Source organism: Natronomonas gomsonensis (assembly GCF_013391635.1).
GTDB classification, from domain to species: Archaea; Halobacteriota; Halobacteria; order Halobacteriales; family Haloarculaceae; genus Natronomonas; species Natronomonas gomsonensis_A.
Window position 1 is genome coordinate 110625 of record NZ_JACAWU010000002.1, and the last position, 54288, is coordinate 164912.

Here is a 54288-nt window from a genome sequence, read left to right on the forward strand (position 1 = left end):
GCCGACGAAAACGGCGAGGGCCACCAGCGCGTCCTCTGGCCCGACGACCTGCAGGAAGTCGACTACCAAGCGCCACCGTGGGCCTAATCTACGATGGTAGACGTTCTCAGTGTTGCGACGAACGTCCTCATGTTGGGGGCGTTGTACTCGCTGATAGCCATCGGCTTCACGCTCATCTTCGGAGTCGGGGGCGTATTGAACCTCTCACACGGGGCCACCATCACTGTTGGTGCGTACAGCGCCTACGCCGTCGAGGCAGCATCCGGAAGCATCCTCCTCGGTGCTCTGGCTGCTGCAGTCGTCGGAGGCGCCTTCTCGCTGGGCCTGTACAAGGGGCTCATCAGTAAGGTTCGGCACAATCCAGTCACCGTGCTCATCTTGACGCTCGTCGTCGCCATCATCGTCGAGCAGTTGGCATTGGTGGTCTTCGGGGGACAGGACCTATCTGTCCGGTCGATTATCGACGGTTCGGTGGTCATCCTCGGCGACAGCATCCAGATTAACCGTATCCTCGTATTCGTGCTGTCGTGGGTGCTCATCGGTGGCTTGTTCTACTTCGTCAACCGGACGCGAACCGGCAAGGCCATCCTCGCGACCTCGATGTCCGATAAGGGGGCCGCTCTCGCCGGCATCGACTCCGAGCAGGTGTACACCTACACGTGGGTACTCGCCGGCGCACTCGCTGGTCTCGCGGGGCTGTTCCTCGCGTCGTTCCAGACGGCGAACCCGCTAATGGGCCGCAACCCGCTTCTGCTGTCGTTCGCCATCGTCGTGTTGGGCGGGCTCGGCAGCATCCGCGGGAGCGTCATCGGCGCCTACCTCATCAGTTTCCTCGACCAGATGACGATTCAGTTCCTCAGCGAACGGCTCGCTGGGGTTTCGGCGCTGGTCGTGTTGGTGCTCGTATTGCTCATCAGACCGAAGGGCCTCTTCGGCCGCGAACTGGTGGAGGAGTGAATGTCGGGGCAGACTCAATCCGATTTGAAATCGTGGGGTGACATCCTCAACCCGATGAAGATGCAGCGCCACCAGCAACTCGGCCTGCTCGGCATCGGGGCACTGTTCGTTCTGCCACTCGTCATCCCGGCGATTTACGCGATTTACCTCGCAGCGGCGCTGTTCTTCGCGACGTTCGTGATGAGCTGGGACTTCGTCTCCGGCTACACCGGCGAGATATCCTTCGGTCACGGGCTGTTCTTCGGGGTCGGCGGCTACACCTCGGGGATGTTGAACCTGCATATGGGTATCGACCCGTGGATTGCGGCGCCACTCGGTGCGGTCGCTGCGGGTCTCGCGGGGTTGCTCATCGGCTTCCCGTCGCTACGCGTCAAGGGGCCGTACTTCTCGCTCATCACGCTCGTGACGCCGATTATCCTCATCTCCGTGTTCCGGTTCTTCCCGGACCTGACCGGTGGGGAACTCGGTCTCGTGAGCGTCGGCACCGTCGAGAAGTTCGGCGCCATCGGGCCGATACCGTCGCCCGGATTCGACCCGTACTCGGGGTACTACCTCGCGCTGTTCGTGTTCCTGTTCGCACTGGTCGTCTTCGTCGCCATCACCCGCTCGGATGCGGGGATGGTGTTCACGGCCATCCGTGCCGACGAGATATCCGTCGCGGCGACCGGCAAGAACCCCGCGAAGTTCAAACTGTTCGCCTTCGTCCTCTCGGGGCTAATCGGCGGCCTCGCGGGCGCGATGTACGGCCACAGCGTCGGCGGTTTCAACGTCTCGGAACTGTTGGCGCTCATCATCAGCATCGAGGTCATCGTCGCCGCCATCCTCGGCGGCATCGGCACCATCACTGGTGCCGCAATCGGTGGCCTGTTCTTCTACCTGCTTCGGGTGTTCATCCGGAACATCGAGTTCACGATTCCCATCGTCGACGTCCCGGTTGGCGAGATCTACTTCCTACTGTTCGGCATCGTGACACTCGGCTTCCTGTTTTACCTGCCGGAGGGAATCGTCCCCCGGCTGGTCGGCGAGTGGCGCGCTCGCACGGAACCACAGACGGGTGAAGCGGTCGCCGACGGCGGCAAGAGCCGCGGCGAACGCATCGTCGAGGAGTGGACCGACGACCTCCGCGAGATCTTCGGAGGTGAGCGTCGATGAGCAGCGACGCCCAATCCGGCGACGCCGAGCCACCGGCGGAGTCGGTCGACGATTCCCGTAATTTCGACCCCGACGACGGCGTGTTGGTCGCGGACGGTCTCACCAAACGCTTCGGTGGGCTGACCGCCGTCGACGACCTCTCGTTTGCGGTCGAAGAACAGGAGATACTCGGCTTTATCGGCCCGAACGGCGCCGGGAAGTCGACGACGTTCAACTGTATCACCGGCCGCTACCCACCGACGGAGGGGACAGTGTACTACCGCGGCGAGGACGTCACCGGCCTTCCCGCCTACGAGATGGTTGGGAAGGGCTTGGCGCGAACGTTCCAGGAGTTCCGGCCCTTCGAGGACCGGACCATCCTCGCCAACGTCCAGACGGCGCTGGTTCCCGACCGACTGTTCTCGACGAGCGGCCTGCGCGGAGAGACGCGAGCACAGGCTATCGACCTGTGTCAACGCGTCGGGCTGAGCGAGGAGATGCACCGGATGCCCGACGAACTCCCCCACGCGGGGATGCTCCGGTTGGAACTCGCCCGTGCGATGGCGACCGACCCCGACATGATGCTCATCGACGAACCCTTCGCGGGGCTGGCAGAGGGCGAAATCGGCCAGATTTCGAGTCTGCTGACCGAACTCCGCGAGGAGGGAACGACGCTCGTCGTCGTCGACCACAACATGCGCGGATTGCTGAACCTCATCGACAGAGCCATCGTCATCAACTTCGGCGAACTGCTCGCGGAGGGGACGCCCGAGGAAATCCGGGAAAACCCGGACGTCCAGGAGGCGTACCTCGGCAGCGAGTAGGGAATCGCCCTTTCGATGAGCAATCGTAACTGAACGGCGACATTATATTTTCGGCGTTAACTCCAAAACGGAGGTTGGCAAACGCTGGTCAACCCTGTGGCAACACTTTAGCCGGTGGCCTCGCATGTCGAGACGTATCATGAGTGACCCAGTACTCCTCGACATCGAGGAGGGTGTCGCGACGATAACGCTGAACCGACCCGACAACCGCAACGCGCTCTCCGAGGAGATGTCCGGAGCCATCGTCGACGCCGTCGACGAGGTCGAGGACTCCGACGAGGCCCGCTGTCTCGTCGTCACCGGCAAGGAGGGGACGTTCTGTGCCGGCGGCGACGTGAACTCCATGGTCGAGTTGATGAGTGGGACGGCCGAACTCCACGAGGCCGTCGAGGGCATCCAACACGACACGAGTCGAGCCATCCAGCGCGTCGCGGAGTTCCACCTTCCGACCATCGCTAAGGTCGACGGGACGGCCTACGGGGCCGGTGCGAACCTCGCTATCGCCGCCGACGTGACACTCGCCTCAGCCGACGCGAAGATTTCTTTCGGCTTCCGACAGGTCGGTCTCGCAATCGACACCGGCACGTCGTATCTCCTGCCGCGACAGGTCGGCGCCAGCAAGGCGAAAGAACTCGTCTTCACCGGCGAACTACTCGACGCCGAGGAGGCCGGCGACCTCGGACTGTTCAACCACGTCTACGAGGAGGACTTCGAACAGCAGGTCGAGGAGTTCATCGAACCCATCGCCACCGGGCCGACCGTTGCGCTTCGCACCTCGAAGAAGCTCATCGAACAGGGGTTCAACGCCAGTCTGAAGGACGCCCTCGACAACGAGGCAGCCGCCCAAGCCGCGGTCTTCGCGACCGACGACCACGTCGAGGGGGCCAACGCGTTCATGGAGGGGCGACAGCCCGAGTTCGAAGGCAAGTAACGGCTCGACAGAGAGTGTCTATCACTCGGTAAAGAACTTAACACTGTTGTACCGTTTGGCAAATCTATTTTGCAACGGGAAACTAGCGTCGGGATATGGCGTTCCAAGTTTCGGCCGAGCACGAAGCGATTCGCGAGGCCGTCCGCAAGTTCGGACAGGAAGAAATCAAGCCCGTCGCCCGCGAGCACGACGAAAACGGGGAGTACCCCGAGGAACTCCGCGAGAAGGCGGCGGAGTTGGACTTCGTCGCGCCGCACATCCCGATGGAGTACGACGGCGCGGGGATGGACATGCTGTCCCGATGTATCGTCACCGAGGAACTGTGGCGAGCGGACCCCGGCATCGGGTCTGCGGTCGGGTCGGCCGGCTTCGGCTCCTCGATGATTCTGGAGTACGGCGACGAGTGGATGAAAGAGGAGTGGCTGCCGAAAATCGCCAACGGCGACTCGGCGTCGTGTTCCTGTATCTCCGAACCGGCCCACGGTTCGAACGTGGCGGGCATCGAGACGGTCGCCGAAGAGGACGGCGACGGCTACGTCCTCAACGGCAACAAGATGTGGATTACCAACGGCACCGTTGCCGACGTGGCGGTCGTGATGACGAAAACCGACCCCGACGCCGACCCTGCCCACCGCGGCATCACCGCCTTCCTCGTCCCCACCGACGACCCCGGGTTCAAGCCATCGAAAATCGACAACAAACTCGGCATCCGCGCCTCCGACCTCGCTGAGGTCGTCATCGACGACGTCCGCGTCCCCGAGGAGAACATCATCGGCACGAAAAACGAGGGGTTCTACCAGTTGATGGACTTCTTCGCCTCCGGTCGGACGAGCGTCGCCTCTCAGGCGGTCGGCGCGGCACAGGGCGCACTCGACGCCGCCGTCGACTACGCCAACGACCGCGAACAGTTCGGCCAGAAAATCAAGGAGTTCCAGGCCATCGAACACAAGGTCGCCGAGATGGCGACCGACGTGGAGGCCGCCCGCTCGCTGACCTACCGTGCGGCCAGCCACGTCGAGGGCGACAAGGACGACACCGCCGTCCGACTGGCGTCGATGGCGAAACTGTTCGCCTCCGAACACGCCGTCGACGTCGCCGACGAGGCGATTCAGGTACACGGCGGCGCGGGCTACGTCTCCGACCACCCCGTCGAGCGCATCTACCGCGACGCTCGCATCACGAAAATCTACGAGGGCACCTCGGAAATCCAGAAGAACATCATCTCCGACCGCGTTCTATGACGGGGCCGACACACGAGGAGTGGTCCGAGGCTCAGGAGTCGACGACGGTCACCGTCGACGGCCACGACCTCGAAGTCGCCTACCGTGACGAAGGCCCCGAGGACGGGGACCCGCTCGTCTTCCTCCACGGCATCCCGACGTGGTCGTTCCTGTGGCGGCACGTCACCCCCGCTTTCGAGGACGACTACCGCGTCGTCGTTCCCGACATGCTGGGGTACGGCAACTCCGACGCCCACGACGGCTTCGACCGCTCGATTCGTGCCCAAGAGGCGATGATCGGCGAACTGCTCGAGGACCTCGGCCTCGGCGACGTGACGCTCGTCGCCCACGACATCGGCGGCGGCGTGGCGCTTCGCTTCGCCGCCCACACCGACCGCGTGGAGCGCCTCGTCGCCTCGAACATCGTCTGCTACGATTCCTGGCCCGTCGAGTTCATCAGTAATCTCGGCCTGCCGGCGACGACCGACCTCGACGACGAGGAGTTCGAGGCGAAACTGGATTTCGCCTTCGCGGAGGGTGCCTACGGCGACGCCGACCCCGCCTTCGTCGAGGGGATGAAAGAACCGTGGCTTCGTGAGGGTGGCAAACGCGCCATCTCGCGGGCGGCGGTGGCGACGAACACCAACCACACGACCGAAATCCCCTACGAGGACATCGACACCGAACTGCTGTGTCTGTGGGCCGAAGACGACGTGATGCAGCCCATCGAGTACGGCGAACGGCTCGCCGACGAACTCGGTGGCGAGGTGTCGCGACTCCCGGAGGCGTTCCACTGGGTCGTCGAGGACGTTCCGGAGGCCTACCGGGCGGAACTCCGGTCGTTCCTGACCGAAAACACCAGTAGCCCGGGCGGTGGGGCGTGAGTATGGAGCGCACATCACCCGATTGGGAGTTCAAGGAACGCGACGTGTTGGTGCTTCGGGAGCTCTCGCGGGACCCTCAACTGTCCTCGCGGGATCTTGCGCGCATCCTCGACGAGAAGTACGGCATCGACGTCTCACACGTCACCGTCTCGGAGTCGATTCGGGGGATGCGCGAGGAGGGCGTCTTCCGTGAGGCCATCATCCCCAACGAGGAGTACTTCCACTTCGCGCTGTTCGAGTTCAAGTTCAATCCCGAGAACTTCGCCAAGGAGTGGCGGTCGGCCATGGAGTTCATCCGCGATTCGCCGAACACGCTGTTTTATTTCCTCTCGGATGGGGAGTACCAGTGGAAGTCGGTGATGATGTTTCCGACGAGAGATGCCCAATCGCAGTGGATTCACGAGTTCTACAAGCGACACGGCGAGGCCGTCCACAACCTCCGCAACTCCGTCGTGACGAACGTGTTGAAGTTCCGCACCGACCCCGAGATACTCGAGAGCCTCCACGACGCCGACCGGTAGTCCGATGGACGACGACGACCCGTTCCGAATCGTCGGCCTCGTCGTCGCGGCGTTCGCCGCCGTCTTCGTCGCTATCCTACTGTTGGTGCAGTTCGGTGGCAATGCCGGCGGCGTCGTGACGCTCCCGGCGTTTCTCGCGGTGCCGGTCGTCGCCGTCGGTATCTACCTGCTGGTCAAAAATCGATAGTCCCTAGCCGAGGATGTACGCCGTCCACGGGTAGCGCTCGATGAGCGGTTGGCCGTCGATTTCGTACTGCTCGATGTAGGCGTCGAGGCCGAGAATTCGGCCGGCGCCGAAGGCAGCCACCGACAGGAAGACGAGCATGTACGCGAAGTCGCCGTTGATGTAGCCGTGACTGATGTCCCAGTTGCCGAGATAGAACATCAGCATCAACACCGCGCCCCAGAACGCCGCCAGCCGCGTCAGGCCGCCGACGATGAGTCCCAGCCCGATGAGTACCTCGCCCCACGGGACGGCGATGTTCGCGAACTCGACGAGCGCCGGCGTGTTGCCCATGGCGACGAACAGGTCCGCGACGGGGCTGCCGTTCGCCGGCGGCGCGTTCTGGAGATAGCCTGCGGCGCTGAAATCCCCTGCGAGAACCTTACTGGCGCCGCTCTGGAGGAACGCCACTCCCATCATCAATCGGAGTGCGAGAATGAACCAGACGCTGAGTGTGTGGAGCCGTCCCTCCGCGGTGAAGCCGGCGAGCGTACTTCGGAGTTGTACTTCTTGTGATACCATACTAATCAGGTTTCAGACGCATTTGACTTAAATATTGGTGCGATTGTTGCCTCTTTTTGCTCCGGTACCGATGTAAATGGCAGCTAAATTGTACTTTTTGACGGTGGCTGGTCGGGACTGTACGCGTTCGATTGAGGAACTCGAAGTTCCCACTAGAGAGCGTTGGGGCTTTTGACCCCACCGACCCTACGGTCGGCAATGGCTCCACTCGATAGTTCGTCGGGTCCAATCGATGCGGTCGCCGGTCGTATTCCGTCGCCCGTGCTTGCCGTCCTCACCGCCCTCCTCCTTGCTGTTGTGGGCCTCGGTGGTGGAAGTCTCATCGGGCTCGCCGTCGCGCAGGCGCTCGGCTCCGCCGGCATCGACCTCCCGCTGCTCGCGTCGACGGTCCTCTCGACGGTGTTGTTGCAAGGTATCACGTTCTTCGGCCTCTCGGCGCTGTATCTCCGGTATCGCGGTTTCGACCTCGAATACGTCGGGGTCCGGACCCCGGACCTCGAAGGGTGGATTTACGTCGGGGCGGGGTACGTCCTCGCGTTCGTGACGGCCATCACGATGATTTTCGTCGTCGTGTTCCTGCTCGGGTTGACGCCCGCACAGAATCGGGCGGGTGAACTCGGCCAGCAGGACCCTCGCATCTTCCTCGTCCTCATCGTCCTCGCGTTCGTCCTCATCGGTCCCGGCGAGGAGCTGCTGTTCCGTGGCATCATCCAGAGCCGCCTTCGAGAGACGTTCTCTGCGCCCGTCGGTATCGCCGTGGCGACGGCTATCTTCGCCGCCGCCCACGCGGGGTCGCTCAGCGGGCCCACCTCGGGCGTCGCGCTCACGATTACGCTGCTGTTCTTCCCCGGCCTCGTCTTCGCGATTACCTACGAGATGACCGACAACGTCGTCGTTCCGGCGATTATCCACGGATTGTACAACGCGACGCTGTTCGCGTTGGCGTACGTCTCGACTGTCGCGGGGTGAGGATTACGTCGAATTCTCCAGCAGTTCGTCGGCGGCCGCTCGGTCCCGAACGAGTCGCCTGTCGCGTTCCTCACAGGCCTCCAACAGCCTCACGAGCGAAGGCAGCGCCACCGGCCGGTAGTCGAGTAATTCCACGCCGACGTTGACGCGCTTCTCGTCGGTTCGAACGAAGGGGTACTCCTTCGGGTGATTGTTGTGGTGGTGGCCGTGGAGTACCCACCCGTTCCACCACTCTGGAGTATCCTCGGGACGATGGGTACAGTAGAAGCGGTAGTCGCCGGCTTCCAGCACGCAGGCCGAGACGACCGGGGAGCCGACGTCCTCGGGGTCGAGTGCGGCGTCGTGGTTCCCCCGAACGAGGACCGCGGAGTCGGACAGTCGACCCAGCCACTCGCCGGTCTTCTCGGCGTCCCGCATCGCCATCGCCACGTCGCCGAGGTGATACAGCGTGTCGTCGGGGTCGACGGTTTCGTGAAACCGCGAGAGCAGCACGTCGTGCATCTCGCCGACCGACGTGAACGGGCGGTCGCAGTAGCCGATGATGTTGTCGTGGTCGAAGTGGTGGTCGGAAATCAGATAGCGCGTCATCGAATCCCCCGCCGAGGGGTTCGACGCGGGGAAAATAAGCCTTCTTCGGGCGTGTGAGTCGATGCCGTGGTCAGGCCAACGCCGACCCGGCGCGGATGAGCGTCTCCTCCTCGAAGGCCGGACCGACGAGCTGGAGGCCGACCGGCCCCTCGTCAGTTTCGCCCGCCGGCACCGAAATAGCCGGGAGGTTCGCGAGGTTGACCGGGACGGTGTTGGCGTCGGCGAGGTACATCTGGAGTGGGTCGTCGAGGCTCTCGCCCATCTCGAACGGCGGGACGGGCATTGTCGGGGAGGCTAACACGTCGACAGTCTCGAAGGCTTCGTCGAAGTCCTGTTTCACCCACGCTCGGGCGTCTTGGGCCTGCTTGTAGTACTTGTCGTGATACCCCGCCGAGAGGGCGTAGGTCCCAAGCAGGATGCGGCGCTTGACCTCCTCGCCGAATCCCTCCTCGCGGGCGTTGGCGAAGGACTCGTTCCAGTTGCCCTCGTAGCCACCCGATTTCCCGTAGCGAACGCCGTCGAAGCGCGCGAGATTCGACGATGCTTCAGACATGGCGATGACGTAGTACGCCTGGACGGCGGTTTCGACGGACGGAAGCGACACCTCCTCGGTCGTCGCGCCCTGCTCGCGGAGGTCATCGAGCGCTGCCTCGAAGGTCTCTCGAACGCCCTCGTCGGCACCCTCCAGCAGTTCGGTGGGAACGCCGACGGTGAGGCCGTCGACGTCGCCGTCGGCGGCGTCGGCGTAGTTCGAGTTCGCACCTTCCTCGCGGGTGGTTCCGTCGTTGGGGTCGGGGCCGGCGATGGCGTCGAGCACTGCGGCGGCGCCCTCGACGGTCGGCGCCAGCGGGCCGATTTGTTCCAGCGAGTTGGCGTAGGCGACGAGTCCGTAGCGGGAGACGAGGCCGTAGGTCGGCTTGATGCCGACGACGCCACAGAAGGCGGCGGGACAGCGGACCGATCCACCGGTGTCAGAGCCGAGTGCAGCGTCGGCCTCGCCCGAAGCGACGGCCGCGGCAGAGCCACCCGAGGACCCACCCGGGACACGGCCCTCGGCGGCGGGGTTTTCCGTCGCCCCGAACGCGGAGGTTTCGGTGGTCGTCCCCATCCCGAACTCGTCCATGTTGGTCTTGCCGACGATGGTCGCGCCGGCGGCCTTCAGTCGCTCGACGACGGTGGCGTCGTACGGCGGCACGTAGTCGTCGAGCATCGCCGAGCCACAGGTGGTGCGGACGCCCTCGGTGGAGATGTTGTCCTTGACGGCGACGGTGACGCCGTCGAGGGGGCCGTCGTCGGTCGGTTCGATGGTCGCTTCGGTGATGAACGCGTTGTAGCTCATGAAACCTTCGGCCCCTTGAAGTAGCCGTCCTCGGTTTCGGGAGCGTTCTCCAGCGCCTCCTCCTGAGAGAGGCTCTCTCGGACCTCGTCGGGTCGCATCACGTTCGCCAACTCGGCCTCGCGTTCGACTTCGGGCACGTCGTCGAGCGCCTCGAAGTACTCGAGGATGTCGCCGAACTGCTCGGTGAACAGTTCGACTTCCTCGTCGTCGAGGTCGACCCGGGCCAGCGAAGCGACGTGGCGGACCTCCTCGTCGTCGACAGTCATGTTCCCGAGTGGGCGTGGGATGTCACTAAGGGTTTCGAATGGTTCGCTCGACGCACTCGCCGCGGTGACCGTCGGTGCCGAACGGAGTGAGAACCGCAAACCATCCGGAGAGACCGTCCGAGGCCCAAATGTTTAAGTTGTAGCCGCGGCAACAAAAAACACGGCCGGTTCTTTCAGCAACTGCTGACTTCACACCCAAAATGACCGATTCCACCGTCAGACGCTTCCAGGAGGAGAACGCCCGCGACGAGAACGAACGGGAGGACGAGGAGGAAGACGAACTCGTCTGTCCGGAGTGTGGGGGGCGACTCGAATCCGACACCGAACGCGGCGAGACCGTCTGCAGCGAGTGCGGACTGGTCGTCGAGGAGGACGAAATCGACCGCGGGCCGGAGTGGCGCGCCTTCGACTCCGCCGAGAAAGACGAGAAATCCCGGGTCGGCGCGCCGACGACGAAGATGATGCACGACGAGGGGCTGTCGACGAACATCGGCTGGCAGGACAAAGACGCCTACGGCAACTCCCTGTCGAGTCGCCAGCGCCAGAAGATGCAACGCCTGCGGACGTGGAACGAGCGGTTCCGCACCCGTGACTCCAAGGAGCGCAACCTCAAGCAGGCACTCGGCGAAATCGACCGCATGGCGAGCGCGCTCGGCCTCCCCGAGAACGTCCGGGAAACCGCCTCGGTCATCTACCGCCGAGCGCTCGACGACGACCTTCTGCCCGGCCGCTCCATCGAGGGCGTGGCCACGGCATCGCTGTACGCCGCCGCCCGACAGGCCGGGACGCCCCGTAGCCTCGACGAGGTGGCGAACGTCTCCCGCGTCGGGAAGGACGAAATCGCCCGCACCTACCGCTACGTCGCCCGCGAGTTGGGTCTCGAAATCGAACCCGCCGACCCGAAGAGCTACGTCCCACGGTTCGCAAGCGACCTCGAACTCTCCGACGAGGCCGAACGACGCGCACGCCAACTGCTCGATAGCGCTCAAAAGGCGGGCATCCACTCCGGGAAATCGCCAGTCGGGCTCGCCGCCGCCGCGGTGTACGCCGCCTCGCTTCTGACCAACGAGAAGGTCACCCAAAACGAGGTCAGCGAAGTGGCCGACATCTCTGAGGTCACCATCCGCAACCGGTATCACGAACTGCTCGAAGCCGAAGAGGGACTCCAATCCTGAGTTACTATTGACAGTTTCGGGCAGGTATAATGATGGGGGCCTTCGTAGGGCGAATGTATGACGGATATCCTACTCGCCGTCGACGACGACGAAGGCCGCGCACAGCTACAAGCCGAAGCGGTTGCGGACCTCGATTGGGCCGACGGCAGCACGACCGTGACCGTCGCTCACGTCTTCACCGACAACGTCGAGGGCGCCTCGATTAGCCAGTTCGCGCCGGCACGCGTCGCCCGCGACATCCTCGAGGAGAACGGTATCGAGGTGGCGCTCGAAGAGAGCAGCGGCGACCCCGCCGACCAAATCGTCGGTCTCGCGAAGCGACGTGACGCCGACCTCGTCTGTGTCGCCGGTCGCAAGCGTTCGCCCGCCGGGAAAGCCGTCTTCGGTAGCGTCTCACAGACGGTGATGCTCGACAGCGAGATTCCGGTCTTGTTCTGTCCGTTCGAGGTGTAAGTAGTCCCTCTACGTCGGATACCGACGCTTGCCTTACTCCACGAGCGAGTCGATGTACTGTCCGACGTGGTCGTCCATCCGGCGTTTGAAGCCGGCCTGCCGAGCGAGGCGGTCCAACTCCCGGGAGACCAGGCTCCCGTACTGGACGGCCTTTTTTTCCCGCGTCCGGACCGACTCCGGCAGGAAGTCCGCTGCCCGCCTGAGCGCGACTTTCCGTTCCTCGCCGTCGACCAGGAGGTGGCCCGGAAGCCGAAGCGCCGCGGCCACGACGCGGTCGTCCAACAGCGGCGCGATGGGTTCGACGCCGGCCGCACGGAGTGTCAACACGTCTCGCTCCAACTGCGCCGGTAGCGAGGCGATGACCTCCCGCGTCGCCCCGCGGACGGTCTCGGCATCGACGCGGGGGTCCTCGGGCGCTTTCGCCACCTTCGCGTAGCCGCCGAACAGTTCGTCGGCACCCTGCCCGACCGCGAGGCGGTCGTGGCCGTCGGCGGCGACGCGTTCGGCGACGAGATACAGCGGCAGTGCGATGGCGATGTCCATCGGGTTGGACCGACCGGTCGCGGCGACGAGTTCGGGGACCGCCCGTTCGAGGCCCGCGTGGCTGAACTCGACGACGGTGAGTTCGCGGCCGAGCGTCTCTGCGGCCGACCGCGCTGCCTCGACGTCGTGGCTCCCCTCGAAGCCGCCGACGTACAGCGGGCCGTCGAGTCGGTCGGCGAGTATCGCGGAGTCGAGGCCGCCCGAGAAGGCGATGGCCGGCGTCGACTCGACGGAATCGACCGACCCCATCACCGCGGTTCGGACCTCGCTCACCGCCCGCTCGTCGTCGGCGTAGGGGTCGGGATTGGGTAGCGTCCACACCTGTGTGTCGCCGTCGTCGTCCCGCAGGTGGCCCGCTGGGATGGGGTCGGGGTCGTCGAGGTCGGTCGGGTCGAACGACCACGCCGTGTGGTCGTCGGCTTCCGAAAAGAGTGGATATCGCCCGAGCACGTCGCGGACGAGCGACCCCTCGAGTTCGCCGGCGAATCCTTGCGTTCCCGGCAGGGGGTCACGAGCGTCGAGTGCGCGCTGGACGACGGCGGCGTCCGCGCCGTCCATCACCATGGCAGCATCGAGGCGACGCGTCGTTTCACGCCGCCGCTGAACTGCTGGATGCTGATGAACCACGGCGTCCGTTTACCGACGACGCTCGTCCGCCCCTCGACGATGGCGTCGAGGATGCTGTCGACGCTCTGGTGGTAGGCGTCGACCTCCGTGACGGCTTGTCCGACCATCTCGGCGATGTGGGCGTCGCTGCCGGCAGTCATCGGCAGGCCGTACTCGCGAGCGAACTGTTCGGCCTGGCGGTTCGAGCGCCCCGTAAACAGCCGCGAGTTGTACACCTCGATGGCGTCTGCCTCGGCGAGCTGTTCGCGGGTGATGTGTGGTGCGACGCCGTGTCTGGATTTCTGGAACGGATGGGGGACGACGGCGATACCCTCGGCATCGTGAATGCGGTCGAGTGTCTCGTCGAAGCTCTTGCCGGCGGGTATCAACTCCTCGACACCCAACGCGAGGATGTGTCCGGCAGCGCTGGAGACCTCCATCCCCGGAATGCCGACGAGGCCGTACTCCTGGGCCTTGGCCGCGGCTTCGAGGGAGGCGTCGATTTCGTCGTGGTCGGTGATCGCGAGCGCGTCGAGTCCCACGGCTTCGGCCTGCTCTAACAGTAACTCGATGGGGTCCCGCCCATCGTACGACAACTCGGAATGTGAGTGGAGCTCGACCGACAGCACGGACGGGGGTTGACGGGCGGGTGAGAAAAGCGCCTCGGTTACTGGTCTGTGAACCGGCCCCCGACGAGCGCATCGCTCGCGACCACTGAACGGTCCCGAAACGGTGGACCCCGGCCGGCACTACACCGCAGAGCGAGGGACAGCAACAGCGCCTACAGCAGTGGAACACTTCGGCTCGGCCTCAACGACGGTGTCATCTACGCCTTCGGCATCACAATCGAACACGACTGGGTCGAGCAGTTGAAAATACGGACGGGGAATCGGTGAGCTACGGAACGGTGAAAGTCAGCAGCCACCCGATTCACAAGACACTGATACGTAGCGGTTGAGACGCAATTTCCTGCGAGAGTGCCTTGGAATACTTTCAAATCTGGGCGTTTTCGTTTGCAAATCCGTAGTGGAGATGCTCTCTGAAGCGTGGTATTCTAGGGGCAACTGCATTAGATGACCCCTCCGATGATACATCTATGCAGGCGACGGTACTCGATGGAGTCCTCGAAGCCCTCCGCATCGGGGTCGGATTTCTCTGGACGGCGGCGTGGGCAATCATCATGGGCCTCACGGTTACGAGTCTCGTTCAGGTCTACGTCTCCAAGGAGCGAATGGCGCAGGTCCTCGGTGATGGCGACTTGGGCGGTCTCACCAAAGCGACCGTGTTCGGGGCGGCAAGCAGTGGGTGTAGTTTCGGTGCCGTCGCTATCGGGAAGGGGCTGTTCAAGAAGGGTGCTCACGCGGTGAACTTTCTGGCGTTCATGTTCGCGTCGACGAATCTCATCGTCGAACTCGGGTTGATGATCCTGATTCTGCTGGGCTGGGAGTTCCTACTCGCCGAACTGCTCGGCGGCCTCATCCTCATCGCCGTCATGGCCGTCATCGTCCACCTTACGCTTCCCGAGAACCTCTTCGGTGAGGTCAGACAGACACTCAACGAACGCGACCGCGAGTCAGGCGTCACCGAGGACCCCACCTGCGGGATGGAAGGGAAAAAGGAGTACACGCTCACGACTGACGGGGGTGAAACGCTGCAGTTCTGCTCGGAAGGCTGTATGGAGACCTATCTCCAGGAGACATCGAGCAGCGGCGGGTGGCGCGACGAACTGCTGTCGTGGGGTGGCTGGTACAAGGTCGCAAACCAGTATCGCAAGGAGTGGTCGATGATTTGGAAGGACGTCATCGCGGGCTTTCTCATCTCCGGGTTCGTCATCGTCTTCGTCCCACAGTGGGTCTGGAACACCCTGTTCATCCAGGGCGACGGCCTGCTCGTGACCGCCGAGAACGCGATTATGGGTGTCGCCATCGCCGTCATCAGCTTCGTCGGCAGTATGGGCAACGTCCCCTTCGCCGTTGCGCTGTGGGGTGGCGGAATCAGCTTCGCCGGCGTCATCGCGTTCGTCTACGCCGACCTCATCACGATTCCCGTGTTGAACGTCTACCGCAAGTACTACGGCTGGAAAATCATGCTGTACATCCTCGGCGTCTTCTTCGTGACGATGGCATTTACCGGCTTTCTCATGGAGTTGCTGTTCGACGCGCTTGGTATCATCCCCGATTTGGCCGGTGGGGAGACGGCGACCGAGCAGACGTACTTCGAACTCAACTACACGTTCTACCTCAACCTAATCGCCTTCGCACTCTCCGGGTTTCTCCTGTACGTGTACCGACGTGGCCTCGGTGCGCCCGGGCAGTACCGCGACCCCGTCTGTGGAATGCGGACCGACGACGATGGCCCGAGCGCGTCTCACGAGGGAACGACGTACTACTTCTGTTCTAGTGCCTGCAAGCGACGGTTCGAAGACAATCCGACGGCGTTTGCCGGTCAAAGTCCACAGGTGACAAGCCACGACCATGGCCACTGAATGCGCATCGTGACCTGCTCTGGGGATACGTGATTTCAGATGCTGTGCCAGCCGATGCACTACCTCAACGCCAGCCGTTTCGGCACCCAACCGTTAACCCCGTGGGCGAGGTATGGTATCTCATGGACTACACAATACAGACGTCAGTGACTGGTGAATTCGACGATGTCGTCGACGCAACGAACGCTGCACTCAAAGACGAGGGATTCGGTGTCCTCTGTGACATCGACATCCAAGCGACACTCAAAGAGAAACTCGACGAAGAATTCCGCCAGTACCGGATTCTCGGGGCGTGTAATCCTCCGCTGGCATTCGAGGGATTGACCGAGGAAATCGAACTTGGTGCGCTCTTACCCTGTAACGTCATCGTCTACGAACGTGGTGGCGACATCGTGGTGAGTGCGGTGGACCCGGGGCAGTTGGTCGGTATCGCGGACAACGACGGGCTTGATTCTATGGCGGCCGAGGTCACCGAACGATTCGACCGTGTACTGGCAGCCGTTACAGACGAGTTTGAATCCACATCGGAGGCCTGAGTTGCGATGTCTTCATCGGAGCAACTGGATACTACGACGATACTCCTCCTGCTTCTCGGAGCGTTAATCCTCTTCCCCTTGCTGCTGATGGGGATGGGATTCGGCGGGATGATGGGATACGGAGGGATGATGGGCCAGTACGGCGGTACTGGTGGCTGGTGGCCGTTCGTCGGGATGCTCGTCCCGCTCGTCTTCCTTCTCGTCCTTATCGTCGGTGGCTACCTCGTCTTCCGACGCATGAGCGAAACGCAGACGTCTCACAATCCCGCGATGGAAGAACTCCGTCTAGCGTACGCCCGTGGCGACCTCACCGACGAAGAATTCGAGGCCCGACGCGAGAAGCTCCAGCGTCCGGAGTGAGCACTGCTTGGCCCACGGAGGTCCTTCCCGGATAGCTTATCAGCAAACGAGGGGTGTCAAATCGAGACACCTGGTCGGAGGCGGCCTTGGAATCAAAGAAACAACCCCCTCTTCGCCTCTGATTGTGAGTAGTAATGGGAATAAAAAGCAAGCACGTAGTGTGTACTACGTTGGGAATTACCCTTTCGCGCCGATACGACGTGTCGCTACTCACTGCTAAAACGACTCACCCACCATGACACACCACAGTCGACGACAGTTCCTGGGCCTCGTCGGTGCCGGCGCCGTCGCCAGCACGGGCTTTGCTCAACCAGCGGACGCACAGGAGACACCCGTCGTGGAGATGGGTAACAACTACTTCGACCCAATCGGTCTGCGAGTCGACCCCGGAACGACCGTTCGTTTCGAACTCGCGGCCGGGGCACATTCCGCTACGGCGTACCCGAATCGCATTCCGGACGGCGCATCCGCCTTCGATAGCGAGACGATTTCGCAGGGAAGCTTCGAACACACGTTCGAAACGCCGGGGACGTACGATTACTACTGCATCCCCCACAAGTCGATTGGCATGGTCGGACGAATCGTCGTTGGGACGCCTGGCGGGCCGGCGGAGGAGAGTCCGATTCCGGATGGGGAGGTCCCCGCAAGTGAGACGATCGTCGAGCAGGGAGCAGTGGCCTACGATTCGAGCAGTGACGGGAGCGGAACGACTGGCGGTGGCATGATGCGACAGGGCGACCACGGGATGATGAACGGCCGCAGTGGAGGCGGAATCTGGAGCATTCCCTTCGTCGGCGGGGCGCTCGGTCTGCTGGGTGTTCTCGGCGGCGCACTCTACTGGCTTGGAAACCGAAGCAGCACTCGCTCGAACACCCACGATTCGGCGAGAGAAATCCTCCAGAACCGCTATGAGCGAGGCGAAATCAGTGAAGAGGAGTATAGACGTCGCCGCAAGCGGCTAGATGATGAGGTGGAATGACTGGAATCACTCCTCGCGTTTGCCGTACGTTTCCTCACCCCACCCGTAGTCGGACGCTTCGTCGTTCCGTTCGAGATAGTCCTCCAGTATCTCCTGTACCGCTCGGCAGAGGTCCGTTAACTCACCGTTAATCATTGAAACCGTGCTCGAATCGAGCGACTCGGTCGCGTCTTGCTCCCGCCAGTCGTCCGAAATCGTTGGGGCGCCGAACCGAAGGCTGTCTTCGGTCGGGTCCCAGTAAAAGTCGAACGCTTGGAACAGGCCGAGATCGCTGATAATGTTGAAATCCCAATATTAGAGGGTAGTTTGAACACGGTTGTCTCAACGGTGGCTCGGATTCCGGGTCGGTCGCACTACAGTCCCCAGAAGAACACGATGCCGGCCGTCGTGACGACAGTCAGGATGAGCTGGAGTGGGGCGCCGACGCGTGCGAAGTCGGTGAACTTGTAGCCGCCGGGACCGTACACCATCAGGTTCGTCTGATAGCCGACCGGGCTCAGGAGCGGCGTGCTGGCGGCGAACGTCACTGCGAGAGCGAACGCGAAGGCATTGACATCGAGTTGGCCCGCGACTTCGACGGCGATTGGAAGCATCAACACGATGCTCGCATTGTTGCTCACCATCTCAGTAATAATCGCGGTGCCGAGATAGAACGCCGCCAGCATCGCAATCGGTGGCAGGACGGTACTACCGACGACGATGCCCGTCGCGATTAAATCCGCCGTTCCGGACGCCTCGAATGCGATGCCTAGGGGGATGACCCCCGCGAGCAGGAAGATGACGCTCCAGTCGACGGCCTCGTAGGCGTCCGCGGGGCGGAGAATACCCGAGAACAGCATCGCGACCACGCCGGCGAGGGCGCTGACCATAATCGGGAGGTAGTCGAGTGCGGCCAGCCCGACGACGCCGGCGACGATCCCCAGCGCGATGGGAATCTGTCTCCGGTCGAACTCCTCCCAGCGGTCGTCGCTCGAGACGACGACGTTGGTGTCGGCCCGAAGCCGGTCGAGGACGTCCGCGCTCGTCTGTACGAGTAACACGTCCCCGGCTCGCAGGTTGACATCGCGGAGACGCTGGCGAATCACCTCGTTGCCTCGACGGATTGCGAGGACCGTCACGCCGAACTCACGCTCGAAGCCGACGACGCCGTCCCGTCTGTTCGACCACGGCCCGGAGAGCAACACGATCTCCGTGAGCGAGGTTGCCGCCTCGGTATCATCCGCTTCTTCCTCTCCGTCCGCTCCGTCTTCTTCAGCGGTATCAGCAGCTGCCCCGGTGTCGTCGGCTGCTGCCGACGGCTGGTTCCACGCGTGGTGTGTCGGGACGAATCCCTCGGGGAGCGATTCGTCCTCGTCGGCCGCGGCATCGCGGAGTTCCGGCAGGAGGACGAGGTGTTCGTCCTCGATGACCTGTTCGAGCGTTTCCTGGCTCGCTCTCACCGAGAGGACGTCGCCGGCGCGGATTCGCTCGCTCGGGAGGCCGCTGACGATGCTGCGGCCGTTGCGGACGATTTGGAACACGTCCAGGTCGAGGTCCCCGCGCCGCAGCTCCCGCACCTGCGAGCCGACGAACTCGGAGTCCTCGTGGACGACGACGTCGGTCAGGTAGTCCGCCATACCGAACTGGTCCGTGGGGGACTCCTCGGCGGTAATCCGTGCGGGCGTGAGGTATCGCCCGACGGTCAGCAGATAGACGATACCGACCGCCAAGACGACGACTCCCAGTTGGGTGAACTCGAACAGCGAGAACGGCTCGCCAGTCGGCCCAATCTGCGCCCAGATATCGCTCGCGAGCAGGTTCGTCGATGTTCCGATGACGGTGAGTGTCCCGCCCATCATCGACGCGAACGACAGCGGAATCAGCAACTTGGACGGTGAAGTCCCGGTCTTCCTGGCGAGGTTCGTGACGGCCGGGATGAGTACTGCGACGATGGGCGTGTTGTTGACAAAGCCCGCCGACGGACCGGAAAGTCCGACCGTCGCGAGGAGCTGTCGGAACTCGCTGTCGCCCGCGAACGACTCCATCTTCTGCGTGAGAATCTGGATAACGCCGGTCTGTCGAACCCCCTCACTGAGAACGAACATCGCCAGCACAGTGAGCGTCGCGGGGTTCGAAAACCCCGACACGCCCTCTTCGGGGGAAACACCCGTCCACGGACCGAGGAGGATGAGCGTGACCATCAGCGCGATGGCAGTCGTGTCAATCGAGACGGGCTGGAGGACGAACAGGACGAGCGCGACGGCGACGATGGCGAGTACGACGAACACGTCGAGCGAGACTGGCAGCGCTACCGGGAACTGCTGGAGGGGTGCCGGCGCCGCCAGTGCGAGGGTGTGCAGTCCGTTCGTCACCGAATCAACTGTGTGTAGTTCCCAGTGGGGCCCACATAGTAGTACGGCTCTCACCACTATGTCGTCGGACTCACCGCACTCAACCGGCTGACAGTCGTCTCTAAATGTGGACTCCATCCGTCGATTTCGTAGGTGCCTGATACACCGGAAATCTTCGCCCGCGCTGACTGTCGGGAAAATCGTGACGCAACGTCGCGTCGACGTGGAGATTACAGGTCGTGTCGGTGTCGACGCAGGCCAGGACAGCCTTCCGTTAGTCGTCCGCGACGGCGGGAGCGTTCGGCATCTCCGGGTGGGCTTCGGGCTGTTCGGACACCGGTGTCCACTCCAAATCCTCCTCGTAGTGGAAGGCGCGGTGATTCTGCGTCGGGTCGACGACCGTCAGCGAGAGCCAGTCGTTGTCCAGCAGTCCGGTCAACTCCTCGTGGGCGGCCAAGACGCCGGTGACGCGTTCGACCGGTGCGTGGACGACCGTCGAGAGTCGAAGCGGCTGGTGGTACGGTTCGTCGTCGTCGGCCATCACCGATTGGAGCGGAAGCCCGGTCATCAAATCGCCGCCGTTGCCCTGGTAGACGCCGACGTTTCCGACTGGGTTGTGAGTCACCTTCGACCCACCGCCGTACACCGAATTGTCGACCGTCGAGAAGTAGTACTGGGTGTTGATCCACTGGGTGACGACCATCGGGCCGGTGAGAATCGCTTCGAGCGCGTCACCGTCGGGGTCGGTCGACCAATCGTAGGAGTGGAGGAAGGCGCGGCCGTCGAGGTCGAGGTCGCTCGTCAGTTCGCGGGGACCGATGACGAAGCCGGCGTTGCCGGCCAGTCCCCACTCGGGACGCGTTTCGGCCCAGTCGGCGGCACGACGCTCCACCTCACTGACCGACATCGAGCTGTCGGCGCCCATCGATTCGGCGCGCTCGGCGGCCGCGTTCTCGCGGGCGGTGGCGAGGTCCGCACGCAACTGCTCAAGGTCGTCCGCGTGGCTCTCGGGTACGCCGTCGGCGAACAGTTCCACCTCGTCGGTCGTCGTGTTGTGTTCGCCGGCGAGGAAGACGGTGTCGTCAGGAATGTCGAAGCCGCGTTCGCGCAGCGCCGTCTTGACTTCAGCGTCGTTACAAATCGTCGCGAGGACACGGGCGTTCGGACCCCCGGGGTTGCCGGCGCAGGCCCCACAGTCCAGACTCGAGTCGTAGGGGTTGTTGGTCGTCTCGCTGGCGTGGCCGGTGAAGACGACGAGTCGGCTGAACTCCTCCCAACCCATCAACTCGAAGGCTGTTTCGGCGTATTCGACTTTCTCCTCGTGGGTCAGTCCGACCGGGAGGTCACCGGCGTAGGTGTGCTGGTGGTGGACGATTTGGTCACAGAACTCGTGGTTGTCGGGTGCAGCGTCGTCGGCGGTTTCGAGCAGGTCGTAAACACGGCCGGGGACGAGCGTGCGGGCCGCAAGCGCCAGTCCGTATCCACTCCCGGCGCTCTCGACGAAGCCGAATGCGGTGGCTGGGTTCGTCTTCAACGTCTCGATGACCTCGCTGGTGGCCTCGCGGAGACGCGACCAGCGGTCGTGAGTCGCTTGGGTGTCCCCATCGGCCGGAATCTCGGTGATGTGGTGCTGGGAATCGAGAATGGGGGGACAGGCATCGACCGACACTTCGGAATCGTATCCCTGGTACTCCATCGGGATACCGAAGAAGCCAGCGTAGCCGTGGGTCTCGTAATCGCCGGTTTCCTCGATGTGACGGCGGATAATCTCGGAACGCGTATCGATACAGAACACCAGTTGTGCGTCCGGGCGACCGGAGGGGTCGCTGTCGGCGAGGGCCTCGCTCTCGGCGGCGACGCTGTCGACGACCTCGGTGCGGTAACTCGCCTCCCACGCACTCAGGAAGGCTTCGGCGAGTTCGTCGGCTGGCTCGACCTCGGCGCTGTCGGGGCCGGTCGAGGGCGCGACACCGACATCGAATGCTTCCAGCAGCGCGAGACGAACCGCGAGATACCCTTCGAGCGTGATTGGGTGTGTGGACTGCCACGCGCCGTCGTCGGCAACGCGTTGTTTGAGAAAGCCACTCCACCCGGGGAGTGCGGCGAACTGCTCCTCGAAGATGGGCACCCACTGACTCTCGGGGTATGGCTCTAAGAGGGTCTCGATGGCTTCGAGCGGTGATTCCGGGAGGTCGCCGACGACACCGTCGTCGGGTATCTGGCCGTCGTATGCGGCCACCGAACGGAAGGCGCTGTAGAACCCGTCCTCGCGGTTCGGCATCGGCCACTGCGCCTGCCCTTCGTCGAGGAACGCCGACAGCCACTTCGTCAGCACGTGGTCGACCTGCTCGGTGTCGGTGTTCGGTGGCTCCGTCTCGACGCTGGTGTCCATCCGCTCCAGCAGGGTTTCGGGGTCTCCCTCGTAGCCGCGCTCGGCCAGTTCCGACGCGAGTATCTCGCGGTCGATTTGGCCGTCGTCGAGGGCCGCCTGGAACGTCTCTGGGCTTGGATACCCGCGGCCGCCCAGCAGGTCTGCAGCCTGGGTGACGGCCTCGCTAAACGGGATGTCCTCGAACCCCGAGAGTGGGTTGGCCGTCACGAAGGAGTGAATCGGCCAGACCGACCCGACGGTGGTCGCTGCTTTGTCGATGCTGTCCTCGATAGTGTGTTCAGTATTCATTGTAGTCCTCCGTGGCGGTCAGCACGGTACTGGAAGCAGGTTGACTCATGTTCAACAACGTGACGTAGAGGCGCTGGCTACGCTCGTGGATACCGGTCTCAATCGCGACGTAGACGGCGAGGAAGACGACGGCGACGAGCGCGTGGAGCACACTCAGTTCGGTCGGAGCCGAGACGAGCGGAAGTCCGGAGAGGACACTCGAAACGGCCACGTAGACGAGGGCGTAGACGGTGATGGCCGGGATGAAGACCAGCGGGACCGCACCGTAGCGAGCCGTCGCCGATAGGCTGGTGTGCTGGACGGCGCTGCGGGCCGCGTGCAGCGTCGTGAGCACGACGAACAACACGAGCAGCAGTCCGCTGTCGACGCTCGTGCCCTTTCCCGTGAGGAGGGCGAACAATCCACCACTTACGAGTCCGGTCACCAGGACGACGGCTGTGCCTGCGACGTTCATCCCCGAGGGTTCGCTCCCGGTCGGGCTGGTGTGTTCGACCTGTCCGCCCGAACTGAGGAAGTGATACGCCTTGTAGAAGCCGTGCAGGATGAGGTGGGTGATGGCGGCGCCGAAGAAGCCGAGACCGGCCTGCATAATCATAAAGCCCATCTGTCCGACCGTCGAGCAGCCCAGTTCGCTCTTGACGTCCGATTGGACGGCCTTGAGCAACTTTCCGAGCAGGGCACTCGCCGCGCCGACGGCCACGATACCGAGCATGAGGGTAGCGTCGACGGTGACGACCGGTGCGAAACGGGTCAACAGGATGCCGCCCGCGTTGACGAACCCGGCGTGCATCAGTGCCGAGGCTGGCGTCGGAGCGGTCATCGAGGAGAGCAGCCAGCCGTGAAACGGGACGAGCGCGGACTGAATCATCGCCGCGAACACGAGTGCGGCCGCGGCGACGAGCCACACCGGCCCACCGAGGCTGTCGGCGGCCGTGGCGATACCCGTGACCGTCGTCGCATCGGTTGTCCACCACAGCGCAGACAGTGCGACGCCGAGGAGCGCGCTGCTGGCGAGGAAGTACTTGCGGGCGAGGCTCGCGGCGGCCTGGGCCTGTGTCCAGCCGTCGACGGTGCCGACGAGCCTCGCCATCAGCAGGCCCATCGCCAGCCAGAGCAGCCAGAACAGCCCGACGTGGTCGGCCGCGACGAGACCCCCCACGGCAACCGTGAAACCGAACATGGTGAGGAAGAAGTCGGTCTCGTGGGCGCTACCAGCCATGTAGCGGCGGGAGTAACTGTGAACGATACCGCTGAAGAACGTGACTACCACCCACATGAGAACGGTCAAGCCGTCGATGGCGACCACGCCGGGAATTTCCCAGGCGCCGCTGAATCGGATTCGGGCGATGGGGACCGCGACACTCGTGGCGAACAGCGACCACACGAGCCACGTTAGTACAGCGGGCACGGACGGCGATTCAACCGTCGTGTCCGGGAGCGCTCCGACCGTCGATTTTGAGGTGCGTCCTGACATCGTTCAGCTCGTCGTGCGACCCATTCCGGCACTCGTGGAGTGCTAGAGTCCGATATTGGTCGTCTCTGACCGAAAGGAGAACAGTTTAACTATTAAATCTATCTATATTCACGAACTGTTCGTAAATCAGTAATTAAAGAACATTATGGTTTGCAGAATTTGCGGCAACATTGCCCTAGTGGAGAGTCCCCTCGTTCGTACACATAGCCGCCCACGAGACCATCGAGGCGGTGTCCGAGCACCGCCGGACAGCTGCTCCATCGGCGCACTTTCCTCAAACGCCGGGCCAGCCCGGAGTTGCTCCCATAACAGATTCGAACTCAAGGCGAGAAATATTACTGTGGCGTTCGATATACCGGTTTGGAAAACCATATCGGTATCTGATTCGGAGGGCCGGCATGGAAGAACTCACAGGGACCGTCCTCGTCGGGGAGTCGTTCGAGCCGATTCGGGGACGTGTCGTCGTCGATGACGGTCGGATAGCGACTATCGAGGAGACAGAAACGGCATCGACCGACATCATCTGTCCGGCGTTCGTCAACGCGCACACGCATCTGGGTGATTCCGTCGCGAAAGAGGCGGCAGTCGGGCTCTCCCTCGAGGAGGCCGTGGTACCACCCAACAGCCTGAAACACCGACGGCTGAAGGCGGCCGACCGCTCCGAACTCGTGTCGGCGATGCGGCGCACGCTCCGATTCATGCAGCGAACTGGCACCGTCTCCTGTCTCGATTTCCGGGAGTTCGGGACTGCCGGGACACGCGCACTTCGTGAGGCAGCAGCGCCCCTCGACATCGACCCGTTCATCTTCGGGAGTGACGACCAATCCGTCCTCGACGTTGCCGATGGCTACGGCGCCTCCGGTGCGAACGACAACGATTTCACCGAACAGCGTGCCGCCTGCGAGCGACGCGACCGCCCCTTCGCAATCCACGCCGGCGAACCGGACGCGACCGACATTCACCCGGCGCTCGATTTGGAGCCGAACTTGCTCGTCCATATGGTACACGCCGAAGGCGAACATCTGGAACGAGTCGCAGACCAGTCGGTTCCGATAGCAGTGTGTCCGCGCGCGAACACTGTGCTCGACGTTGGAACGCCGCCAATACGGGAGTTACTCGACCACACGACAGTCGCCCTCGGGACTGACAACGTGATGTTGAATCCCCCGTCGATGCTCCGAGAGATGGCATACACGGCGAAACGATTCGACGTGACTGCCCGAGAGGCGTTACGGATGGCCACCACGGCCGGTGCCGAGATTGCCGGTCTCGACTGCGGCGTCATCGCCCCCGGACGGCCGGGGGCGCTCGTCGTCTTCGATGGCGACTCGGACAATCTAGCCGGTTCGGTCGACCCGGTATCTGCCATCGTCCGGCGGGCGACCGAACTGGACATCAAACACGCCCTGATTTAAGCGTCGTTCTTGGAATCGAACTTGCCGAACGGCGTCGTTTCGTGGGTACGCACGAGTACCTCGTCGGCGACGGTGAGGCCCATGTCGAGGAGTTCCTGTGCCACGGGCGTGATGTCGCTGTCCGACTCGCCGACGGCAGTTACGAGGAGGTTCTGTTCACCGGTGACCAACTCCTGAACCGATATGACGCCGTCGATGTCCAGGATGTCGGGGACGATTTCACCACGCTCGGGTATCGAAGCGGTGCAGTAGAGCAACATCCGGAGCGGATAGCCGGATTTCTGATAATCGACGCTGGCGCTGTAGCCCTTGATTATCCCGTCGGATTCCAGACGCTGGATGCGCTTTCGGACCGTGCTGTCCGAGGTACCGGTCCGCTCTGCGATGTCTCCGGACGACATGTTTCGTGCGTCTTCCTGCAATGCATACAGAATCGCTCTGTCGACGTCGTCGATGTCCTCCTCGGCCATACTCCCTATCCACGACAAAGACACTTACCTTTGTACCTTGCTCGGGGGTTTTACCCCCCGACGACACTCAGTAGTCCCCGAGGACGCCAAGCCGTCGTGCACGCCGCGTCGACACTTGAAAAACTGCGTAGCCGAGGCCGAGATACCCAACAGCGACCACCACCAGCAGCGCCACGTCGGCTGGTGGGAACTCCCAGAGCCGGACGCCGCCGACCATCGTCCGCTGGAGGAGGTCGCTTCCGTGTGCCAGTGGCAAGACCTTCAGCCACGGTACCTCCAGGGCAGGTGCCGAAATCAGCACGACGAAGCCGAACTGCAGCAAATTCAGCCAGTTGCCGATTCGCTTGTACAGGACGGTGATGCCACCGGCCGCAAACCCCAACCCCAGCACCGAGAGGATGCTGAGCGACGCGACGACGACGATGGTACCGACGTGTAACTCCAGTCTGGTACCGGTAATCAGCAACATCGCCCCGAGGATGATCGACGAGATGAGGAACGTCCGAACCACCTTTGCGGCGCCCTTCAGCAACGCGACGGGTGCGAACCCGAACGGGGTCATGACATGCCGTTCGAGCGTTCCCCACTGGACCTCGCTGCCGATGTCGTTCGATATGGACGAGTAGGCACCGACCGACAGCGTCCACAGGAAGTAGCCGACGATGATACCTTCGATGGAGTCGGTGAGCGCCTGTCCTGCGAGCATCCGCCCGCCGTAGAACAGCACCCCGAAGAAGAACAGCGAGATGACGATACCCCCGATGGCGTTGGCCGGATACCGGACGAACAGCAGGAACTCCCGGTAGAGGACGGCGCGCGCGAGGTGGTAATAGCCCGCTTTTTGCGGCCCGGAGGCTTCGTCTGCGGTCATCGGTTCTCCTCACGGGTCAGGCCGACGAAGATGTCTTCGAGGTCGGGTTCGACCGTCCGGACTCGCTCCGGTGTCACGCCGGCCCCCGATAACACATCCATTAGCGCATAGAGGTTGTCCCCGGCCGCTACGACCTCGATTCGCACTCCCCGCTCTAACTCCTCGATGTCGGTGATGTCGAACCGCTCTCGGATGGCCGCTATCGCGTCACCATCGAGGTCCAAACTCTCGATGATGACTGTCCCGCTGGCGGCATCGCGGAGCAGCGAGTCGACGCTGTCGTCTGCGACGATACGACCCTCGGACATGACGAGCACTCGGTCACAGACCGTTTCGATGACGCCCATGTCGTGGCTGCTGATGAGGACGGTCAGCCCGTCCTCCTCGGCGAGCCGTCGCAACTCGCGCTGGAGCGTCCGGGAACTCTCGACGTCGAGTCCGAGGGTCGGTTCGTCGAGGAAGACGACATCGGCGCCGCCGGCCAGGACGCTCGCCAGCGAGACTTTCTGTTTCATGCCCCGCGAGAGCTTCCGGACGGGCGTGTCTGCCCACTCGGCCAAATCGAGCCGTTCGAGCAAGCGGTCGTGGCGGTCGGTAACAGAATCGGGGTCGACGCCGCTCACCGTCGCGAAGTATCGAAGGTTTTCGCGGACGGTCAGCCGCCAGTAGTCGTTGCGTGCCCCCTCCAGCATCGCGTCGACGTTCGCGTACGCCGCCTTCGGTCGCTCGGCAACGTCGATACCACCTATCCGGACCGAGCCCTCGTCGGGAACGATCATCCCGAGAACTGATTTGATGAGCGTCGTCTTCCCGGCACCGTTGGGGCCGAGCAGGCCGACGACCGACCCGGTTTCGACCTCGAAACTCACGTTGTCGACCGCCAGCACCGAGTCTGCGCCCGTACCGAAGCGTTTCGTCAACCCTTCGACTGCGATTGCTATCTCTCGTGATACCGCTCGTTCCGACGTGTCTTGCTTGGGTTCGGTCGCCGTTGGTAACTCCTCGGTCTCCGCAACCGCAGCATCTGCCGACCGCTGGGGCTGGCCGTTCCGGTCGGCCATCGGGTGGTGTTCGCCGCCGGTCCCGTCCGGCTTAGTCATTGCTCCCCGTAGGAGTGCCAGTCGGATAACCCGGTCGGCACAGGCCGCCTTCGCCGGAGCGATCGTCGCCGCGAACGTTGACGTATCGACGAGAATACGCAGATTTTGCCTACCGTTAACGGTTAGCAACAGCGTTCGGTTGGTTGCGATAATACACGAACGTGCACATGAAAAGCGATTTATCCACCCGAAAGAAGCATACGGATGAATGCCACTCGCGCCGTCGGACCGCGAACTCGTCGTCGAGGAACTGGGCCGAGACCCAACGCCCGCTGAGGAAACGCTGTTCGAGAACCTCTGGAGCGAACACTGTGCGTATCGCTCCTCGCGGCCGCTGTTGTCGTCCTTCGACAGCGAGGGCGACCAGGTCGTCGTGGGGCCGGGCGACGACGCCGCTGTCGTCGCACTACCCGACCCAGAATCCGGTGAGAATTCCGAGACGTACATCACGATGGGTATCGAGAGCCACAACCACCCCTCCTACGTCGACCCGTTCGACGGCGCGGCGACGGGTGTCGGCGGCATCGTCCGCGACACGCTGTCGATGGGCGCTTACCCCATCGCGCTCGCCGACAGCCTCTACTTCGGCGACTTCGACCGCGAACACTCCCGGTATCTCTTCGAGGGCGTCGTCGAGGGAATCTCCCACTACGGCAACTGCATCGGCGTCCCGACGGTGACCGGGTCGGTCGCCTTCCACGACGACTACGAGGGCAACCCACTCGTGAACGTCGCCTGTATCGGGCTGACCAACGAGGAGCGACTCGTCACCGCAGAAGCCCAGACGCCGGGCAACAAACTCGTCCTCGTCGGCAACGCGACGGGGCGAGACGGCCTCGGCGGCGCCTCCTTCGCCAGCGAGGACCTCGCAGAGGACGCCGAAACCGAAGACCGCCCGGCGGTCCAGGTCGGCGACCCCTACGCCGAAAAACGTCTCATCGAGGCCAACGAGGAGTTGGTCGACGAGGGGCTACTGCGGGCCGCACGCGACTTGGGTGCAGCGGGCCTCGGCGGTGCGTCCTCCGAGCTCGTCGCCAAGGGCGGTCTCGGCGGTCACATCGACCTCGAAGCGGTCCACCAGCGCGAACCAAACATGAACGCGCTGGAAATCCTGCTCGCGGAATCCCAAGAGCGGATGTGCTACGAGGTCCGCCCCGAGGACGTCGACCGCGTCGCCGAAATCGCCGCAAAGTACGACCTCGGCTGTTCGGTCATCGGCGAGGTGACCGAGGGCAACTACGTCTGTGAGTTCGACGGCGAGGTCGTCGTCGACGTCGATGCCGACTACCTGGCGGAAGGAGCGCCGATGAACGACCTCGAGCACGTCGAACCCACTCAGCCCGAACGGAACCTCCCCGACGTGGACCTCACCGAGGCCTTCGAGGCCGTCGTCGCCTCGTCGAACACCGCCTCGAAGGAGTGGGTGTACCGCCAGTACGACCACGAGGTCGGCACGCGGACGGCGATGAAGCCCGGCGACGACGCGGCGCTGATGGCCATTCGAGAGAACGGAACCGGGCTCGGATTCACGTCGGGTGCCGACCCCAACTGGACCGACACCGCCCCTTACGAGGGCGCCCGTGCAATCGCCCTGGAGAACGCCACGAACCTCGCGGCGAAGGGGGCGACGCCGCTTGCGGCCGTCGACTGTCTCAACGGCGGCAACCCCGAGAAACCCGACGTGTACGGCGCCTTCCGTGACATCGTCGACGGCCTCGCGGATATGTGCAGTGACCTCGAGGTGCCCGTCGTCGGCGGCAACGTCTCGCTGTACAACGACTCGCCTTCCGGTCCGATTCCGCCGACGCCGACGCTCGCGATGGCGGGCACGAAGCCCGGCTACGACGCACCGAGTGCCGCCCTCGACGGCGAGGGAACACTCTTAGTCGTTGGTGGCTCCGACGACCGTTCGCTGGGCGGGTCGGAACTACTGGCGCAGTTCGGCGGCACCGACTCGTTCCCGGCGGTTCCCGAGAACGCGGCCGAGGTCGTCGCGGCCATCGCAGAGGTGGCTGACGACGACGCCACGCGCTCGACCCACGACGTGAGCCACGGCGGCCTCGCGGTCACGCTCGCCGAAATGGTCGGCGAGGCTGGTGCCGACGTGACCCTGCCCGAGGCGGATTCGCCGCTCGAAGCGCTGTTCACGGAGGCCGTCGGCCGCGTCGTCGTCGAGACGACCGACCCCGAGTCGGTTCGGGAGCGCTTCGACGGCGTCGCACCGGTCGAGACACTCGGCGAAGCGACGGAGACGGGTCGACTCGAACTCGCCGTCGACGATGTCGAACTCGACTACGCTGCCGACGCCATCGCGGACCTCCGGAACGTCATTTCGCGCGAGTTGGCATGAGTTTCTGAAGGCTTCGGCTCCACCGCCGAAGTCGGGCGAACTCCGGTGGGTCGTCCTCCATCTGCTGTCCGATTTTGACGCTCACGACGCCGAGGAGGATGCCGAAGATGACGTCTGTCGCCCAGTGAATCCCGAGATACATCGTCGCCACCACGACGCTCGACGCGAGGAGGGCGGCGACGGGCGTCCACCGCGGGTATTCGTCGTGTGTCGTCCACGCGAGGACCAGTGCGGTGACTGCCATCGAGGTGTGCAGCGACGGGAACACGTTCGTCTCGGAGTTGACGACCTTCGTGAGGAACTGGTACTGTGAGTGGTGACTGAACATCAGCCCCTCGACGGATTCCGAGAGGAGGTTCCGGGGCCCGTAGGCGATGAAGATGACGTAGCAGGTGACGCCAATGATGTAGTTCGCACCGTAGGCGACGATCGTCCGCCGGAGCGGCCGCGGGTCCGGGAGTGCGAAGTACGCGACCACCGGGAAGACCAACAGGAACACGTAGCCGTACACGTAGATGGACGTGAAGTACAGCGTCAGTTCCGGCGTCGCCATCGACTGTAGCCAGACGACGACCTGTGGGGCCTGTCCTCGATAGAACGGCGCCAACAGCATCCCGTCGAGTTTGTGGATGTACGGCGTGATGTTCCAGCCGATAATCCACGAGATGTCCGGGCCGATGTCACGTGCGACCTTGTTCGCCACGAGGACGATGCCGAGCAGACCCATGTACGGTGCGACCGACGTGAGTCGCGTGCGGTACTCCGTGCGCGTCTCCCGCAACCGGTCACGGCCGATGAACAGCGCCGCACCCGCGGCGAGTAAAAGCGTCACGACGAGTAACAGCTGTGTGAGGACGATGCCGAGCATTACGCTACACCCCGCCTGACGAGTCGGTCGCTGTCGTCGTACTGGTAGCCGGCGTCACGGAACGCTTCCCGTGCGGCCGGCACGTCGAGTTCGCCCTCCTCGCCGAGGAACGGCAGCGACGCCGTACCGGTCCACTCCAGTTCGGTCGGCTGCCACTGCCCTCCAAGCGGCGTCTCCGAGGGGCTCGCGTACCCCTCGAAAGCGTCTCTGACGATGTACCTGCGGTCGAGAAGTTGGGCGACGGTGCGGCGGAACCGCGGATTCGACAACGGTGCACGCCGGCAGTTGTAGCCGACGTGGTGGAACGTCTCCGAGCGGTCCACGGTCAGGTTGATGTCGTCGTTTCGGCCGATGCGCGGCACGACCGAGGCGCCGATGCCGCTCACTGTCCCGTCAGCGTCGTCCGATTCTAGCAGTTGGACGGCCGCGTCGTCAGATGGAGTAATCGTAATGCGGAGTCGGCTAAAGGGGACGCCGTCGGCGAATCGGTCCGGAATCCCCGTCGAGTCGCCGTCGTGCAGGAAGTGCTGTGGGAAAGCGTCGAGCGTGAGGTAATTATCGACGGTTGCGTCGTTGAACTGTACCGGCCCGCTCCCGACGGGCGATTCGTTGGGCCAGACCAGTGCCTCAGTCGTCTGGCCCGCGATGTCGATACCCGCGATGTCGACGGTGTTGCTCCGTTCCCGCCAGACGTGTTCGGGGAGGACGGGCACCTCGAGCGCTCGCCGTGCGGGCTCGATTTCCGAGGCCGTGAACGTGATATGTACGTCCTTGTCGTTTCTGGCTCGCACGGACTCGACGAGCGAGAGGCGGCCACGTCGCCACGGCGTCGGAACGGCCGTCTCGGAGTTACCGAGCGACGTGTCGGCCAAGAACTCGTAGGTGAACGCCACGTCGTTTGCGGTCACTGTCTCGCCGTCGTGCCATGGCGTCTCCCGGAGCGTGAGAGTCGCCGTGAGTCGGTCGCCATCGTCCCACTCGATCTCGCGTGCGAGCCACGGTATCGACTCCCCGTCTATCGTTCGAGCCAGCGGTTCGTACAGCAGACCCGTCACGATACCGCTGTCGCGGTACTCGACGGCTATCGGGTTCCGGTTCTCCGTTACACGCGGGTCTCGGATGAGGAGGTGGAGGCGGTCGGTCTCACCGGTGCGCACCAGCGGCAGGTAGTCCGTCGGACGGTGGATACCGCCGTTGGGCCAGCCCCGATACCGGTCGGTCCGAACGCCGGCGATTCGGTCCGGGAAGGCGACGACGCTGAACGGCTGCTTACTGACGACTTCTCGTTGAATCTCACGAACTAACTCCGCTCTGTCCTCTCCCGAGAGGTGTCGCTGTTGGTCCAAAATCTCGTCCATCTCGAGGTCGCTGAAGCCGAAGGGGTTCTGCCACCCTGCCTCTTCGCCGTAATTGGAGTACAGCAACGACCGGAGCTCGTCGGGGTCTCCCTGTGCCGGATAGCGGGTGACGTATATATCGAAATCGAGGTTGATGAGGACGTTCTGGTAGAGTTCGCTCGACTCCATCGGGCTGACCGTGGTGTCGACGCCGACTCGAGTGAGGTGCGTAGCGAGGCGGTTGGCGATACGGACCGCGTAGGGGTCCTCGGATGCGGGGACCGTCGAGATAGAGAGCGACAGCTGTTCGGAAGATTCCCGACCGGCGATACTCCGGAGTTCGCTGACACAGCCGCTCGTGGCTGTGAGCGCCCCGAGACCGCTCGCGAGTACCGCTCGACGACGGAGGGCTGTGTCGGGCGCCATGGTATGCCTATATTCTCGTACGAATACGTATAAAGTTCTCCGTCGATGTCGGGGGTCATAAGAAACCACGCGGGAAGCTCCCGTCCACAAGCGCGGGAGAGGTCACAAATATCCTAACAGCGGTAAACCGAGGACAAAAAGCCAGCCGACGCTCCCGACGACGAGGGCTTCGGGTCGGCCCTCGACTTCCTCGTGCATGGCGGCACCGAGGGCGACGAGTCCGATAGCGAGCAGTACCGACCCGCGGTGAAGCACCACGCGCAGCGGCAGCACCGAGACGCCCATCGCGGCGAAATCGACGATGAAGGCGGCCCCGAGTCCCACAGCGGCGAAGGTGAACGCCCACGCGCGGTCGGAATCCCTCCCCAGCACGTACGCGATAGCCGGCGTCCCGACAGCGAGTGCGATGTACAGCGGTGCGGCGATGGCCTTCGGTGGGAGCGCCGGGAACGTCGTCTCGAGGAGGATGCCGACGTGGCGAACGGCCGTAAACAGCGCGAACAGCGCCCCGCCGAGTCCGAGTTCGTGGCGGTGCTCTCGGAAAAAATACACGGCGTCACGTTTCACGCCTCGACTCCGACCGACGACGCCGAACAACGCCAACGGTAGGAGTACTCCGACGAGTCGAACCCCGGTCACCCACCCGTCGGCGTCGAGGGTGCCGTTTTCGTACGGCATCCGGACGACCTCCGCGACGTAGGGTTTGTCCATGAAGTCGCGTTCGATGGCCCGTTGGGAGTCGCTGATCCCTGTCACGGTGTGTCGGAGCCGAAACCAGTCCCAGTGTTCCTCGTGGCTCTGGATGGCGGTCCACTCCTCGTTCGGGTCCTCGTAGGCGCGAATGTGGCTTCGCGACCCGAGGTACGTCCCCGAGTGGAGTTGGTAGGATTCGCCGAGCCATCGACCGCCGCCGTCGGTTTCGACGTAGACGTATCGGTTCGCGCCGGTGGCCGGCGCCCACTGGATGATTTCGGTGAGGTTACTCGCGTTCCTGTCGATGTCGACTCGTTCGGCAGAAACCGTCTCACTGTCGGCTTCATAGTCGGCTTCCGGATCCGACTCCCACTCCAGGGCCGACTGTTCGGTGAGTGCGGTGTGGATGACATCAGGATTCCCGTAGAAGATCATGTTGATGCCCAGCGTTCGACTGCTGTGGTCCGGGCGGTTCGCGGTGTAGGGCCACAGCGCCGTTCCGTTGTCCGTCGGTTCGACCAGTTGTGGTTCCGACGATTGCGTTGCGGAAACCCCTGACAACGGCCACTCCGCGAGGAGCATGGCACCGCCGAGACTCGCGACGAGTACGAGCGCGGCGGCAACCCACGCCGTATCGCCCCCGATGTCGAGTTCGCCTCCCGAATCCTCCATTCATGCATCGTACGGGCCGACGTGTACAAAAGCCTACGGCAGCCGCGGAAAGTTGGACCTAAGTCCCCCCACACCGACGGACGCGTATGTCGCTCGAGTTGGGTCGACGCCTCGTTCATGCCTCCGGCGCCGTGGTCCCCGGCGCGTATCTGCTGGACGAACACGTCCTGGAGGTCGGTGTCGTCACGTGGCCGGTCGTCCAGGCGGTGGTTGTCGCGGGGCTCGTCTTGACCGCCGTTCTCGAATTCGCCCGCCTCTACGGCGGTCTCGAGCACGCCTTCTACGACCGCCTCACCCGCGAATACGAACAGGACAGCGTCGCCGGCTACGCGCTGTACGTCCTCAGCGGTACCGTCGTCGTCCTCCTGTTCGAACCGCGAATCGCGGTGCCGGCGCTGTTCATGTTGACGCTCGGAGACCCCGTCAGCGGGATGCTCTCGTCGGGAGAACTGCGAACCGTGAAACGCCCGCGCGTCCTCGTCGGGATGTTCACCGTCAGCCTCCTGTTGGCCCTCCCGTTCGTCCCCGTCGTCGCTGCCGTCGCGGGGGCGGCGGGGGCGACCGTCGCCGACGGCGTCAAACCCGTCGTTCGCGGGTTCGTGGTCGACGATAACCTCACTATCCCCATCGTCGCGGCCGTCGCGATGTGGGCCGTCATCTATCTGCCGTAATTGGGACTCTCAGCCCAAAAGCAGCGGCACGCCGAAGACGACGGCCATCCCGACGAGCGCGACGACGAAGCCGACGGCCACGTCACGGGCGGTGTAGTCGCTCTGCGGTGCGGTGGTTCGCTCGTCGGACGGTTCGTGCGGGTGGTGTTCGTGGTCGGCGTGGTCGTCGCTCATACCCGTCGCTGGGACCGGCCGGTACTTTGGCCTATCGTTCCTCACTCCGCTCGCGGACGTGGTCCCGCGGGCCAAGCGTCTCCCACGGCTGGGCGTCCAGCCACGTACACAACTCGATTAGCTGCTCGCAGGCGGCCTCGAACAGCCGTTCGCCCTTCTCGGCGGAGGCGTCGGTCGGGTCGCCGAAGGCGCCGTTGTCGGCGTTCTCGATGGAGTCGTAGAACAGCCTCGCACCGTTGCGAGTGACGCCGGCCGATTCGATGTCGCGCAGTCCACCGTCGCGGGCGGCTTCGAGTTCGCCCTCGCGGACGAGGTCGGCGATGTGCCACACCATCGAGGTCTCCTTCGGGCCGGCGTGTGGGCCGTTTTGGTCGAAGCAGTCGTCGACTAACTCGGGGATGGATTCGTCCCACATCCACTCGACGGCGTAGGCGGCGTCGTCCTCGTGAAGTCGTCGACCGACCTCCCGGAGGTGTTCGACGTTGCCGCCGTGGGCGTTGACGTAGACGATGCGGTCGATGCCCTGATACACGAGGCTCCGGGACAGCGACTCCATGTAATCGCGGAAGACGGGCGCGTCGACGGACATCGTCCCGTGGAACTGGCGGTGGTGGGGGCTGACGCCGATGTTCACGGTCGGCGTACACAGCAGGTCGGCGCGGTCGGCCGCCGCCCGCGCGAGGCCCTCCGCGATGACGTGGTCTGTCGACAGCGGTAGATGCGGTCCGTGCTGTTCCGTCGATCCAACGGGGACGACTGCGAGAGATTCCTCGGCGAGATGGTCGCCGGCTTCCGGCCACGTCGCGTCTCCGAGATACATGTTCGGGTAGTCGAGACCGGGGACAAAGAAGGGTGTCCTTACGCGTTCCTGTAAAACAGGAACAGAAAGACGGCCCCCGCGGCCACGCCGAGGAATTCGTAGGGCTGGCTGTGAAACGCCAACACTGCGCTGGCGACGAACAGCGCACCCGCGATTACCGCATAGCCGACGGCCCGGCCCGTCGAATCGTTCTGCCGGTCGGTTTTGACTCGCAGTTCGTTCCGCTCGATGCGGTCCAACAGCCTGTCGGCCCGCGTCGGCAGCCGAGCAAGCGCCGGAACTGAAGTCCGAACGTCCGAGGTAATCTCCCCGGCGACGTTTCGGACTTCTCGCTGGAAGAGGCCGTGTTCGAGGAGGAACGACCGGACGAAGGCGACGAAGTCGAACTCGGGGTCGAGTTGCCGGCACACTCCCTCGGCGACAGTCCCGACCCGGATGAGCAACATCACGTTCGGCGGAATCCGAAACGGGAAGTCGTGGAGCATCCCGAACAGTTCGGTAAAGATGTCGCGCCAGTCGATGTCCGAGCGTCCCTCGAGGTTCTCCATCGCGAGTTCGACGACGTGGCGGACCTCCGTTCGGTCGACCGTCGGCGAGAGCACGTCGAGTGCGACGAGGGCGTCGATGATGCCGTCGGCGTCGCGACGCGCCAGCGACTGATAGAGGTCGACGATTCGCGCCTGCGTTTCCGGGGCGAGTCGCTCGCTCATTCCGTAGTCGAAGATGAGCAGCCGGCCATCGTCGAGTACGGCGAGGTTGCCGGGATGAGGGTCGGCGTGGAAGACGCCGTGTTCCAGCCCCATCGTGAGGTACACGTCGGCGATACGCCGGGCCATCTCCTCGGGGTCGACGCCGACGCGGTCGAGTGCGCCCTCGTCGGTCACCTTCCGACCGGTGACGTACTCCATGACCAACACCCGTTCTGTCGTCCGTGCTTCGTCGACCTCGGGTATGTACACCCGGTCGTCGTCGGCGAAGTTCTCGCCGATGTCCCGCATCATCCCCGCCTCCCGCTGGAAGTCCAGTTCCTCGAGGATGATGCGCTCGAAGTCGTCGGCGATGTTCCGAACCGAGTACTGCTGGCGCTCGCTGGCGAAGAACCCGACGACGGGAACGAGTCGTCTGATGACTCGGAGGTCACGCTCAATGCGGGGTTTCAATCCCGGGCGCCGGACCTTCAGTGCGACCCTCTCGCCGTCGACGGTGGCCGTGTAGACGTACGCTAACGACCCACCAGCGACCGGGTTGAGCGTCGAGGCGTCGACCGCTTCCCCGAGGTCGGTCTCGATGAGTTCGGCCGGGCCCTGTCCGGTCTCCTCCGGAACTTCGTCCTGCAGCGTCGCGAGCGCCTCGGCGTACACCGGCGGGACGATGTCCGGACGGGTCGACAGCACCTGGCCGGCCTTGATGAACGCCGCACCCAACTCCAAGAGCGTCTCGACCAACCGCTCGGCGCGCCGACGGTGGGTCTCCTCGGGGACGTGCCGAGAACCGCCGAACAAGATGAAGCGCCGCCGGTCGCGGAGCAACGCGACCGCAAACGGCAGCAGGCGGACGGCGACCTGCAGGAACCGCCGATTGAACCCCCTCATCTCGCCACCGACCGAGCATCGATGGAGTGCCCTGACATACGCCCCCTATGTGTGGCCCCCGTGAAATACGTACCCGACGCCGGTTACGGCGCGCCGGCGACGACGACTCGGAGCCGTTCGTCGCCGTGGTTGTGCAGTTGCCGCCACGTCTCGCTCCCGACGCGAATCGCCTCCCCCGACGAGAGCGTCGTCTCCGTCTCGGCCGGTTCGTCCTCGCTGCCGCCCAACTGGATGGTCAATTCGCCGTCGACGACAAGGTACACCTCCTCTTGGCCGTCGCCAGCGTGGTCGTGGGGCTTCCCCTTCGCCTCGGGTTCGAGTTCCAGCAGCGTCACGCCGAGGTTCTCACAGTCAAGCGGTTTCCGGAAGAACCACATGCCGCCGTACTCCTCCGGAACGACGCTGTCGATGTCGTCGGTGCTCGCCGTCTCGTAGTCCATACCGTCTTTTCGCCCGGTCGGATGTTAAACGTGGGCCAAAGCGTATATTCGACCACGGATAGCAGACCGGGTATGGAAACCTACTCGACACCGGGTCGAACCGCCTACCCCCGGTTCCGTAGCGTCGCGGTGCCCGCAGCGGTGCTCGTGGCCGTCAACATCGCGCTAATGTACGTCGTCGCCGCGACGCCGCTGTCGGCGGTCAACGACCTGTTGTTTTCGGTTCCGATACTGGGTTTCATCGTCTACGGCGCCGCCTTGACCGGCGGGAACATCGCGGCCGAACGCGGACTCCAATCCGGTTCGATGGCGCTGGCGGCGTTCGGCACCCTCCTCCTGCAGGTCGCATACGGCCTGTTCGGCGGCGGCGTCCTCGGTCGGGCCCCGGCGGACCTCCGCGGGACGCTTCTGGCCGTCACGCTCGCCGTCACCGTCGCGATGACCGTCGCCATCGCCGCCTACGTCTACCTCCGTGACGCCGAGTTCGACCACTGGAGTACGTGGTCGTTCGGCGCGTTCATCGTCGGTGCCGTCCTCGTGTTGGTCGGGTCGTTCGTCCCCGTCGTTCTCGCACTCGGCTTCCTGTTCGTCTTCCTCGGGTTCGCGTTACGACTCGGCTACGAAATCTGGCACATCAAGGCGAACTACGACCCCAACTCGGCGCTAACCCACGCACTCGGCATCTACGTCGCCTTTACCGGTGTGTTCGTCCACGTCCTCCAGATTGCACTCCGGATGTTCGCCGAGCGGTGAGGCGTTACTCGTCGGGTTCGAGTGCGGTCGCGATTCGCTCGGTGGCGCGGACGAGTCGCCAGAGGAGATAGACGACGAAGACGAGACCGACGACGACGGCCCCAAACAGAAGCTGTTGGGCGATGAGGAGGCTGTACAGGAGTGCGACCGCGGCGACGACGGCGACGATGGCCGGACCGACGGGAACGCTGTCCTGTGGCTGCGGGGAGGGCATGACTCCGACCTCGCTCGGCCGAGAGAAAAACGATTCGGACCGAATCGTTTTACCCCCTCGGTGCGCCACGAACGGATAGTAAATGCGCCAGTATCTCGACCTCGTCTCGGACGTACTCGCCGAGGGGACGTACAAACCCAACCGGACCGGCGTCGACACGGTCGCCTCGTTCAGCCACCACTACGAGGTCGACCTCGCCGAGGGATTTCCCCTGTTGACGACGAAGAAGATGGACGGCTACCGCTGGAACTCGCTCATCCACGAACTCATGTGGTATCTCTCGGGAGAGGAACACATCCGGGATCTCCGCGAGGAGACGAAAATCTGGGACGCGTGGGCCGACGAGGACGGCCACCTCGACACCGCCTACGGCCGCTTCTGGCGGCGGTTTCCGGTTCCCGACGACGCGGCTCGACTCCCCGGCGAGAGTTGGCCCGACGAGAGCCACCGCTGGACGACCACGGAAACGGCCCCCGATGGCACTGAACGGGAGGTGTTCGACCAACTCCAGTACGTCCTCGACACCCTCGAGGAGAACCCCCACTCCCGGCGGTTGGTCATCAACGCCTGGCACCCGGCGAACGCCGCCGTCTCGACGCTGCCGCCGTGTCACTACACGTACGTGTTCAACGTCCAGGGCGACCGCCTGAACGTCCACCTCACCCAACGCTCCGGAGATATCGCGCTGGGCGTGCCGTTCAACCTCGCGGCGTACTCGCTTTTGGCTCACGCCGTCGCCAACCGGACCGACTTCGAAGTCGGCTCGTTCGGCCACACCATCGTCGACGCCCACGTCTACTGCGGGGAGGGACCGCGCGGCGAGTGGTACGCGGACAACCTCGGGGCGCTCCAGGAGCGAGTCGAGGGAGTCTCGGAACCCTCGGAGTACGGCGAGGTCCGGGCGTGGCTCGAAGCCGAAGCCCCCGGCGAACCCGACGGCGAAGGTTACGACCACGTCCCCGGACTGCTACAGCAACTCACCCGAAACCCGCGTGACAGGCCGCGCATCGAGGTTGCCGACAAGCCCCTCGAGGACCTCACCTACGACGACATCCAGTTACACGACTACGACCCCGCGGACGGACTGGAGTTCGCGGTCGCCGAATGACGGTTCGGCTCTCTCTGGTCGCTGCAGTCGCCGAAAACGGCGTCATCGGGGCCGACGGCGAGATGCCGTGGCACTACCCGGAGGACCTCGCTCACTTCAAGGAGACGACGATGGGCCATCCGGTCGTGATGGGTCGGCGGACGTACGAATCTATCGAGCGGCAACTCGGCGGGCCGCTGCCGGGGCGGACGAACGTCGTCCTCTCGCGGCAGGAGTCGCTGTCGCTGCCGGAGGGCGCCGTCCACGCCCGCGACACCGACGAGGCGCTCGAAGCGGCCGAGGCGGCGCTGGACGGCGACCGTGAGTGGGTGTACGTCGTCGGCGGTGCGACAGTCTACGATGCGTTCATCGACGACGCTGAGGAACTCGTCGTGACCGAGGTGCCGGAGTCCCCCGACGGCGACACGCGGTTTCCCGAGTTCGGCGAGGAGTGGCGCGAAGTCGACCGGGAGAGGGCCGGGGAGTTGGCGTTCGTCACCTACCGTCGGGCGTAGCCGCCTACAGTTCGTCTTTGGCGTAGCTACCGAGTACACCGCCGAGAGCGCTCAGACCGACCGTGAGTACGAGTCCGAAGGCGATGATGAGGAAGCCGAAGATACCGAGTGCGGCTGGACTGTTCGGCGCGCCGAGGAGCAACGCGACGACGAAGAAGCCGACGAAGATTAGCGGTACCGCGGCGAAGACGCCAGAAATCGCGCCGACCTTGGCACCGTGTTCGGTGTCGCCGCCTTCGAGATACGCCGCCACCCCGCCGCCGATGACCGGCGAGACGAACGGGATGAAAAAGCCGGTGACGACGCTGACGAGGGCGCCAATCAAGGCGTTGATGTAGGTGTTCGAACTGCCCGGGGACTGCTCGCTGTCGACCGCCGCCGAGGTGGAGGGCTCGGAAGCCATGGTTCGATGTTCGCCCCAGTGTGCATAAAAACACCGGGCGCATACCGGCTGTTACCGGCGAACGTCCCTCTCTTGAGCGCCACCCTTTCGACGGCCCTCGCTCGTAGCCGACCGCCAAGACGTCGTGGAGGATGTCGCTGAAACCGAACCGACATATTCCGCAACTCAAAGGCGCTATATCGGCCAAAACGCTTGAGAACAATGCAGTCGAATTTGTCGATGATTTCGATGATTGGTGTCCCGATTCAGAGGGATTTTATAAGCCGCCGGCGTGGTGAGGGATACTGATGGCACGGTCACGCGGGACGTGGGTCGTCCCTCTCTTCGTCGTGAGTCTGCTTGTCTGTGCGCTCGCAGCGCCCGCGGCGGCCGGCGGGGACGGTTCCGTCACCGACGAGGACCAGTCCACCCAACAGCAGTTCGCGGCGCCGGCACCGGCAGTCGTGGAGACGCTGGCCACACAGGAGTTCGACGCTGACCGCACCGAGTTCCGAATCACCGTCTACGGAAACGGGTCTGCCGAGTGGCAGTTCCGCTACGAGCAGCGCCTCGAAACAGACCAACAGCGCTCCGATTTCGAGACGTTCGCCGAGGAGTTCAACACGAACGAGACCGACCTCTACCGGAACTTCCAGAGCAGAGCGGCGTCGCTGACCGATGCGGGCACGAACGCTACCGACCGGGAGATGTCCGCCGAGAGGTTCCGACGTGACGCTCGGGTCGAACAGCTCGGGCCGGCCGGCGACGAGTTCGGCGTCGTCGAGATGTCGTTCACGTGGGTCGGGTTCGCGCCCGTCGAGGGCGATACCGTCGTCGTCGGTGACACCTTCGAGGGCGGGTTGTACATCGGCCCCAACCAGACCGTGGTGTTTCAGCGCGGCGACGGCATGGCCTTCCAGTCGGTCCAGCCGGATGACGGCATCCAATCGGGCGAGACGCTCGCCGAAAGCGACTCAGTGACGTGGGAGGGTGAACGAACGTTCACCGACAACCGTCCGCGTCTCGAACTCGTCCCCGAATCGGCGACGCCGACCGAGGCGACGACGGACCCGGCCGGCGACGGCGATTCCGAATGGCTGCTTCCCGTGGGTATTCTCGTCTTCGTCGTCTTCTTGGGTGCCGTCGGCGCCGTCGCCTACCGCTCGGGCGCCTTCTCCGACGACAACCCCGGGGCGGCAGCGACGGCTGACGACGACGGTGACGCCGGCGGTGCCGGCCAAGCGGCGGGTGCCGCCGCGGCGGGGACGGCGGCCGACGAGAGCGCCCAGCAAAGCGCCGACGACGCCGATTCGGGGACGGCCGTCACCGAGGAGGAACTCATCCCCGACGACGAGCGGGTCGTCTCGCTGTTAGAGGACAACGGTGGGCGCATGAAACAGGTGAACATCGTCGAGGAGACCGGGTGGTCGAAATCGAAGGTGTCGATGTTACTCTCGGACATGGAAGAGGAGGGAACCATCTCGAAACTCCGTGTGGGCCGCGAGAACATCGTCTCGCTTGCCGGCCACGAACCCGACGCCGCGGGGTCGCCGTTCGAGGACGACGAGGACTGACCCAGCAGCTGAGGTCGACGGGGGATTTTATGGTAGCCAACGCCTCTCTCCGAATATGGGCGGAACCACGGGGGATGGAACGGCCGACGACACGCCGACGGCGTATCGCCGCCTCGCCGACGCCGTCGACGACGGGTTGTTCGTCGTCGATGCGTCCGGGCGACTCTCAGCAGTCAACGACGCCTTCGCCGAGTTGACCGAGCGCAGTCGGCCCTCGCTCGTCGGTGCCGAAGTCGAATCCGTCGTCGAACCGTCAGGGGGCGAGCGACTCCGACAGCGGTGTCGGTCGCTCCAGCCGGCGGAAACGGCGGAACTCCACGTGACGTTCTCCGCTGGGGACGCCGGAGAGGGCATCCCGTGTTCGGTCGAACTCTCGGCGGACGGTGACGCCGTCGTTGCCGTCTGCAAGCCATCCACGTTCGACGAGGGGGGCCACCTCGAACGTCGTGAGGCCATGCTCCGGGAAACCCACGAAGTCATCGCCGACGGCGAACGGGACTTCGACGAGCAGGTCGACGCACTGTTGGAAATCGGCCAGCGGGTGACGGGCACCGCTTACGCGACGCTGGCACGGATTCGGGGCGACGACTACGTCTTCGAATCGGTCATCTCCCCAGCGGACGACATCGAACCGGGCGACGTGGTTCCGATGTCGACGCGGGTGTGCGAACGGACGGCCGCCAGAGAGGAGTCGCTCGTCTTCGAGGACATCAGTGCCGAAGCGCCGGACTTGGCCGACCGCGGCGACAGAGAGCGTCTCGACGTGAACTGCTATCTCGGCGCGCCGATTTTCGTCGACGACGAGGTCCGAGGCCTGTTCTGCTTCTACGGTCCCGAAGCCGGAGTCGACGGGTTCTCCGAGTGGGACGTGACGTTCATCGACCTCGTGAGTCGGTGGATTGGAACGGAACTGGAACGGCAGCGCCGAACCGAACGCCTCGCTGCGGTGAACGAACTCGACGGCGTCGTCCGTGAGGTATCCGATGCCGTCATCGACCAGTCGACGCGCGAGGAAATCGAGGCGACCGCGTGTCGCTGTCTCGCGGAGTCGGATTCCTACGGCTTCGCGCTCCTTGGCGAGGTAGACGCGGAGTCACGCTCGTTGAAACTCCGGTCGGCGGCCGGGGTCGCCGTTCCGCCGGAGGAGTGGTCGCTTTCCGCTCCGACCGACGCCTCCGACAAATCCGGCCCGACCGAAGCGGCGATACGACATCACGAGCTTCGGACGCTTCGGGACGTTCGCGGCGACCCGTCCGTGGAGTCGTGGCTCCCGATGGCCGACAGCGACGTCCGGTCGGTTGCGTCCGTTCCGGTCGTCTACGAAGGGTCGCTGTACGGCACTCTCGTGGTCGCTACCGAGCGGAGAGAGGCGTTCGAAAGCGAGGAACGCGCCGTACTCGAACACCTCGGTGAACTGGTCGGGCACGCCATCGCGGCCGCCGAGCGCAAGCGGGCGCTGATGAGCGACGACGTGACGGAACTGGAGTTTCGGGCCAGCGACTACGCCCCATCGGCCGACGACGGCACTGTCAGGTTCGAGCGAAGCGTTCCGCTCGGCGACGACGAGTTTCTGGTCTATGGGACCGTCGACGAGGAGGCCGTCGACACGCTCGAGACGTTTGCGGCCTCGCGGGGGTCCTGGACCGAAATCGAGGTGTTCGGCGACGACGGTGACGAACGGTCCTTCGAAATCGAACTGTCCGAACCGCCGCTGCTCTCGTCGATGGCATCCATCGGTGCGTCGGTCCAACAGGTCGTCCTCGAGGACGGTGACCTCCGGGCGACGGTCCGCGCTCCTTGCGGCACCGACGTTCGGCGAGTCATCGAGACCGTCCAGGAGACGTTCCCGGAGGCCGAACCGCTCGCGCGCCGACAGGTGACGCGGTCGTCGGCGTCGGCAACGGACTCGGCGGTGGCCGACGAGCTGACCGACCGCCAGCGGGCGGCCCTCGAGGCGGCGTACTACGCCGGGTTCTTCGAGTGGCCACGGGAGCACTCCGGGGAATCGGTCGCCGACTCCCTCGGTGTCTCGCCGCCGACGTTCCACCAGCACATCCGTGCGGCCGAAAACAAGGTGGTGGGGGCGTTCTTAGAGGACGGCGAATGAACGTCGGGGGTCGTCGCGGCGTTACTCCAGCGCCGAGACGGCCTCTGCGGCGTTCGATTCGAGGAAGTCGACGACGGCTTCCGTCCCCTGGAATCCGCTCGATTTTCGGGCGACGACCTCGCCGTCCCGGAACAACAGGAGTGTGGGGACCGACTGGACGTTGAACCGCTCGAGGAGGTCGAGGTCGTCGCCCGGGTTCGCCATCCCGACGGCCACGTCGGTCGCCTTGGCGACGTTCCCCAGTACGGGTTCCATCGCCGCACACTTCGCACAGCCCTTGGTGTAGAACTCCACGAGGGCGATGTCGTGTTCGGCGACGAACGCGTCGAGGTCGTCGCCGTCGTTCAGCCGCGTCGGCTTTGCAGTGATGTTGGTCATATCCACTGTACGCGGGAACGCCACAAACCGTTGTCGGCGGCGAGGGGTCCAAAAGGATTGTCGGCGTGGCGGTCGTAGGTCCAGCCATGCGAATCGGACTCGTCTCGGACATCCACGCGAACCTCCCGGCACTGGAGGCAGTCCTCGACGATATGCCGCCGGTCGAGGACGTGGTCTGCGTTGGCGATGTGGTTGGGTACAACGCCTGGCCGGCCGCCTGTGTCGAGCGCGTCCGTTCGGTCGCCTCAGTCACCGTACAGGGGAACCACGACCGGAACGTCGAGACGCCCGAGCGCTACGTTCACAACGAGATGGCCCACGCCGGACTGGAGCACGCCCGGTCGGAACTGGACGACGACCAGCGGGCGTGGCTGGCGGACCTGCCGTTTCGGGTCGACATCGCCGACGGCGACTACCTCCTCGTCCACAGCCATCCCGACGAGGAGCGCCGCGGTTCCTACGTCCGTCCACGACAGTTCCCGGAGATGCGGCCGTATCTCGACGACTATGACGGCATCGTCCTCGGCCACACCCACGTCCAACACGAGACGACGGTAGACGGTCGCCTCGTCGTCAACCCTGGAAGCATCGGGCAACCGCGGGACAACGACCCACGGGCGGCGTATGCGGTCCTCGACACCGACGCGGATGCCGTCGAGTTACGTCGCGTGGAATACCCCGTCGAGCGCGCACAGGCGTTCGCCGAGCGAGTGGGACTGCCCGAGCGGACGGCCGAGCGGTTGGCAGAGGGCCGTTGAGCGGTTCGGTACCGCGTGGCCTGTAGGCTTTTGTGGACCGCCGGCGTAGAGGACGGCATGTCCGAGCAACTGGACGCGCTCCGAGAGGCGTTCGAAGCCGACGGCTACGACGTCGCCGACGTGAGCGACAACCGCGGTCAGGTCAGGGTCGCGCTCCTCGAGGAGCGCCCGGAAGCCGACGCCCTTCGTGAGGTGCTTTACGGCGTCGTCGACGAGGCCGACGTTCTCGGGCCGAACATCACGACCGAGACGACCGACGGTGCTGACGGCGTCCGCACCGTCGTCACCTTCCGACGGCGGGATTGAGTGTCGCGGCCGAAAGGTTCCTAAGTGCCGAATCGAGTCCGGGCAATGCTGACCTCTTATGAGGTACGTATATATACCCGGTACCATAACCCGAGGTGAAGGCCGCAGTGGCCCTCTATCACAATGCAAGGAAACTCACAGCAGCAGGCGTACGACCGGGGAATCACCATCTTCTCTCCCGACGGGCGCCTCTATCAGGTCGAATACGCCCGCGAGGCCGTCTCCCGCGGCACCGCGAGCGTCGGCGTCCGAACCCCCGACGGCGTCGTATTGGGCGCCGTCCGGCGCGTTCGCTCGCCGCTGATGGAACGGTCGTCGGTCGAGAAACTCCACAAGGCGGACGACCACGTCGGCATCGCGAGTGCCGGCCACGTCGCCGACGCGCGCCAACTCATCGACTTCGCGCGACGGCGCGCACAGACCGAACGCCTCCGCTACGACGAGGCGATACCGATAGAGACGCTGACCAAGTCGGTCACCGACCACATCCAACAGTACACCCAGACCGGCGGGGCCCGTCCATTCGGCGTGGCGTTGCTGGTCGGCGGCATCTCCGACGGCGAACCGCGACTGTTCGAAACCGACCCCAGCGGGACGCCCTACGAGTGGCAGGCGACCGCGGTCGGCGGCGACCGCGAGGCGATTCAGTCCGTCCTCGAGGAGGGCTACCGCGAGGACCTCGACCTCGAGAGCGGCATCGGACTGGCGTTGCGCGGGCTGGCCGCGACGAACGACGAACTTTCGGCCGATGGCGTCGAAATCGCGACTATCGACGCCGAGACGGAGTCCTTCGAGACCGTATCGACCGAGACGGTCGAAGAACACCTCGCCGAAATAGGCGGTGAGAGCGATGAATAATCTCCCCCGAACCGGTGAGGACCACGGCCGTTCGCCGTACGAACCCGAACTCGGCGACTTCGAATCTACCGCTGGCGACGAGGAGTCGGTCAACAAGACGGGAACGACGACTGTCGGCATCGCCACCGAGGACGCCGTCGTCATCGCGACCGACATGCGCGCCTCCCTCGGTGGCCGGTTCGTCTCGAACAAGGACGTCCAGAAGGTCGAACAGATTCACCCGACGGCCGCGCTGACGCTCGTCGGCTCGGTCGGCGGCGCCCAGTCGTTCATCCGGACGCTTCGGGCTGAATCCTCGCTCTACGAGAATCGCCGCGGGAAACCGATGGACATCCCGGCGCTGTCGACGCTTGCCGGCAACCTCGCTCGCGGCGGGCCGTTCCGAGCCATCCGCCCCATCCTCGGCGGCGTCGACGACGAGGGGAGTCACGTCTACTCCATCGACCCTGCCGGCGGCGTGATGGCCGACGACTACACGGTCACCGGAAGCGGGATGCAACTGGCGTACGGTGTTCTCGAGAACGATTACGCGCCGGACCTCTCGACGGAAGAAGCCACCTCGCTCAGCGCGCGAGCGGTCGAGGCGGCCGTCGAGCGCGACACCGGCTCCGGAAACGGTGTCTTCCTCGCCACCGTCACCGACGAGGGCGTCGACATCCGGGGCCACAAGGACTTCGCTGAACTCCGATAGCGCTACTGGACGGGGTCCGCGGAGTTGGAACTCTCCGAAAGCCGGTTCCGTCCCTCCTCGGTCAGGGCGTAGGCGCCACCGCTGGTCGCCATCCTGATATGACCGTCCTGCTGGAGGTCGTAACACTGCCGATCGACGGTTACCGGATGACGGTCGAGTTCCTCGGCGATGGCCGTGACTGGCAGTTGCCCCTGTTCGTCGAGCAGTCGTAGTATCGTCCGTGGTGGTCCTGTTACCATCTGTGTTATCGGCTGGATTCGCTCTGCTGCGGTCGAACGACGTTTTCACACGCCGGACATTCGGCGTACATCCGACGTTCGTCGTCGGCCTCGTATTCGATGAGCACGAACGCTTTCGGTACCGTCGCACCGCAGGACGGGCACCGACCGGCGGCCTCCGTCTCGTGTGTGTTCATGGCTGTCGTTCCATCGTGGCCGAGCCGTGTGCTCGGGCTTCACATCGTTTGGTTCGAGTCGGAACCGAGTGTCAACGCCGCGTCGAACGCCGGTCCGATGGGCGTCTCGTTCCGACTCCTCGTCTACGTGTGTGCAACACCGCCACACAAATAAGTCTACCGTTGAATGTATTTGAATGGCTTTCAGATACATTTAATGGCTTGAATGGCGTCTCACGCCGGTTCGTCGGGCCGCTCTTCGTCCACTATCGCCCGTCGACGGCGCGGCGGCTTACGGACCACACGAGGCAGATTGTAGCTTCTAAATCGGATTCTCGCGCTAGGAGGAGATGACTCTGTGGGCGAATGCCGCTACCGGAACGTCGTTCCACGGGGGAGGTAACCGGCGGGGTCGTATCGGTCGTCGACGAGCGACGCGAGAAGTCGACCCGCATCCTCGAAGGTGTATCCCGTCTCGATGTCCGTGTTCGGTTCGTACTCGGCCCACCGGGAGTCCTCCCTCCCGGGGAGGCTGTCGTGTCGGTCGTGGTCGTGGACGATACGGGCGGCCGCACACAGCCTGTCGAATGACTCGACGGGTGTATGGAAGCCGTACTCGTAGTTCAACAGCGTCGCTTCGAGAGCGACCGACCCCAACCCAGGAACGCGTTCGTCCGGCCACTGCGCGTGATGATTCCCGTCCGGGCGATTCGTCCCGTGATACGGCTCGTGGTCGGCGGCGTCGAAACGGAACGAGTAGTACTCCCGGCCGTCGATAATTTGGGCTTCGACGCCTGAGGCGTACGGCAAGAGCGTGTAGAGCAGTCGCCGTTTTACCTCGTAGAGCGCCTCCTTCCGACTTCGGTTCAGCGCCGCACCGTCGTGGTCGCCGTGTCTGTACCGCCGCTGAGCATCGTCGGCGAAGGACTTCGCCTCCGTGTTCACTCGTCGCATCGCAGCAAGCAGTTCGGTCGGCACCGTCTCGAAGTCGACAGAAATCGCGGTCGTGTCGCTGCCGGTCGCTTCCGTGAGGTGCCGTTCGGCCCGCGTCTGCTTCGAGGGGCCATCGAAGAACGGACGCTTCGTCGTCGGGGCGTCACCGTCGTCGAGCGAGAAGCTCCTCATGAGGGCGACTGACTGCCTCCGTTCGAACCGCCGGCAAGTTCGGTGATGGCTGTCCCTACTGGAATGGCGCCAATGAGCGTTTCGGACCCGAACGCCACCGTGGCACCTGTCCGATCCGAACCGACTACTGATACGGTCGATAGCAGACGATTCAGTGAGAAACCGGCTCACGGCAGGGGTGAAACGTAACGGTTATACGTCCATCACCGATACGATTCGATGCGTTCAGACGAACGCTCCGTTGGTGTAGTCCGGCCAATCATCTTGCCCTCTCACGGCAAGGACCAGGGTTCGAATCCCTGACGGAGCATCCCCTTTCCTTCCGGAGTCTTGTGGTTTTGACCTGCCCATGTACCTATGTTCGACTCACCGTGCAGACCAAGCACGTTCGATGCGGTTCTCGACCCAGATGTCGTGACCGTGATTCAGACGGGGTGCCAAGGGTAATCCTCTCTGCTGTCGCTCGGTCTGACCCCGGCAAAATCGGAACCGGCGAACTGTCTCTTACTTCTCCGGCCTGTCGGACATCAGCAAAAAATAGCGTACGCTCGGATGGGGAGTTGGCGCCTACAGACCGTCCTTGAGTCGAATCTCGTCGTCAGTTATTGTGTGTATGCGGTTCTCCTCGAGGGCGTAATCGTCTTGATCGGCGTCGCCCCAGCCGAGTTTCGACCGGATGGTATCCGTGATGCCTGGGTCCGCGTTCACGTACGCGGTACCGGATTTGACCTCCGTGACCATACCGATTTTTTTACCGTGGGCGTCGACTACTTCTTTACCTTGGTCGTCGTCGGTGACGTGGTTTCGCTCCATTGCATCTGGGGATAGCCCCCGTCTGGGTATTGTTATAAAGATGGTAGCCGATACGGGGCGTCAGTAGACCCGTGTTACAGCCGTCTGGCGGTTCGTATCCTGCCGATTCGGCCACGAACTGTCGCCGTGTATCGTTGGAGAAATCGTTTAATAGCCGGCATTCGACCGTCTACTACTGGTTTCGCTTTTGGTCCAACACACCTCGACCAGGGCTGTTATACGGCATCTGGCGTCTGGTTCGGTTGGCTTAGCGAAATTGAACCACCTGAATTCCGACGTGTCTGATGTATCTAAAAACGGCCGCTTTCCTGCGGTATGCTGAGGGATGAGCGAAGTAATACTATCGTAGATGACTGGTCGGGTGAACACTGCCCCTGATTCTAGAACATCGCAAACCCCAGACGAGGTTCGCAATCGAGGGCGCCGTCGGGCTACGGCGCTTCGCCCGCCGAATCCAGCTGTTCGACCAGTGAACCGAGATGGTCGATGCCGACCACGGCGACGGTGGTGCCTTCCTCACGGAGCTCTAACAGCCGAGTGGCCATACTTTCCTCTCTGGCGGCATCTTCGAGTCGGGAGGCCCGAGAGCGACTCGCGGTCCGAAACGCGTTCATGAACGAGCGGGACCGACGAATCTGCTCGCGCTCGTCGCGTGCCTGTTCGTCGGGCGTATCCATCCAGTCGATGTCGTGTGATATCGGCGAGTCGACTTCCAGCCGGACAGAGGTGTGGGCGCCGACGGCAGCCGCGACGCGACAGATAGCCGCGTGTTTCGTCGTTTTGACGGCGTTGGAAACGACGTTTCGAACCGTCGTCAGCGACGGCCGTTCCTGAATCAGGTTCCGTCCCAACCGTCGGAAGAAGCCGCGAGTCGGCCGGTCGATGCCGACGGTACTGCTCGAGTCGGCAGCCTGAATCGCCGCACTCATCTCGCCGCCGAAGACGGGCGGACAGCGGTCGGTGGCCGCGTACTGTTCGAACAGCGGAATCGAAATCGGTGGCAGTTCCAGCGCCAGCACCTCCGGGTCGAGTTCCTCGACGACCTGTCGGACACGGTACGTACTCGACGGGTGGTCGTGGACGACGCCGACGAGTGTCAGCGTCCCGGCGTCACCCGACACCTGGCGTACGTACTCGCCAGTTACGCGCGGGTCCGAATCGACGTCGATGGCCGGTAAGGAGTCCATTAGAAGGGGACTACCGTCAGTTAGAATCTGGATACTAAAACCCTATCGAAGCGTCGAATCGGCCGACGTAACGACGCTCGGTCAGTAAGCACCGCCATCTACAGCAGATTGTTCCGTGAACGACGCCACGGGTAGCGTGGCGTTCCGCTCCGAAGGTTCTTGTACGCGAGCTGTCCACCTACGCGCATGAGTGCCACAGCGGCGCTGTCGGAACCGCAAGTCCTCGCCCACGCCAAGCGGCGCCTGTTTCCCGACCCCAACGAAGCGAACACGTACGCGGTCACCGACACGCAGTTCGCGATGGCGGAGTGGCTCCCCGGGGAGCCGATTTCGGAGACCGTCCGCGAACGACTCGCTCCGTTCAACCACGTCCGGTTGGGGTCGGGGTATCCGGACCTCGTCGGCGTTCGGGCTTTGGAGTCGGACCTCTTGGCGGTCGAGCGGTTCGGCGCCGACCCACCGCTCGTCGCCGTCGAGGCGAAGGGATACACCGGCGCTGGGAGTGTCGATGTCGAGACGGGCGTCTTACAGGCGTACGACCGGCTGCACGAGGCGAATGCGGCCTACGTCGCGGCGCCGTCGGATGCCGTTTCCCAGTCGACCCGAACGCTCGCACGCGAGCTAAACGTCGGGGTTCTCGCGGTCGAATCGGACGGTTCGGTCGCCCCGCTGGAACTGCCACGGGTCGTCGGCAACCGGACTGCCGACGCCGCGACGTCCATTCGTTTTCAGGCGACTGCACAGGGCGTCGCAGACAAGTCGTTCAGCCTCAACCATCCGAAGAACTATCTAGCGTATCCGCTGGCCCTGTTCCATCCGGAGGATACGGAGTCTGTACTCGCCGAGAACGTGGTTCGCGACGCCGAGGGCGCACGGACCGGTGCGGCATTCCTCGGTCTCATCGCAGAACGGCCGGATGGCGTCGATATCACGCCGCTCGGGGAGGAAGTCGTCCGGTTCGCGCTGAATCGATACGCGACGCTCGACGATGCCGTGGACGCGTTCCGACAGTGGAAACGCTCCCAGAAACGGTTCTGTACGATTGCCCCCGAGTGGGGACTGCTCACCAGACGAGTGGTGTGGTCGTATCCGGCGACCCAACTTCTCGTCGAGGAGCTACAGGCCATGTACGAGGACGGACTCTCGGACCCCTCGCTGGTCGACTTAGTCGAGTGGTTGCACGTCCACCATCCCAGTTTCGCCATCGAGTTGTTCATCCGCGGCACCACGGCCGTTCGCGGTCGTGTACTCGACGGCGACGGCGAACTCCGACGGAACGCACTCGAGGACGGAGACGTGTATCACTCGCCGACCGTCTATCAACTGAAAGCGATGCTGTTTCATGCGGGCATCCTCGCCGAGCGGGGACGCGAACCGCACAACCTCGCTCCGTCGTCGGACTCCTGGCGGCTCCGGACTCCCGTCGTAGCGAACCGTTAACGGCTTCCGAGCTGTTCGAGCGCCTCGCGGAACTGCTCGTCGCCGCGGACCGCGTGGGTACCGAGGTCACCAATAACAGCGAGGACACCGGCCGCAACCGCGACGCCGACGGGTTCCCACCCGGGAACCACGCCGACGGCGCCACCGAGGGGTCCGGCGACGATACCGACGACCGCGGACTGCTCGGGGGTGTCACAGAACGGAACCGTAGGTCCCATGGCCGCGAGTGCGTCCCCCGTCAATATCGGTCTTTGGTCGGACACTACCAACTAAGAAGCCGTAGGCCCTCCCTCCGAGTGACCATGTCAGATTTCGACTTCGAGGACCTCCTCGACGGGAGCGGCGGCGCGAAGATGAAGACCGAACTACCCGGCGTCGAGGTCACGACCCAACTCCCCGACGGGGACGCCGACGAACTCGAAGCGCTCCACCGCGCGCAGTTGACGTTCGCGCTGGAACACGCCGAGGAGGCCAAGGAAGCCTCCCGGATGTAGACCGAGGCGCCCATCTCGGGTGCGGCAGCTTCTGGTCACCCCCGTCTTCCGTCGGCACGTGACTCGAGGGTTACCTGATTGCACGGGGTACCCTGCTGGTTTTTTGTTGCTACGGGCCGGAGATGTCGGACGGTATCGGGCGTCGGTGGCGCTTGGCGTTCCACTCGACGTTCGGCCGGAGATTATCATGACTGAATCAGGAGACTCTGACGTAATCGTCGTCGGCGGCGGTCCTGCCGGACTGAGTGCGGGGCTGTTCGCCAGCAAGAACGGGCTGGAAACGACGGTGTTCGACGCCGACGGGACGTGGATGCACAAGGCGCACCTGTTCAACTACCTCGGTGTCGGCTCCGTCGGCGGCAGCGAGTTCATGGCCACCGCCCGCCAGCAGGTCGACGACTTCGGTGTCGACCGCCGGCAGGGCGAGGAAGTGACGGGCATCGAGTCGACCGGCGACGGCTTCGTCGTCGAGACCGCCGACGGGAGTTACGACGCTCGCTACGTCGTCCTCGCGACGGGCGCCAACCGCGACCTCGCGGAGTCGCTGGGCTGTGACTTCGACGGCGACGTGGTCGACGTCGGCGTCGACATGGAGACGAGCGTCGAGAACGCCTACGCAACCGGTGCGATGGTCCGCCCCGAGGAGTGGCAGGCCGCCATCTCCGTCGGCGACGGTGCCGCCGCCGCACTGAACATCCTCTCGAAGGAACGCGGCGAACACTTCCACGACTTCGATACACCCGGCGATGCCGAAGCCGTCTTCGGCGACCTCGTCGACGACGAATAACCGAAACGACCGATTTTGTAGCTGCCATACGCTTTCTTTGGCTCTCCGATGAGGGCCAACTGTTGGGGGCTGCCCGTCCGAACCCGATTATTTGAATGCATACAATCACAGTGAGTATGCGCAGCATAAATTTTATATTACTGTAGAACATATATTCACGTGTGAAGTCCCATACGACGGCGCATCGGGGCCGTCACTGTTCGGGACCGAACGCGGTATTGGGTCGTAATCGCACGCGTCGACGGCGACCGTCATCGCGTGTCGACGTGATAGGGTTGGGAACGGCACGGAAACGCGGCCACAGCGCCGCGTGGGGCCACCCGACAGTCACGGTCGAACCGCGTCGCCGCCGGTTCTGGCTGTCGGGCTACGGAGCGAGACGGCGTCCCTCGTCCGGGGGGTTCGGGGGTGCACCCGCCGTCTCGGTCGCCGGGGGTGCCGTACGAGATAGACGTCTTCTTTGACGGGTTTCAGCAGCGATTAGTCGTCGACCGGCGGTTCCGGGTCCGGCGATTCGGATGGCTCAGTGG

At 64.0% G+C, this 54288-nt stretch carries 61 protein-coding genes, 1 tRNA gene and 1 pseudogene (2 of these 63 running past the window's edge); 33 read left to right on the forward strand and 30 right to left on the reverse strand.

Going from position 1 to position 54288, the window contains the following annotated elements; translation table 11 throughout:
• The 9 genes from HWX69_RS08765 to HWX69_RS08805 form a co-directional block, all read left to right on the forward strand.
• Positions 1-87: the end of an ABC transporter substrate-binding protein gene (locus HWX69_RS08765; protein ID WP_348642999.1), read on the forward strand. 1140 nt of this gene lie to the left of the window's left edge; only the last 87 of its 1227 coding nucleotides appear in the window; the start codon falls outside the window, past its left edge; the stop codon is at positions 85-87.
• A gap of 6 nt (positions 88-93) precedes the next feature.
• Positions 94-957 (forward strand): branched-chain amino acid ABC transporter permease, encoded by an 864-nt coding sequence (locus HWX69_RS08770; protein WP_178916748.1) that lies wholly within the window; start codon positions 94-96, stop codon positions 955-957.
• A complete protein-coding gene (locus tag HWX69_RS08775) occupies positions 958-2109 on the forward strand; it encodes a branched-chain amino acid ABC transporter permease (RefSeq protein ID WP_178916749.1) in 1152 nt (383 codons plus the stop codon).
• Positions 2106-2912: an ABC transporter ATP-binding protein gene (locus HWX69_RS08780; RefSeq protein WP_178916750.1), complete on the forward strand. Its 807-nt coding sequence runs from the start codon at positions 2106-2108 to the stop codon at positions 2910-2912. The genes HWX69_RS08775 and HWX69_RS08780 overlap by 4 nt, the downstream gene beginning before the upstream one ends.
• Positions 2913-3051: 139 nt before the next feature.
• Entirely contained in the window at positions 3052-3843 is a 792-nt protein-coding gene (locus HWX69_RS08785) for an enoyl-CoA hydratase/isomerase family protein (RefSeq protein WP_178916751.1), read from the forward strand.
• Positions 3844-3938: 95 nt separating this feature from the next.
• Positions 3939-5084: an acyl-CoA dehydrogenase family protein gene (locus HWX69_RS08790; RefSeq protein WP_178916752.1), complete on the forward strand. Its 1146-nt coding sequence runs from the start codon at positions 3939-3941 to the stop codon at positions 5082-5084.
• The gene (locus tag HWX69_RS08795; protein WP_178916753.1) at positions 5081-5947 is read left to right on the forward strand and encodes an alpha/beta fold hydrolase; all 867 of its coding nucleotides are present in this window, start codon (positions 5081-5083) and stop codon (positions 5945-5947) included. Before HWX69_RS08790 ends, HWX69_RS08795 begins: the two co-directional genes overlap by 4 nt.
• 2 nt (positions 5948-5949) lie before the next feature.
• Positions 5950-6468, forward strand: coding sequence for an Lrp/AsnC family transcriptional regulator (locus HWX69_RS08800; RefSeq protein WP_178916754.1), 519 nt, complete (start codon positions 5950-5952; stop codon positions 6466-6468).
• Positions 6469-6472: 4 nt separating this feature from the next.
• Positions 6473-6655, forward strand: coding sequence for a hypothetical protein (locus tag HWX69_RS08805; protein WP_178916755.1), 183 nt, complete (start codon positions 6473-6475; stop codon positions 6653-6655).
• 3 nt (positions 6656-6658) lie between these two features.
• On the opposite strand, the gene HWX69_RS08810 is transcribed toward HWX69_RS08805, so the two are convergent.
• A complete protein-coding gene (locus HWX69_RS08810) occupies positions 6659-7213 on the reverse strand; it encodes a DoxX family protein (protein ID WP_178916756.1) in 555 nt (184 codons plus the stop codon).
• A gap of 198 nt (positions 7214-7411) precedes the next feature.
• Between HWX69_RS08810 and HWX69_RS08815 the strand changes: the two genes are divergently transcribed.
• Positions 7412-8182, forward strand: coding sequence for a CPBP family intramembrane glutamic endopeptidase (locus tag HWX69_RS08815; RefSeq protein WP_178916757.1), 771 nt, complete (start codon positions 7412-7414; stop codon positions 8180-8182).
• Between the two features lie 3 nt (positions 8183-8185).
• On the opposite strand, the gene HWX69_RS08820 is transcribed toward HWX69_RS08815, so the two are convergent.
• From HWX69_RS08820 to gatC, 3 genes are all read right to left on the reverse strand, one after another.
• Entirely contained in the window at positions 8186-8770 is a 585-nt protein-coding gene (locus tag HWX69_RS08820) for a metallophosphoesterase (protein WP_178916758.1), read from the reverse strand.
• Positions 8771-8840: 70 nt separating this feature from the next.
• Positions 8841-10109 (reverse strand): Asp-tRNA(Asn)/Glu-tRNA(Gln) amidotransferase subunit GatA, encoded by a 1269-nt coding sequence (gatA, locus tag HWX69_RS08825; protein WP_178916759.1) that lies wholly within the window; start codon positions 10107-10109, stop codon positions 8841-8843.
• Positions 10106-10375: an Asp-tRNA(Asn)/Glu-tRNA(Gln) amidotransferase subunit GatC gene (gene gatC / locus HWX69_RS08830; RefSeq protein ID WP_178916760.1), complete on the reverse strand. Its 270-nt coding sequence runs from the start codon at positions 10373-10375 to the stop codon at positions 10106-10108. The genes gatA and gatC overlap by 4 nt, the downstream gene beginning before the upstream one ends.
• 200 nt (positions 10376-10575) lie before the next feature.
• Here gatC and HWX69_RS08835 point away from each other — a divergent pair, with 200 nt between their 5' ends.
• Positions 10576-11550: a transcription initiation factor IIB gene (locus tag HWX69_RS08835; protein ID WP_178916761.1), complete on the forward strand. Its 975-nt coding sequence runs from the start codon at positions 10576-10578 to the stop codon at positions 11548-11550.
• Between the two features lie 57 nt (positions 11551-11607).
• Positions 11608-12003, forward strand: coding sequence for a universal stress protein (locus HWX69_RS08840; protein ID WP_178916762.1), 396 nt, complete (start codon positions 11608-11610; stop codon positions 12001-12003).
• A 33-nt stretch (positions 12004-12036) separates the two neighbouring features.
• On the opposite strand, the gene HWX69_RS08845 is transcribed toward HWX69_RS08840, so the two are convergent.
• Both HWX69_RS08845 and HWX69_RS08850 read right to left on the reverse strand, forming a co-directional pair.
• Positions 12037-13104 carry an asparagine synthase C-terminal domain-containing protein gene (locus tag HWX69_RS08845; RefSeq protein WP_178918318.1) on the reverse strand — a complete coding sequence of 356 codons (1068 nt, stop codon included), beginning with the start codon at positions 13102-13104 and terminating at the stop codon, positions 12037-12039.
• A complete protein-coding gene (locus HWX69_RS08850) occupies positions 13104-13781 on the reverse strand; it encodes a CehA/McbA family metallohydrolase (RefSeq protein ID WP_178916763.1) in 678 nt (225 codons plus the stop codon). Before HWX69_RS08850 ends, HWX69_RS08845 begins: the two co-directional genes overlap by 1 nt.
• 467 nt (positions 13782-14248) lie before the next feature.
• Here HWX69_RS08850 and HWX69_RS08855 point away from each other — a divergent pair, with 467 nt between their 5' ends.
• From HWX69_RS08855 to HWX69_RS08870, 4 genes are all read left to right on the forward strand, one after another.
• On the forward strand, positions 14249-15637 hold the full coding sequence (locus HWX69_RS08855; RefSeq protein WP_178916764.1) for a permease: 1389 nt from the start codon (positions 14249-14251) through the stop codon (positions 15635-15637).
• 122 nt (positions 15638-15759) lie between these two features.
• The gene (locus HWX69_RS08860; RefSeq protein WP_178916765.1) at positions 15760-16173 is read left to right on the forward strand and encodes a DUF302 domain-containing protein; all 414 of its coding nucleotides are present in this window, start codon (positions 15760-15762) and stop codon (positions 16171-16173) included.
• 6 nt (positions 16174-16179) lie between these two features.
• Entirely contained in the window at positions 16180-16533 is a 354-nt protein-coding gene (locus tag HWX69_RS08865; RefSeq protein WP_178916766.1) for an SHOCT domain-containing protein, read from the forward strand.
• 235 nt (positions 16534-16768) lie between these two features.
• On the forward strand, positions 16769-17512 hold the full coding sequence (locus HWX69_RS08870; protein WP_178916767.1) for a plastocyanin/azurin family copper-binding protein: 744 nt from the start codon (positions 16769-16771) through the stop codon (positions 17510-17512).
• 6 nt (positions 17513-17518) lie between these two features.
• On the opposite strand, the pseudogene HWX69_RS18370 reads toward HWX69_RS08870, so the two are convergent.
• From HWX69_RS18370 to HWX69_RS08890, 4 genes and pseudogenes are all read right to left on the reverse strand, one after another.
• Positions 17519-17791 (reverse strand): annotated as a pseudogene (locus HWX69_RS18370) (hypothetical protein); the annotation flags it as partial.
• 74 nt (positions 17792-17865) lie between these two features.
• On the reverse strand, positions 17866-19863 hold the full coding sequence (locus tag HWX69_RS08880) for an SLC13 family permease (protein ID WP_178916768.1): 1998 nt from the start codon (positions 19861-19863) through the stop codon (positions 17866-17868).
• Positions 19864-20116: 253 nt separating this feature from the next.
• On the reverse strand, positions 20117-22522 hold the full coding sequence (locus HWX69_RS08885; RefSeq protein ID WP_178916769.1) for a DUF2309 domain-containing protein: 2406 nt from the start codon (positions 22520-22522) through the stop codon (positions 20117-20119).
• On the reverse strand, positions 22512-23996 hold the full coding sequence (locus HWX69_RS08890; protein ID WP_178916770.1) for a proton-conducting transporter transmembrane domain-containing protein: 1485 nt from the start codon (positions 23994-23996) through the stop codon (positions 22512-22514). The genes HWX69_RS08885 and HWX69_RS08890 overlap by 11 nt, the downstream gene beginning before the upstream one ends.
• A gap of 398 nt (positions 23997-24394) precedes the next feature.
• On the opposite strand from HWX69_RS08890, the gene HWX69_RS08895 reads away from it, so the two are divergent.
• Positions 24395-25411: an amidohydrolase family protein gene (locus tag HWX69_RS08895; RefSeq protein ID WP_178916771.1), complete on the forward strand. Its 1017-nt coding sequence runs from the start codon at positions 24395-24397 to the stop codon at positions 25409-25411.
• On the opposite strand, the gene HWX69_RS08900 is transcribed toward HWX69_RS08895, so the two are convergent.
• The 3 genes from HWX69_RS08900 to HWX69_RS08910 all read right to left on the reverse strand — a co-directional run bounded on the left by HWX69_RS08900 (position 25408) and on the right by HWX69_RS08910 (position 27813).
• The gene (locus HWX69_RS08900) at positions 25408-25881 is read right to left on the reverse strand and encodes an Lrp/AsnC family transcriptional regulator (RefSeq protein ID WP_178916772.1); all 474 of its coding nucleotides are present in this window, start codon (positions 25879-25881) and stop codon (positions 25408-25410) included. The two genes, HWX69_RS08895 and HWX69_RS08900, sit on opposite strands and share 4 nt — an antisense overlap.
• 67 nt (positions 25882-25948) lie before the next feature.
• Entirely contained in the window at positions 25949-26752 is an 804-nt protein-coding gene (locus HWX69_RS08905) for an ABC transporter permease (RefSeq protein WP_178916773.1), read from the reverse strand.
• Complete coding sequence (locus tag HWX69_RS08910; RefSeq protein WP_218644820.1) at positions 26749-27813, reverse strand: ABC transporter ATP-binding protein; 1065 nt, start codon at positions 27811-27813, stop codon at positions 26749-26751. Before HWX69_RS08910 ends, HWX69_RS08905 begins: the two co-directional genes overlap by 4 nt.
• A 247-nt stretch (positions 27814-28060) precedes the next feature.
• Here HWX69_RS08910 and purL point away from each other — a divergent pair, with 247 nt between their 5' ends.
• Complete coding sequence (gene purL, locus HWX69_RS08915) at positions 28061-30202, forward strand: phosphoribosylformylglycinamidine synthase subunit PurL (RefSeq protein WP_178916775.1); 2142 nt, start codon at positions 28061-28063, stop codon at positions 30200-30202.
• On the opposite strand, the gene HWX69_RS08920 is transcribed toward purL, so the two are convergent.
• The 3 genes from HWX69_RS08920 to HWX69_RS08930 all read right to left on the reverse strand — a co-directional run bounded on the left by HWX69_RS08920 (position 30180) and on the right by HWX69_RS08930 (position 34198).
• Positions 30180-31070 (reverse strand): phosphatase PAP2 family protein, encoded by an 891-nt coding sequence (locus HWX69_RS08920; RefSeq protein ID WP_178916776.1) that lies wholly within the window; start codon positions 31068-31070, stop codon positions 30180-30182. The genes purL and HWX69_RS08920 overlap by 23 nt on opposite strands.
• Positions 31070-32833, reverse strand: a complete 1764-nt coding sequence (locus HWX69_RS08925) for an ABC transporter substrate-binding protein (RefSeq protein WP_178916777.1) — start codon at positions 32831-32833, stop codon at positions 31070-31072. The genes HWX69_RS08920 and HWX69_RS08925 overlap by 1 nt, the downstream gene beginning before the upstream one ends.
• Positions 32834-32935: 102 nt before the next feature.
• Positions 32936-34198: a hypothetical protein gene (locus tag HWX69_RS08930; RefSeq protein ID WP_178916778.1), complete on the reverse strand. Its 1263-nt coding sequence runs from the start codon at positions 34196-34198 to the stop codon at positions 32936-32938.
• A gap of 86 nt (positions 34199-34284) precedes the next feature.
• Between HWX69_RS08930 and HWX69_RS08935 the strand changes: the two genes are divergently transcribed.
• Entirely contained in the window at positions 34285-34869 is a 585-nt protein-coding gene (locus tag HWX69_RS08935) for a diacylglycerol/polyprenol kinase family protein (RefSeq protein ID WP_178916779.1), read from the forward strand.
• 9 nt (positions 34870-34878) lie between these two features.
• Here HWX69_RS08935 and HWX69_RS08940 read toward each other — a convergent pair whose 3' ends face one another.
• From HWX69_RS08940 to HWX69_RS08955, 4 genes are all read right to left on the reverse strand, one after another.
• Complete coding sequence (locus HWX69_RS08940) at positions 34879-35043, reverse strand: DUF7550 family protein (protein ID WP_178916780.1); 165 nt, start codon at positions 35041-35043, stop codon at positions 34879-34881.
• 31 nt (positions 35044-35074) lie between these two features.
• On the reverse strand, positions 35075-35863 hold the full coding sequence (locus tag HWX69_RS08945; protein WP_178916781.1) for a creatininase family protein: 789 nt from the start codon (positions 35861-35863) through the stop codon (positions 35075-35077).
• A gap of 38 nt (positions 35864-35901) precedes the next feature.
• On the reverse strand, positions 35902-37455 hold the full coding sequence (locus HWX69_RS08950) for an ABC1 kinase family protein (protein ID WP_178916782.1): 1554 nt from the start codon (positions 37453-37455) through the stop codon (positions 35902-35904).
• A gap of 83 nt (positions 37456-37538) precedes the next feature.
• The gene (locus tag HWX69_RS08955; protein WP_178916783.1) at positions 37539-37895 is read right to left on the reverse strand and encodes a cupin domain-containing protein; all 357 of its coding nucleotides are present in this window, start codon (positions 37893-37895) and stop codon (positions 37539-37541) included.
• A 72-nt stretch (positions 37896-37967) separates the two neighbouring features.
• On the opposite strand from HWX69_RS08955, the gene HWX69_RS08960 reads away from it, so the two are divergent.
• Positions 37968-38648, forward strand: coding sequence for a Bax inhibitor-1 family protein (locus tag HWX69_RS08960; RefSeq protein WP_178916784.1), 681 nt, complete (start codon positions 37968-37970; stop codon positions 38646-38648).
• 4 nt (positions 38649-38652) lie between these two features.
• Here the strand turns inward: HWX69_RS08960 and HWX69_RS08965 are convergent, their stop codons facing one another.
• Positions 38653-38862 carry a hypothetical protein gene (locus tag HWX69_RS08965; protein ID WP_178916785.1) on the reverse strand — a complete coding sequence of 70 codons (210 nt, stop codon included), beginning with the start codon at positions 38860-38862 and terminating at the stop codon, positions 38653-38655.
• Between the two features lie 82 nt (positions 38863-38944).
• Here HWX69_RS08965 and thyA point away from each other — a divergent pair, with 82 nt between their 5' ends.
• Entirely contained in the window at positions 38945-39970 is a 1026-nt protein-coding gene (thyA, locus tag HWX69_RS08970; protein ID WP_178916786.1) for a thymidylate synthase, read from the forward strand.
• Positions 39967-40464, forward strand: coding sequence for a dihydrofolate reductase (locus HWX69_RS08975; RefSeq protein ID WP_178916787.1), 498 nt, complete (start codon positions 39967-39969; stop codon positions 40462-40464). The genes thyA and HWX69_RS08975 overlap by 4 nt, the downstream gene beginning before the upstream one ends.
• Positions 40465-40468: 4 nt before the next feature.
• Here HWX69_RS08975 and HWX69_RS08980 read toward each other — a convergent pair whose 3' ends face one another.
• Positions 40469-40867: a DUF5518 domain-containing protein gene (locus HWX69_RS08980; protein WP_178916788.1), complete on the reverse strand. Its 399-nt coding sequence runs from the start codon at positions 40865-40867 to the stop codon at positions 40469-40471.
• Positions 40868-41154: 287 nt separating this feature from the next.
• On the opposite strand from HWX69_RS08980, the gene HWX69_RS08985 reads away from it, so the two are divergent.
• Both HWX69_RS08985 and HWX69_RS08990 read left to right on the forward strand, forming a co-directional pair.
• Complete coding sequence (locus HWX69_RS08985; protein WP_178916789.1) at positions 41155-42420, forward strand: helix-turn-helix transcriptional regulator; 1266 nt, start codon at positions 41155-41157, stop codon at positions 42418-42420.
• Between the two features lie 55 nt (positions 42421-42475).
• Positions 42476-44527 carry a bacterio-opsin activator domain-containing protein gene (locus HWX69_RS08990; protein WP_178916790.1) on the forward strand — a complete coding sequence of 684 codons (2052 nt, stop codon included), beginning with the start codon at positions 42476-42478 and terminating at the stop codon, positions 44525-44527.
• A gap of 21 nt (positions 44528-44548) precedes the next feature.
• Here the strand turns inward: HWX69_RS08990 and HWX69_RS08995 are convergent, their stop codons facing one another.
• Entirely contained in the window at positions 44549-44905 is a 357-nt protein-coding gene (locus HWX69_RS08995) for a thioredoxin family protein (RefSeq protein ID WP_178916791.1), read from the reverse strand.
• An 86-nt stretch (positions 44906-44991) separates the two neighbouring features.
• Here HWX69_RS08995 and HWX69_RS09000 point away from each other — a divergent pair, with 86 nt between their 5' ends.
• From HWX69_RS09000 to psmB, 4 genes are all read left to right on the forward strand, one after another.
• Positions 44992-45663, forward strand: a complete 672-nt coding sequence (locus tag HWX69_RS09000) for a metallophosphoesterase family protein (RefSeq protein ID WP_178916792.1) — start codon at positions 44992-44994, stop codon at positions 45661-45663.
• A gap of 57 nt (positions 45664-45720) precedes the next feature.
• On the forward strand, positions 45721-45969 hold the full coding sequence (locus HWX69_RS09005) for a hypothetical protein (RefSeq protein ID WP_178916793.1): 249 nt from the start codon (positions 45721-45723) through the stop codon (positions 45967-45969).
• 123 nt (positions 45970-46092) lie between these two features.
• Positions 46093-46827, forward strand: a complete 735-nt coding sequence (psmA, locus tag HWX69_RS09010; protein WP_178916794.1) for an archaeal proteasome endopeptidase complex subunit alpha — start codon at positions 46093-46095, stop codon at positions 46825-46827.
• Positions 46820-47518 carry an archaeal proteasome endopeptidase complex subunit beta gene (psmB, locus tag HWX69_RS09015; protein WP_178916795.1) on the forward strand — a complete coding sequence of 233 codons (699 nt, stop codon included), beginning with the start codon at positions 46820-46822 and terminating at the stop codon, positions 47516-47518. Before psmA ends, psmB begins: the two co-directional genes overlap by 8 nt.
• A 2-nt stretch (positions 47519-47520) precedes the next feature.
• Here psmB and HWX69_RS09020 read toward each other — a convergent pair whose 3' ends face one another.
• Together HWX69_RS09020 and HWX69_RS18475 are read right to left on the reverse strand one after the other, a co-directional pair.
• Positions 47521-47757: a helix-turn-helix domain-containing protein gene (locus tag HWX69_RS09020; protein ID WP_156708281.1), complete on the reverse strand. Its 237-nt coding sequence runs from the start codon at positions 47755-47757 to the stop codon at positions 47521-47523.
• A gap of 5 nt (positions 47758-47762) precedes the next feature.
• Positions 47763-47933, reverse strand: coding sequence for a DUF7837 family putative zinc-binding protein (locus tag HWX69_RS18475; protein ID WP_463605611.1), 171 nt, complete (start codon positions 47931-47933; stop codon positions 47763-47765).
• On the opposite strand from HWX69_RS18475, the gene HWX69_RS09025 reads away from it, so the two are divergent.
• On the forward strand, positions 47857-48087 hold the full coding sequence (locus tag HWX69_RS09025) for a hypothetical protein (protein WP_178916796.1): 231 nt from the start codon (positions 47857-47859) through the stop codon (positions 48085-48087). The two genes, HWX69_RS18475 and HWX69_RS09025, sit on opposite strands and share 77 nt — an antisense overlap.
• Positions 48088-48284: 197 nt before the next feature.
• Here the strand turns inward: HWX69_RS09025 and HWX69_RS09030 are convergent, their stop codons facing one another.
• A complete protein-coding gene (locus HWX69_RS09030) occupies positions 48285-49037 on the reverse strand; it encodes a hypothetical protein (protein ID WP_178916797.1) in 753 nt (250 codons plus the stop codon).
• A gap of 235 nt (positions 49038-49272) precedes the next feature.
• Between HWX69_RS09030 and HWX69_RS09035 the strand changes: the two genes are divergently transcribed.
• Positions 49273-49347 (forward strand) — tRNA-Glu (locus HWX69_RS09035).
• 257 nt (positions 49348-49604) lie between these two features.
• Here the strand turns inward: HWX69_RS09035 and HWX69_RS09040 are convergent.
• Positions 49605-49850: a PRC-barrel domain containing protein gene (locus HWX69_RS09040; protein ID WP_178916798.1), complete on the reverse strand. Its 246-nt coding sequence runs from the start codon at positions 49848-49850 to the stop codon at positions 49605-49607.
• A gap of 431 nt (positions 49851-50281) precedes the next feature.
• Positions 50282-51037 carry a hypothetical protein gene (locus HWX69_RS09045; RefSeq protein ID WP_178916799.1) on the reverse strand — a complete coding sequence of 252 codons (756 nt, stop codon included), beginning with the start codon at positions 51035-51037 and terminating at the stop codon, positions 50282-50284.
• Between the two features lie 186 nt (positions 51038-51223).
• On the opposite strand from HWX69_RS09045, the gene HWX69_RS09050 reads away from it, so the two are divergent.
• Positions 51224-52477 carry a hypothetical protein gene (locus HWX69_RS09050; RefSeq protein WP_178916800.1) on the forward strand — a complete coding sequence of 418 codons (1254 nt, stop codon included), beginning with the start codon at positions 51224-51226 and terminating at the stop codon, positions 52475-52477.
• On the opposite strand, the gene HWX69_RS09055 is transcribed toward HWX69_RS09050, so the two are convergent.
• The gene (locus HWX69_RS09055; RefSeq protein ID WP_178916801.1) at positions 52474-52695 is read right to left on the reverse strand and encodes a hypothetical protein; all 222 of its coding nucleotides are present in this window, start codon (positions 52693-52695) and stop codon (positions 52474-52476) included. The genes HWX69_RS09050 and HWX69_RS09055 overlap by 4 nt on opposite strands.
• An 84-nt stretch (positions 52696-52779) precedes the next feature.
• Between HWX69_RS09055 and HWX69_RS09060 the strand changes: the two genes are divergently transcribed.
• Both HWX69_RS09060 and HWX69_RS09065 read left to right on the forward strand, forming a co-directional pair.
• Entirely contained in the window at positions 52780-52971 is a 192-nt protein-coding gene (locus HWX69_RS09060; protein ID WP_178916802.1) for a hypothetical protein, read from the forward strand.
• Between the two features lie 187 nt (positions 52972-53158).
• A complete protein-coding gene (locus HWX69_RS09065) occupies positions 53159-53758 on the forward strand; it encodes an NAD(P)/FAD-dependent oxidoreductase (protein ID WP_178916803.1) in 600 nt (199 codons plus the stop codon).
• A 480-nt stretch (positions 53759-54238) separates the two neighbouring features.
• Here the strand turns inward: HWX69_RS09065 and HWX69_RS09070 are convergent, their stop codons facing one another.
• Positions 54239-54288: the final stretch of an MATE family efflux transporter gene (locus HWX69_RS09070; RefSeq protein WP_178916804.1), read on the reverse strand. The gene runs 1528 nt beyond the window's last position; 50 of the gene's 1578 nt are visible here — the last part of the coding sequence; its start codon lies beyond the right edge, outside the window — the gene reads right to left on this strand; the stop codon is at positions 54239-54241.

Coding starts and splice junctions, on each gene's coding strand:
- HWX69_RS08975 (WP_178916787.1), top strand. CDS start 39,967: ATGACGGTTCGGCTCTCTCTGGTCGCTGCAGTCGCCGAAAACGGCGTC.
- HWX69_RS08955 (WP_178916783.1), bottom strand. CDS start 37,895: ATGGACTACGAGACGGCGAGCACCGACGACATCGACAGCGTCGTTCCG.
- HWX69_RS08945 (WP_178916781.1), bottom strand. CDS start 35,863: ATGTATCTCGGAGACGCGACGTGGCCGGAAGCCGGCGACCATCTCGCC.
- HWX69_RS08895 (WP_178916771.1), top strand. CDS start 24,395: ATGGAAGAACTCACAGGGACCGTCCTCGTCGGGGAGTCGTTCGAGCCG.
- psmA (WP_178916794.1), top strand. CDS start 46,093: ATGCAAGGAAACTCACAGCAGCAGGCGTACGACCGGGGAATCACCATC.
- HWX69_RS08855 (WP_178916764.1), top strand. CDS start 14,249: ATGCAGGCGACGGTACTCGATGGAGTCCTCGAAGCCCTCCGCATCGGG.
- HWX69_RS08905 (WP_178916773.1), bottom strand. CDS start 26,752: ATGACCGCAGACGAAGCCTCCGGGCCGCAAAAAGCGGGCTATTACCAC.
- HWX69_RS09020 (WP_156708281.1), bottom strand. CDS start 47,757: ATGGTAACAGGACCACCACGGACGATACTACGACTGCTCGACGAACAG.
- HWX69_RS08780 (WP_178916750.1), top strand. CDS start 2,106: ATGAGCAGCGACGCCCAATCCGGCGACGCCGAGCCACCGGCGGAGTCG.
- HWX69_RS09040 (WP_178916798.1), bottom strand. CDS start 49,850: ATGGAGCGAAACCACGTCACCGACGACGACCAAGGTAAAGAAGTAGTC.
- HWX69_RS09060 (WP_178916802.1), top strand. CDS start 52,780: ATGTCAGATTTCGACTTCGAGGACCTCCTCGACGGGAGCGGCGGCGCG.
- HWX69_RS08770 (WP_178916748.1), top strand. CDS start 94: ATGGTAGACGTTCTCAGTGTTGCGACGAACGTCCTCATGTTGGGGGCG.
- HWX69_RS08900 (WP_178916772.1), bottom strand. CDS start 25,881: ATGGCCGAGGAGGACATCGACGACGTCGACAGAGCGATTCTGTATGCA.
- HWX69_RS08990 (WP_178916790.1), top strand. CDS start 42,476: ATGGGCGGAACCACGGGGGATGGAACGGCCGACGACACGCCGACGGCG.
- HWX69_RS08985 (WP_178916789.1), top strand. CDS start 41,155: ATGGCACGGTCACGCGGGACGTGGGTCGTCCCTCTCTTCGTCGTGAGT.
- HWX69_RS08820 (WP_178916758.1), bottom strand. CDS start 8,770: ATGACGCGCTATCTGATTTCCGACCACCACTTCGACCACGACAACATC.
- HWX69_RS08795 (WP_178916753.1), top strand. CDS start 5,081: ATGACGGGGCCGACACACGAGGAGTGGTCCGAGGCTCAGGAGTCGACG.
- gatA (WP_178916759.1), bottom strand. CDS start 10,109: ATGAGCTACAACGCGTTCATCACCGAAGCGACCATCGAACCGACCGAC.
- HWX69_RS08885 (WP_178916769.1), bottom strand. CDS start 22,522: ATGAATACTGAACACACTATCGAGGACAGCATCGACAAAGCAGCGACC.
- HWX69_RS08995 (WP_178916791.1), bottom strand. CDS start 44,905: ATGACCAACATCACTGCAAAGCCGACGCGGCTGAACGACGGCGACGAC.
- HWX69_RS09025 (WP_178916796.1), top strand. CDS start 47,857: ATGAGCACGAACGCTTTCGGTACCGTCGCACCGCAGGACGGGCACCGA.
- HWX69_RS08920 (WP_178916776.1), bottom strand. CDS start 31,070: ATGCTCGGCATCGTCCTCACACAGCTGTTACTCGTCGTGACGCTTTTA.
- HWX69_RS08860 (WP_178916765.1), top strand. CDS start 15,760: ATGGACTACACAATACAGACGTCAGTGACTGGTGAATTCGACGATGTC.
- HWX69_RS08810 (WP_178916756.1), bottom strand. CDS start 7,213: ATGGTATCACAAGAAGTACAACTCCGAAGTACGCTCGCCGGCTTCACC.
- HWX69_RS08940 (WP_178916780.1), bottom strand. CDS start 35,043: ATGAGCGACGACCACGCCGACCACGAACACCACCCGCACGAACCGTCC.
- HWX69_RS09030 (WP_178916797.1), bottom strand. CDS start 49,037: ATGAGGAGCTTCTCGCTCGACGACGGTGACGCCCCGACGACGAAGCGT.
- HWX69_RS08935 (WP_178916779.1), top strand. CDS start 34,285: ATGTCGCTCGAGTTGGGTCGACGCCTCGTTCATGCCTCCGGCGCCGTG.
- HWX69_RS08840 (WP_178916762.1), top strand. CDS start 11,608: ATGACGGATATCCTACTCGCCGTCGACGACGACGAAGGCCGCGCACAG.
- HWX69_RS08845 (WP_178918318.1), bottom strand. CDS start 13,104: ATGGACGGCGCGGACGCCGCCGTCGTCCAGCGCGCACTCGACGCTCGT.
- HWX69_RS08930 (WP_178916778.1), bottom strand. CDS start 34,198: ATGGAGGATTCGGGAGGCGAACTCGACATCGGGGGCGATACGGCGTGG.
- HWX69_RS09050 (WP_178916800.1), top strand. CDS start 51,224: ATGAGTGCCACAGCGGCGCTGTCGGAACCGCAAGTCCTCGCCCACGCC.
- HWX69_RS08870 (WP_178916767.1), top strand. CDS start 16,769: ATGACACACCACAGTCGACGACAGTTCCTGGGCCTCGTCGGTGCCGGC.
- HWX69_RS08950 (WP_178916782.1), bottom strand. CDS start 37,455: ATGAGGGGGTTCAATCGGCGGTTCCTGCAGGTCGCCGTCCGCCTGCTG.
- thyA (WP_178916786.1), top strand. CDS start 38,945: ATGCGCCAGTATCTCGACCTCGTCTCGGACGTACTCGCCGAGGGGACG.
- HWX69_RS08815 (WP_178916757.1), top strand. CDS start 7,412: ATGGCTCCACTCGATAGTTCGTCGGGTCCAATCGATGCGGTCGCCGGT.
- HWX69_RS09065 (WP_178916803.1), top strand. CDS start 53,159: ATGACTGAATCAGGAGACTCTGACGTAATCGTCGTCGGCGGCGGTCCT.
- HWX69_RS08835 (WP_178916761.1), top strand. CDS start 10,576: ATGACCGATTCCACCGTCAGACGCTTCCAGGAGGAGAACGCCCGCGAC.
- HWX69_RS09045 (WP_178916799.1), bottom strand. CDS start 51,037: ATGGACTCCTTACCGGCCATCGACGTCGATTCGGACCCGCGCGTAACT.
- HWX69_RS18475 (WP_463605611.1), bottom strand. CDS start 47,933: ATGAACACACACGAGACGGAGGCCGCCGGTCGGTGCCCGTCCTGCGGT.
- HWX69_RS08965 (WP_178916785.1), bottom strand. CDS start 38,862: ATGCCCTCCCCGCAGCCACAGGACAGCGTTCCCGTCGGTCCGGCCATC.
- HWX69_RS08785 (WP_178916751.1), top strand. CDS start 3,052: ATGAGTGACCCAGTACTCCTCGACATCGAGGAGGGTGTCGCGACGATA.
- HWX69_RS08910 (WP_218644820.1), bottom strand. CDS start 27,813: ATGGCCGACCGGAACGGCCAGCCCCAGCGGTCGGCAGATGCTGCGGTT.
- HWX69_RS09000 (WP_178916792.1), top strand. CDS start 44,992: ATGCGAATCGGACTCGTCTCGGACATCCACGCGAACCTCCCGGCACTG.
- HWX69_RS08790 (WP_178916752.1), top strand. CDS start 3,939: ATGGCGTTCCAAGTTTCGGCCGAGCACGAAGCGATTCGCGAGGCCGTC.
- purL (WP_178916775.1), top strand. CDS start 28,061: ATGCCACTCGCGCCGTCGGACCGCGAACTCGTCGTCGAGGAACTGGGC.
- HWX69_RS08805 (WP_178916755.1), top strand. CDS start 6,473: ATGGACGACGACGACCCGTTCCGAATCGTCGGCCTCGTCGTCGCGGCG.
- HWX69_RS09055 (WP_178916801.1), bottom strand. CDS start 52,695: ATGGGACCTACGGTTCCGTTCTGTGACACCCCCGAGCAGTCCGCGGTC.
- psmB (WP_178916795.1), top strand. CDS start 46,820: ATGAATAATCTCCCCCGAACCGGTGAGGACCACGGCCGTTCGCCGTAC.
- HWX69_RS08925 (WP_178916777.1), bottom strand. CDS start 32,833: ATGGCGCCCGACACAGCCCTCCGTCGTCGAGCGGTACTCGCGAGCGGT.
- HWX69_RS09005 (WP_178916793.1), top strand. CDS start 45,721: ATGTCCGAGCAACTGGACGCGCTCCGAGAGGCGTTCGAAGCCGACGGC.
- HWX69_RS08865 (WP_178916766.1), top strand. CDS start 16,180: ATGTCTTCATCGGAGCAACTGGATACTACGACGATACTCCTCCTGCTT.
- HWX69_RS08800 (WP_178916754.1), top strand. CDS start 5,950: ATGGAGCGCACATCACCCGATTGGGAGTTCAAGGAACGCGACGTGTTG.
- gatC (WP_178916760.1), bottom strand. CDS start 10,375: ATGACTGTCGACGACGAGGAGGTCCGCCACGTCGCTTCGCTGGCCCGG.
- HWX69_RS08890 (WP_178916770.1), bottom strand. CDS start 23,996: ATGTCAGGACGCACCTCAAAATCGACGGTCGGAGCGCTCCCGGACACG.
- HWX69_RS08775 (WP_178916749.1), top strand. CDS start 958: ATGTCGGGGCAGACTCAATCCGATTTGAAATCGTGGGGTGACATCCTC.
- HWX69_RS08980 (WP_178916788.1), bottom strand. CDS start 40,867: ATGGCTTCCGAGCCCTCCACCTCGGCGGCGGTCGACAGCGAGCAGTCC.
- HWX69_RS08960 (WP_178916784.1), top strand. CDS start 37,968: ATGGAAACCTACTCGACACCGGGTCGAACCGCCTACCCCCGGTTCCGT.